The organism is Flavobacterium humidisoli (genome assembly GCF_023272795.1).
In the GTDB taxonomy this organism is placed as follows: domain Bacteria; phylum Bacteroidota; class Bacteroidia; order Flavobacteriales; family Flavobacteriaceae; genus Flavobacterium; species Flavobacterium humidisoli.
The window spans coordinates 2,306,336-2,364,006 of sequence record NZ_CP096829.1; the positions used below are offsets into that span (position 1 = coordinate 2,306,336).

General features: G+C 35.8%; 35 protein-coding genes, 2 tRNA genes and 3 rRNA genes (2 of these 40 running past the window's edge). 33 read left to right on the top strand and 7 right to left on the bottom strand.

Going from position 1 to position 57,671, the window contains the following annotated elements; all coding sequences use genetic code 11:
* The 3 genes from M0M44_RS10320 to M0M44_RS10330 form a co-directional block, all read right to left on the bottom strand.
* A protein-coding gene (locus M0M44_RS10320) for an ABC transporter ATP-binding protein (protein ID WP_248729668.1) crosses the window boundary here: on the bottom strand, positions 1-544 show its 5' portion. 341 nt of this gene lie to the left of the window's left edge; the window shows 544 of its 885 coding nt (coding positions 1-544); it begins with the start codon at positions 542-544; its stop codon lies beyond the left edge, outside the window.
* 117 nt (positions 545-661) lie between these two features.
* Positions 662-868 carry a helix-turn-helix domain-containing protein gene (locus M0M44_RS10325; RefSeq protein ID WP_012024053.1) on the bottom strand — a complete coding sequence of 69 codons (207 nt, stop codon included), beginning with the start codon at positions 866-868 and terminating at the stop codon, positions 662-664.
* Between the two features lie 2 nt (positions 869-870).
* Complete coding sequence (locus M0M44_RS10330) at positions 871-1,386, bottom strand: DUF2975 domain-containing protein (protein ID WP_248729669.1); 516 nt, start codon at positions 1,384-1,386, stop codon at positions 871-873.
* 174 nt (positions 1,387-1,560) lie between these two features.
* Between M0M44_RS10330 and M0M44_RS10335 the strand changes: the two genes are divergently transcribed.
* From M0M44_RS10335 to M0M44_RS10450, 24 genes are all read left to right on the top strand, one after another.
* The gene (locus M0M44_RS10335) at positions 1,561-2,577 is read left to right on the top strand and encodes an LLM class flavin-dependent oxidoreductase (RefSeq protein WP_248729670.1); all 1,017 of its coding nucleotides are present in this window, start codon (positions 1,561-1,563) and stop codon (positions 2,575-2,577) included.
* A 932-nt stretch (positions 2,578-3,509) separates the two neighbouring features.
* A 16S ribosomal RNA gene (locus tag M0M44_RS10340) occupies positions 3,510-5,023 on the top strand.
* 125 nt (positions 5,024-5,148) lie between these two features.
* Positions 5,149-5,222, top strand: a tRNA-Ile gene (locus M0M44_RS10345).
* 107 nt (positions 5,223-5,329) lie between these two features.
* Positions 5,330-5,403, top strand: a tRNA-Ala gene (locus M0M44_RS10350).
* Between the two features lie 203 nt (positions 5,404-5,606).
* Positions 5,607-8,488: ribosomal RNA gene (locus tag M0M44_RS10355) — 23S ribosomal RNA — on the top strand.
* 172 nt (positions 8,489-8,660) lie between these two features.
* Positions 8,661-8,770 (top strand): 5S ribosomal RNA (gene rrf / locus M0M44_RS10360).
* Together the 16S, 23S and 5S rRNA genes with 2 tRNA genes alongside form the textbook arrangement of a ribosomal RNA operon.
* Positions 8,771-9,131: 361 nt before the next feature.
* Complete coding sequence (locus M0M44_RS10365; RefSeq protein WP_248729671.1) at positions 9,132-9,578, top strand: PepSY-like domain-containing protein; 447 nt, start codon at positions 9,132-9,134, stop codon at positions 9,576-9,578.
* Between the two features lie 392 nt (positions 9,579-9,970).
* Positions 9,971-11,002: a LacI family DNA-binding transcriptional regulator gene (locus M0M44_RS10370; protein WP_248729672.1), complete on the top strand. Its 1,032-nt coding sequence runs from the start codon at positions 9,971-9,973 to the stop codon at positions 11,000-11,002.
* Between the two features lie 277 nt (positions 11,003-11,279).
* Positions 11,280-13,433, top strand: coding sequence for an alpha-glucuronidase family glycosyl hydrolase (locus M0M44_RS10375; protein WP_248729673.1), 2,154 nt, complete (start codon positions 11,280-11,282; stop codon positions 13,431-13,433).
* A 156-nt stretch (positions 13,434-13,589) separates the two neighbouring features.
* Complete coding sequence (locus tag M0M44_RS10380; protein ID WP_248729674.1) at positions 13,590-14,327, top strand: SDR family NAD(P)-dependent oxidoreductase; 738 nt, start codon at positions 13,590-13,592, stop codon at positions 14,325-14,327.
* A gap of 113 nt (positions 14,328-14,440) precedes the next feature.
* A complete protein-coding gene (gene uxuA, locus M0M44_RS10385; protein WP_248729997.1) occupies positions 14,441-15,604 on the top strand; it encodes a mannonate dehydratase in 1,164 nt (387 codons plus the stop codon).
* A 200-nt stretch (positions 15,605-15,804) separates the two neighbouring features.
* Positions 15,805-16,914 (top strand): endo-1,4-beta-xylanase, encoded by a 1,110-nt coding sequence (locus M0M44_RS10390; protein WP_248729675.1) that lies wholly within the window; start codon positions 15,805-15,807, stop codon positions 16,912-16,914.
* 253 nt (positions 16,915-17,167) lie between these two features.
* The gene (locus M0M44_RS10395) at positions 17,168-18,601 is read left to right on the top strand and encodes an MFS transporter (RefSeq protein ID WP_248729998.1); all 1,434 of its coding nucleotides are present in this window, start codon (positions 17,168-17,170) and stop codon (positions 18,599-18,601) included.
* 21 nt (positions 18,602-18,622) lie between these two features.
* Positions 18,623-19,657 carry a glycoside hydrolase family 43 protein gene (locus M0M44_RS10400; protein WP_248729676.1) on the top strand — a complete coding sequence of 345 codons (1,035 nt, stop codon included), beginning with the start codon at positions 18,623-18,625 and terminating at the stop codon, positions 19,655-19,657.
* Positions 19,658-19,958: 301 nt separating this feature from the next.
* A complete protein-coding gene (locus tag M0M44_RS10405) occupies positions 19,959-20,966 on the top strand; it encodes a GntR family transcriptional regulator (RefSeq protein ID WP_248729677.1) in 1,008 nt (335 codons plus the stop codon).
* Positions 20,967-20,968: 2 nt separating this feature from the next.
* Entirely contained in the window at positions 20,969-22,450 is a 1,482-nt protein-coding gene (locus M0M44_RS10410; RefSeq protein ID WP_248729678.1) for a xylulokinase, read from the top strand.
* 9 nt (positions 22,451-22,459) lie between these two features.
* Positions 22,460-23,785 (top strand): xylose isomerase, encoded by a 1,326-nt coding sequence (gene xylA / locus M0M44_RS10415; protein WP_095931314.1) that lies wholly within the window; start codon positions 22,460-22,462, stop codon positions 23,783-23,785.
* A 445-nt stretch (positions 23,786-24,230) separates the two neighbouring features.
* Positions 24,231-24,887: a fructose-6-phosphate aldolase gene (fsa, locus tag M0M44_RS10420; protein ID WP_248729679.1), complete on the top strand. Its 657-nt coding sequence runs from the start codon at positions 24,231-24,233 to the stop codon at positions 24,885-24,887.
* Between the two features lie 576 nt (positions 24,888-25,463).
* On the top strand, positions 25,464-28,631 hold the full coding sequence (locus tag M0M44_RS10425) for a SusC/RagA family TonB-linked outer membrane protein (protein WP_248729680.1): 3,168 nt from the start codon (positions 25,464-25,466) through the stop codon (positions 28,629-28,631).
* 10 nt (positions 28,632-28,641) lie between these two features.
* Entirely contained in the window at positions 28,642-30,273 is a 1,632-nt protein-coding gene (locus M0M44_RS10430) for a RagB/SusD family nutrient uptake outer membrane protein (RefSeq protein ID WP_248729681.1), read from the top strand.
* 31 nt (positions 30,274-30,304) lie between these two features.
* Positions 30,305-31,669 (top strand): glycan-binding surface protein, encoded by a 1,365-nt coding sequence (locus M0M44_RS10435; RefSeq protein ID WP_248729682.1) that lies wholly within the window; start codon positions 30,305-30,307, stop codon positions 31,667-31,669.
* Between the two features lie 15 nt (positions 31,670-31,684).
* Positions 31,685-33,892 (top strand): endo-1,4-beta-xylanase, encoded by a 2,208-nt coding sequence (locus M0M44_RS10440; protein ID WP_248729683.1) that lies wholly within the window; start codon positions 31,685-31,687, stop codon positions 33,890-33,892.
* A 116-nt stretch (positions 33,893-34,008) separates the two neighbouring features.
* Positions 34,009-35,658, top strand: coding sequence for a GH35 family beta-galactosidase (locus M0M44_RS10445; RefSeq protein WP_248729684.1), 1,650 nt, complete (start codon positions 34,009-34,011; stop codon positions 35,656-35,658).
* A 172-nt stretch (positions 35,659-35,830) separates the two neighbouring features.
* Positions 35,831-37,738 carry a sialate O-acetylesterase gene (locus M0M44_RS10450; protein WP_248729685.1) on the top strand — a complete coding sequence of 636 codons (1,908 nt, stop codon included), beginning with the start codon at positions 35,831-35,833 and terminating at the stop codon, positions 37,736-37,738.
* Positions 37,739-37,924: 186 nt separating this feature from the next.
* Here M0M44_RS10450 and M0M44_RS10455 read toward each other — a convergent pair whose 3' ends face one another.
* Positions 37,925-38,800 (bottom strand): LysR substrate-binding domain-containing protein, encoded by an 876-nt coding sequence (locus tag M0M44_RS10455; protein WP_248729686.1) that lies wholly within the window; start codon positions 38,798-38,800, stop codon positions 37,925-37,927.
* A gap of 103 nt (positions 38,801-38,903) precedes the next feature.
* Between M0M44_RS10455 and M0M44_RS10460 the strand changes: the two genes are divergently transcribed.
* Positions 38,904-39,659, top strand: a complete 756-nt coding sequence (locus M0M44_RS10460; protein ID WP_248729687.1) for an MBL fold metallo-hydrolase — start codon at positions 38,904-38,906, stop codon at positions 39,657-39,659.
* 78 nt (positions 39,660-39,737) lie between these two features.
* Positions 39,738-40,088 carry a gamma-glutamylcyclotransferase family protein gene (locus tag M0M44_RS10465; protein WP_248729688.1) on the top strand — a complete coding sequence of 117 codons (351 nt, stop codon included), beginning with the start codon at positions 39,738-39,740 and terminating at the stop codon, positions 40,086-40,088.
* A 9-nt stretch (positions 40,089-40,097) separates the two neighbouring features.
* Here the strand turns inward: M0M44_RS10465 and M0M44_RS10470 are convergent, their stop codons facing one another.
* The gene (locus M0M44_RS10470; RefSeq protein ID WP_248729689.1) at positions 40,098-40,709 is read right to left on the bottom strand and encodes an RNA polymerase sigma factor; all 612 of its coding nucleotides are present in this window, start codon (positions 40,707-40,709) and stop codon (positions 40,098-40,100) included.
* A 280-nt stretch (positions 40,710-40,989) separates the two neighbouring features.
* Here M0M44_RS10470 and M0M44_RS10475 point away from each other — a divergent pair, with 280 nt between their 5' ends.
* The 7 genes from M0M44_RS10475 to M0M44_RS10505 all read left to right on the top strand — a co-directional run bounded on the left by M0M44_RS10475 (position 40,990) and on the right by M0M44_RS10505 (position 55,030).
* Complete coding sequence (locus tag M0M44_RS10475; protein WP_248729690.1) at positions 40,990-42,141, top strand: FecR family protein; 1,152 nt, start codon at positions 40,990-40,992, stop codon at positions 42,139-42,141.
* 268 nt (positions 42,142-42,409) lie between these two features.
* Complete coding sequence (locus M0M44_RS10480; RefSeq protein WP_248729691.1) at positions 42,410-46,000, top strand: SusC/RagA family TonB-linked outer membrane protein; 3,591 nt, start codon at positions 42,410-42,412, stop codon at positions 45,998-46,000.
* Between the two features lie 17 nt (positions 46,001-46,017).
* Positions 46,018-47,421 carry a RagB/SusD family nutrient uptake outer membrane protein gene (locus tag M0M44_RS10485; RefSeq protein ID WP_248729692.1) on the top strand — a complete coding sequence of 468 codons (1,404 nt, stop codon included), beginning with the start codon at positions 46,018-46,020 and terminating at the stop codon, positions 47,419-47,421.
* 66 nt (positions 47,422-47,487) lie between these two features.
* Positions 47,488-48,687 (top strand): TlpA disulfide reductase family protein, encoded by a 1,200-nt coding sequence (locus M0M44_RS10490; protein WP_248729693.1) that lies wholly within the window; start codon positions 47,488-47,490, stop codon positions 48,685-48,687.
* Between the two features lie 83 nt (positions 48,688-48,770).
* Positions 48,771-49,904: a TlpA disulfide reductase family protein gene (locus tag M0M44_RS10495; RefSeq protein ID WP_248729694.1), complete on the top strand. Its 1,134-nt coding sequence runs from the start codon at positions 48,771-48,773 to the stop codon at positions 49,902-49,904.
* 88 nt (positions 49,905-49,992) lie between these two features.
* Entirely contained in the window at positions 49,993-52,782 is a 2,790-nt protein-coding gene (locus tag M0M44_RS10500; protein ID WP_248729695.1) for a M16 family metallopeptidase, read from the top strand.
* A 238-nt stretch (positions 52,783-53,020) separates the two neighbouring features.
* Positions 53,021-55,030 carry a protein-disulfide reductase DsbD family protein gene (locus M0M44_RS10505; RefSeq protein ID WP_248729696.1) on the top strand — a complete coding sequence of 670 codons (2,010 nt, stop codon included), beginning with the start codon at positions 53,021-53,023 and terminating at the stop codon, positions 55,028-55,030.
* Between the two features lie 43 nt (positions 55,031-55,073).
* Here the strand turns inward: M0M44_RS10505 and M0M44_RS10510 are convergent, their stop codons facing one another.
* Positions 55,074-57,413 (bottom strand): hypothetical protein, encoded by a 2,340-nt coding sequence (locus M0M44_RS10510; protein ID WP_248729697.1) that lies wholly within the window; start codon positions 57,411-57,413, stop codon positions 55,074-55,076.
* A 94-nt stretch (positions 57,414-57,507) separates the two neighbouring features.
* On the bottom strand, positions 57,508-57,671 hold the end of the coding sequence (locus tag M0M44_RS10515; RefSeq protein WP_248729698.1) for a phage holin family protein. The gene runs 307 nt beyond the window's last position; 164 of the gene's 471 nt are visible here — the last part of the coding sequence; the start codon falls outside the window, past its right edge; the stop codon is at positions 57,508-57,510.

Below are 57,671 nucleotides of genomic sequence, written 5' to 3' on the forward strand. Positions count from 1 at the left end.
CAATTTCACTCAGTAAATTATTAAATCGGTTTCTTTCTTCCGGATCAAGTCCAGCCGTTGGTTCATCCACAATAATAATCTTCGGATTTCCAAGTAAAGCTTGTGCAATTCCAAACCTTTGACGCATTCCTCCCGAAAAAGAATGAACTGCTTTGTCCTTATGCTGTAATAAATTAGTCTGTTGCAATAAATACAAAATTTGATCGTGTCGTTCCTTTTTATTGATGATCCCTTTCAAAACTGCCAAATGATCGAGCAGGCGATAAGCAGAAATTTTAGGATAAACACCAAATTCCTGCGGAAGATAGCCTAGATTTTGCCTGATAAACATGGGATTTTCCAGAATATTGATCCCGTTAAACTCAATAATTCCCGAAGTAGGTTCCTGCAAAGCGGCAATGGTTCGCATTAAACTTGACTTTCCGGCGCCGTTTGGACCTAATAAGCCAAACATGCCATTTGTGATTTCAAGCGATAGTTGGTCAATCGCTTTCGTGCCGTTCTCATAAGTTTTGCTGAGATTTTTGATTGATAAACTGTTCATTTTTTGATTGATTTAGATGATTAAATGAAATTATGATTTGAAAATTTTAGGCAATAGAATACCTGTCGGCTTCAAAAACCGATTTATTATGTTTAGAAATTAAAATTTAAAAGAAAGCTATTCTGCTACGTATTCTAAAATATCACCAGGTTGACAATCCAGAATTTTACAGATAGCTTCGAGAGTATCAAACCGAATTCCTTTTGCTTTTCCAGTCTTTAGAATCGATAAATTGGCAGGCGTAATATCTAGTTTTTCTGCCAACTCTTTACTCTGCATCTTGCGTTTGGCAAGCATTACATCAACATTTACAATTATTGGCATAGTTATATAAATAAGTCTTGTTCGTTCTGAAGGTTTAAACCTTGTTTAAAAATAGCAGCTAAAAAGTAAGCAAAAACACCAAGCATTCCGTGCAGTATAATAAAAAGCCAAACTTCATTGTCTAGAGGAACAAAAAAGAAAGCCACAAATAGCACAATACTCGGAATTAATAAATTCGATAAATAGAATCGCCTTAAATGAGAAATTCCTTTTGAAGTAAATAATTTAGGCTGAAAAAACACTTTAAAAACATTACTGCTCAATAAAAAGAAAAGACCGTATAAACTTAGCGGTGACAAAAAATCAAAAATAATATAAGGAATATTATAATCTCCTAACATTAAAGGATGCGAAGTAAAAGGATAACAGACCTGAAAATACTTTCCGTTATCTTTAAAGGTCAAAAACAATCCCGTCATCAAAGTAAAAACAGAATATGCCGCCAAAAAGAAATAAACAACGGACAAAAATCGGGTAAAGTAAAACAATATTCGAGATACAATATGAGTTGTCTTCATATATGAAAAAGTTAAATTGATATTGCAAATGTATAATTAATTATCGTAAAACAATAATTAATTATCAAAAAGTAATTGTTTTTTCAGTAATGAGAATATTATAATTCTATTAACATTAGAAAACAAAAGGCATCCAGATAAATGAGTTAATTTTGTATACTAGCATTTTTTTATATGAAAAACCCAATTTCAGTCTCATTATTAGACCTCGCTATCATTACTCAGGATAGCAACGCCACAGAAACATTTCAAAAAACAAAAGACATAGCGCAATTAGCAGATAATTTAGGATATAAGCGATTTTGGCTGGCAGAACATCATAACATGGCACACGTTGCAAGTACAGCGACAGTTGTTTTAATTGGTTATGTCGCAAGTCAGACAAAAAATATTCGTGTAGGTTCTGGGGGAATCATGTTGCCGAATCATTCTCCTCTAGTAGTGGCAGAACAATTTGGAACCTTGGAAACACTTTATCCAAACCGAATCGATTTAGGTTTAGGAAGAGCGCCTGGAACAGACCAGCCAACTGCCGAAGCAATTCGAAAAGACTTTTTTGAACAGGCACAACGTTTTCCACAAAATGTAAGCAAACTTCAAGAGTATTTTTCTTCCGAAAATGAAACAGGAAAAGTGCGTGCATTCCCAGCCGAAGGTTTGAAAGTCCCAATTTGGATTCTAGGTTCAAGCATGGATAGTGCAGCTTTGGCAGCAGCTTACGGATTGCCTTATGCTTTTGCAGGACACTTTGCGCCAAAATTGATGATTCAGGCATTTGAATTCTATCGCGAAAATTTCCAGCCATCAGAATATTTAGAAAAACCCCAAACAATGGCTTGTGTCAATATAATTGCTGCAGATACAAATGAAGAAGCCGAATTATTATCTACAAGTTTGTATCAAATGTTTTTGAACTTAATTAGAAACGATCGTAAAGGTTTACAACCTCCAGTTCCATCATTAGATGACATTATGAACGAGCAAGAACGTTTCCATGTCAATCAAATGACGGCAGGAACCTTCACAGGAAACAAAGAACAACTAGTTACCGATTTAAAAAAGTTCATCGACTATGCAAGAATTGACGAACTCATGGTAACAAGCCCGATCTTCGATCATCAGGCAAAACTAAAAAGTATTCAAATCACAAAAGAAGCAATCGACAGCCTAAACGAAAGTATACATATATAAGTATACTATATAGAAGAGTAGGTCGCATTCACTGAGCCCGACAGTTTTAAAAACCTGCCGGGTTTGGTTTTTATACATATATATGTATATATAAACTCTTTCAGTCTGAGGGAAGCCCAAGCCCTTTTTAATGCAGCTTTTGGAATTTGGATCTTAAAAATTGAAATATTGAATCTATTAGGAGCTTAATCCCGCTATCCGTTCCAATCTTTTGCTTTTTAAAGGAAAAAGCAAAAGGATTTCCGCTTCTATCGGGGCTATGGCATCTGTTTTCAAAAGAACAATTGAATGGAAAGCGCCGGAAAAGGGCGCTGAAAACTAAAAACTCTGCAAAAACGGAATGGTAAAGCGGGCTTAAACTGAGGAAACAACAGATGAAAGAAGAAAAAGCCTACAATGGCGTAAAAAAGTTTGGGGCGCAAATGCTCTGTTATCAGAAAGTTAAGAAATAAACGGAAAAAACATGGAAAAAATATAAAAAAAAGTCTTGCAAATGTAAATAAAGGTTCTACTTTTGCACCCGCAACAGCGAAAGGCGTTCATCGAAATACTGGCAGGAATTGGGGATCTGAAGAAAAGAAATTTTCAAAAAAAAAGATTCTGAAAAGCTTGCGAGATTGAGAAATGCTTTTTACATTTGCACCCCGCAAAACACGGAAAAGTTCATTGAGATGCTGAGAGGGAAATAGAGAAAAAGAGGCGAAAAAAAAGCTTCAAAATTTTTTCAATTTTTTCTTGCAGGAAACAAAAAGAAGTTTTAGTTTTGCACCCGCTTTGAGATACAGGCGAAACAAAAAGAAACACACGTTCGTAGACATATTGAATTGACAGCCGTTCTGAAAGAGATTTCAGAACAAAAAGAATAAGAGCAGTAGAGTCGGAAGATTCGAAAGAACCGATAGGAAGAGCATCGCAATATAATATTAAAATATACGATGAAGAGTTTGATCCTGGCTCAGGATGAACGCTAGCGGCAGGCTTAACACATGCAAGTCGAGGGGTAGAAGTCTTCGGGCTTTGAGACCGGCGCACGGGTGCGTAACGCGTATGCAATCTGCCTTTCACAGAGGGATAGCCCAGAGAAATTTGGATTAATACCTCATAGCATAATCGGACCGCATGGTTTGGTTATTAAAGTCACAACGGTGAAAGATGAGCATGCGTCCCATTAGCTAGTTGGTAAGGTAACGGCTTACCAAGGCAACGATGGGTAGGGGTCCTGAGAGGGAGATCCCCCACACTGGTACTGAGACACGGACCAGACTCCTACGGGAGGCAGCAGTGAGGAATATTGGTCAATGGGCGCAAGCCTGAACCAGCCATGCCGCGTGCAGGATGACGGTCCTATGGATTGTAAACTGCTTTTGTACGGGAAGAAACACTGATTCGTGAATCAGCTTGACGGTACCGTAAGAATAAGGATCGGCTAACTCCGTGCCAGCAGCCGCGGTAATACGGAGGATCCAAGCGTTATCCGGAATCATTGGGTTTAAAGGGTCCGTAGGCGGTCTTGTAAGTCAGTGGTGAAAGCCCATCGCTCAACGGTGGAACGGCCATTGATACTGCAGGACTTGAATTATTGGGAAGTAACTAGAATATGTAGTGTAGCGGTGAAATGCTTAGAGATTACATGGAATACCAATTGCGAAGGCAGGTTACTACCAATTTATTGACGCTGATGGACGAAAGCGTGGGTAGCGAACAGGATTAGATACCCTGGTAGTCCACGCCGTAAACGATGGATACTAGCTGTTGGGCGCAAGTTCAGTGGCTAAGCGAAAGTGATAAGTATCCCACCTGGGGAGTACGAACGCAAGTTTGAAACTCAAAGGAATTGACGGGGGCCCGCACAAGCGGTGGAGCATGTGGTTTAATTCGATGATACGCGAGGAACCTTACCAAGGCTTAAATGCAGACTGACCGATTTGGAAACAGATCTTTCGCAAGACAGTTTACAAGGTGCTGCATGGTTGTCGTCAGCTCGTGCCGTGAGGTGTCAGGTTAAGTCCTATAACGAGCGCAACCCCTGTTGTTAGTTGCCAGCGAGTCATGTCGGGAACTCTAACAAGACTGCCAGTGCAAACTGTGAGGAAGGTGGGGATGACGTCAAATCATCACGGCCCTTACGCCTTGGGCTACACACGTGCTACAATGGCCGGTACAGAGAGCAGCCACTGGGCGACCAGGAGCGAATCTATAAAGCCGGTCACAGTTCGGATCGGAGTCTGCAACTCGACTCCGTGAAGCTGGAATCGCTAGTAATCGGATATCAGCCATGATCCGGTGAATACGTTCCCGGGCCTTGTACACACCGCCCGTCAAGCCATGGAAGCTGGGGGTGCCTGAAGTCGGTGACCGCAAGGAGCTGCCTAGGGTAAAACTGGTAACTAGGGCTAAGTCGTAACAAGGTAGCCGTACCGGAAGGTGCGGCTGGAACACCTCCTTTCTAGAGCCTTAGCGTTAGCGACAACGCACGCTGGGGAAATAAGATGCCGGACTGTGGGTTTGGAATCTGAGATTGTATTGCTCTTGCTGTTAATTTAAAAAAATGATAAAACTTAAGTAAAACAGAGTCTCGTAGCTCAGCTGGTTAGAGTACTACACTGATAATGTAGGGGTCGGCAGTTCGAGTCTGCCCGGGACTACTATTTGACTTAAAGAAGGAAATTCTGGAAGCTGGGATTCGCCAAAGGAGATTAGAGAAGAAAAGGAAATCTAAAATCTGAATTCTAAAATCTGAGATTTAAAAATTGGGGGATTAGCTCAGCTGGCTAGAGCGCCTGCCTTGCACGCAGGAGGTCAACGGTTCGACTCCGTTATTCTCCACGATTTTAGTGAGAAAGCCTAAAGTCATAAAGCCTAAAGTGATTCACTTTACGACTTTCGACTTTTGACATTCGACTAAATAAAGTTCATTGACATATTGAGATAAGAAAATAATAAGAAAGTAGAAAGCGTTTTTTATTGAGCATCCGTGCAAAATATAAAAAACAAACAAAAACGGTCCTGTTTTAATAATCAGGATTGGTGCAATAAGCAAAATAAGGGCGCATGGGGAATGCCTAGGCTCTCAGAGGCGATGAAGGGCGTGATAAGCTGCGAAAAGCTGCGGGGACAAGCACACATTGATTGATCCGCAGATACCCGAATGGGGCAACCCGCTATATTGAAGATATAGCACACCGATAGGTGGGCAAACCCGCTGAACTGAAACATCTAAGTAGGCGGAGGAGAAGAAAACAAAAGTGATTCCGTAAGTAGTGGCGAGCGAACGCGGATTAGCCCAAACCAGCTATGTTACGGCATAGCTGGGGTTGTAGGACCGCGACATTTCATGTGCAAGGAACCGGAAGCTTCTGGAAAGGAGCGCCATAGAGGGTGACAGCCCCGTATGGGCAACGAGCATAATGGATAGCGGTATCCTGAGTAGGGCGGGGCACGTGAAACCCTGTCTGAATTTGGCGGGACCATCCGCTAAGGCTAAATACTCCTGAGAGACCGATAGTGAACCAGTACCGTGAGGGAAAGGTGAAAAGAACCGTGAATAACGGAGTGAAATAGATCCTGAAACCATGCGCTTACAAGCGGTCGGAGCCCTTTCGTGGGGTGACGGCGTGCCTTTTGCATAATGAGCCTACGAGTTAACGCTGCTGGCAAGGATAAGTGGTTAAGCCATGGATCCGCAGCGAAAGCGAGTCTGAATAGGGCGCTTTAGTCAGTAGTGTTAGACGCGAAACCGTGTGATCTACCCATGGGCAGGTTGAAGCTGTGGTAACACACAGTGGAGGACCGAACCGGTTGACGTTGAAAAGTCTTCGGATGACCTGTGGGTAGGGGTGAAAGGCCAATCAAACTCGGAAATAGCTCGTACTCCCCGAAATGCATTTAGGTGCAGCGTTATTTTAGTTATATAGAGGTAGAGCTACTGATTGGATGCGGGGGCTTCACCGCCTACCAATTCCTGACAAACTCCGAATGCTATATAATGATTGATAACAGTGAGGGCTTGGGTGCTAAGGTCCAAGTCCGAGAGGGAAAGAACCCAGACCATCAGCTAAGGTCCCCAAATATATGCTAAGTTGAAAGAACGAGGTTTGTCTGCCCAGACAGCTAGGATGTTGGCTTGGAAGCAGCCATTCATTTAAAGAGTGCGTAACAGCTCACTAGTCGAGCGGACGAGCATGGATAATAATCGGGCATAAGCATATTACCGAAGCTATGGATTTTGCAGCAATGCAAAGTGGTAGGGGAGCATTCTGACAGGGCTGAAGGTGTATCGTAAGGTATGCTGGACCGGTCAGAAAAGAAAATGTAGGCATAAGTAACGATAATGCGGGCGAGAAACCCGCACACCGAAAAACTAAGGTTTCCACAGCTATGCTAATCAGCTGTGGGTTAGTCTGGACCTAAGGCGAACCCGAAAGGGACAGTCGATGGCCAACGGGTTAATATTCCCGTACTTCTTATTGCTGTGATGGGGTGACGGAGTGATGAAAGCGCCGCGAACTGACGGAATAGTTCGTTAAAGCACCTAGCTATAGGGTCTCTAGGCAAATCCGGAGATCTTGGTGAAATGCGATAGTACTCGGAGTCTTCGGACAAAGAGATAGTGCGCCTAAGGGCTTCCAAGAAAAACCTCTAAACTTCAGGCAGTAAGAACCAGTACCGTAAACCGACACAGGTAGTTGAGGAGAGAATCCTAAGGTGCTCGAGAGATTCATGGCTAAGGAATTAGGCAAAATAGACCTGTAACTTCGGGAGAAAGGTCGCCCCGAGCAATCGGGGCCGCAGTGAAGAGGTCCAGGCGACTGTTTATCAAAAACACAGGGCTCTGCAAAATCGTAAGATGAAGTATAGGGCCTGACACCTGCCCGGTGCTGGAAGGTTAAGAGGAGATGTTATCTTCGGAGAAGCATTGAATTGAAGCCCCAGTAAACGGCGGCCGTAACTATAACGGTCCTAAGGTAGCGAAATTCCTTGTCGGGTAAGTTCCGACCTGCACGAATGGTGTAACGATCTGGACACTGTCTCAGCCATGAGCTCGGTGAAATTGTAGTAACGGTGAAGATGCCGTTTACCCGCAGTGGGACGAAAAGACCCTGTGCACCTTTACTATAGCTTAGTATTGACCTTGGATAAATGATGTGTAGGATAGGTTGGAGACTATGAAGCGGCGTCGCCAGGCGTTGTGGAGTCATTGTTGAAATACAACCCTTTGTTTATCTGAGGCCTAACTCTTCAAAGAAGAGGACAGTGCTTGGTGGGTAGTTTGACTGGGGTGGTCGCCTCCAAAAGAGTAACGGAGGCTTCTAAAGGTTCCCTCAGTACGCTTGGTAACCGTGCGTAGAGTGCAATGGCATAAGGGAGCTTGACTGAGAGACATACAGGTCGATCAGGTACGAAAGTAGAGCATAGTGATCCGGTGGTTCCGCATGGAAGGGCCATCGCTCAAAGGATAAAAGGTACGCCGGGGATAACAGGCTGATCTCCCCCAAGAGCTCATATCGACGGGGGGGTTTGGCACCTCGATGTCGGCTCGTCACATCCTGGGGCTGGAGAAGGTCCCAAGGGTTGGGCTGTTCGCCCATTAAAGTGGCACGCGAGCTGGGTTCAGAACGTCGTGAGACAGTTCGGTCTCTATCTACTGCGGGCGTTAGAAATTTGAGTGGATCTGATTCTAGTACGAGAGGACCGAATTGGACAAACCTCTAGTGTATCTGTTGTCCCGCCAGGGGCACCGCAGAGTAGCTACGTTTGGAAGGGATAAGCGCTGAAAGCATATAAGCGCGAAACCCACCACAAGATGAGATTTCTTTTAAGGATCGTGGAAGATGACCACGTTGATAGGCTACAGATGTAAAGGCAGTAATGTCATAGTCGAGTAGTACTAATAATCCGTAAGCTTATGCACACCCTTTTCCCGGGCCGCAAGGCTCGGGAGGAAACTTTCTAAAATATATTTGCTTTTCTTTATCTCAGTATGTTAAAATATTTGCCCGTCGCGGGCAGTCTTAAAGACGAAAGTTGAAAGCCTCAAGTGAAAACTTTAGACTTTACGACCTTAGGCTTTAGACTAAAAACCTTAAGGTGGTTATTGCGGCGGGGCTCACCTCTTCCCATCCCGAACAGAGAAGTTAAGCCCGCCTGCGCAGATGGTACTGCAGTTATGTGGGAGAGTATGTCGTCGCCTTTCTTTTGAAAACCCCATCCAAATCGGATGGGGTTTTCTGCTTTTGTAAAATATTGGAGCTGCGCAAGAGCCCAGCCTTCCTCCAGAAATCCCTCCCGACCCGTCGGAAGGGATTTTCTGGCTTTTGAACGGGTTGGCAAAGTAAAGCTCCCCCATGATCGGATGGCGGCTTCCGACTGATTGGGGAGCGCGTTAGTGATGAATTTAGGCAAAGTTGTGAAATATTTTAGAGAGAAATTATAATTTAAAGTTATTGTAAATCAGATTGTTATGGTTTTTTAAGAAAACTAAAAGTTTCTTAAAACCATTTGAATTCATTTTTTGAAGCAGTAAATTAGTAATACTATACTTAAATAAATGAATTATGAAAATGAAGCTATTTTCGGCTATAGCATTGTTAATTGCAACAATCTCGGCCAGTGCACAGAAGAAAATTGAAGTAACGGAATTGCCAAAACCAGCGCAGGAATTTTTAGAAAAATATTTTAGCCACACTTTGGTGGAAAAGGTACAGAAAGATCCTGAACATGGAGAAAAAGGTTATGAAGTAAAACTCAAAGATGGAACAGAAGTTGAGTTTTGGAAAGATGGTTCGTACCGTGAAGTTGACGGTGGAGACAACCCAATTCCTACTAATTTTATTCCAGATAATATTAAAGCTTATGTAGCTAAAAATCATCCGAATGAAAAAATAACGCACATCGACTATGGGCACAAAGATCTTGATGTCGATTTAACAAACAAAATTGATCTGGAATTTACCAAAGATGGTAAAATTTTAAAAGACAAAAAGAACGATATAAAAAAGTAGTAGTTTAGAAAAGAAATCCTGCTCAAAAGCAAAACTTTTTTTTGTCAACTGTCCTAATGAAAGAAAATAGATACTAGACATTCAATTTTAAAATACTAGCTTCGGAGAAGCGAAATATTTATAGAAATGTATTTATTAACTATTACAACAAAAGAGCTCCAGCAGAACGAAATATAATAGCATTTAAAATATCTCGCTCAGATGGAGCTCTTTTGTATTGAATAGGATTAGACTTCTATAAATATCCTATACCTCTGAGGCTTATAAAAGTTAAGATATTAAATGAAAAGGTTTGTTATTGCTTTTCGGACAGTTTTTTATTTAATGTCAATTTTTGCGATAGAACATCTTGAACGAAAATAGCTTATATTTACATCTTTATTTTTTATTTTATGGAAGAAAATAAGCATGTAACGATCTACGATATTGCCGAGAGACTTAATCTGGCCACATCTACTATTTCACGAGCTTTAAAAGATCATCATACCATAAGTGACAAGACGATTAAGAAAGTGAAAAAAACCGCTGAAGAAATGGGATTTGTTCCCAATACTTTAGCTGCAGGTTTGCGCGGAAATAAAACCAGAACTATTGGTGTTTTAATTCCCACCGTTACACAGCCCTTTTTATCATCTTTAATCAGCGGAATTGAAATCACGGCTCAAAAATCCGATTATACTGTAATCATTATGCAGTCGCATGACTCGTATGAAGAAGAAGTAAATATGGCTAAATCTTTGTACTCCAATCGTGTGAGCGGTGTAATTTGTTCGCTGGCAATGGAAACCAGAGATACAGCGCATTTTCATCAGTTTTCGAACAATAATATTCCGTTAGTTTTTGTTGATAGGGTTCCAAAAGGCTATAATACTTTTAGAGTTGTAATTGACAATTATACAGCAGGTTACAAAGCTACCAAACACCTTATTGAGCAAGGATGTGTTCGTATTGCGCATTTAACGGCTGGTTCAGAATTAGGAAATTTGTACAACGAACGAAAAAGAGGTTACATCGAAGCTTTAAAAGATCATAATATCGAAGTAGAAGAAGAATTGATTATCAATCTAAATTCTGTTACTTATGAAGACGGAGTAAAAGCCAGTAATGCTTTATTTGATTTAAAACCAATTCCAGACGGTTTGTTTGCGCCTGGGGATATTTTGGCAGTAAGTGCTATTCAAACCGCTAAAAAACGTGGAATTAAAGTTCCAGAAGAATTCAAAGTAATTGGCTTTAACAACGACCCGATTTCGCAGATTATAGATCCGAATTTATCGACTATTACGCATCCTGCCGAAAAGATGGGAAAAGCAGCAGCTGATATTATAATAAAAAATTTGAAATCATCTAAAAATGATGATGATGCCAAAGAAATTACATTCTTAAATACGGAAGTATTGGCAAGAGAATCTTCGCAGAAATAGAATCAAAATAAAGGATTAAAATAGTAAATCCACCAGTTAAAGCAGGATAGTTTTTATAATTATCCTGCTTTTATTTGTTATAGAAATATATTTTTCGAAAAAAATCAACGTAAAATTTTTTTCTTAAATAACAATCCTATATTTTTACGCAACCGATTGCATTTGTTGTTTTATTTAAGATAATGTATTTTTTAAATTAAAATTTTATCAAATGCTTTTAATCAATTGTAAAATGTTGATGTTATAAAAATGAGGTTATAAAGAATAAATTAATACCATGGCTTTACTACGATTTCTTTTCTTCTTTCTTTTGATTTCCTTTTCGGCATTGGCACAAAAGGATTATAAATTGTGGCTTCAGTACAATGTAGTTGCTAATCCTGCAATAGCTTTAGAATACAAAAATAATTTTAAAGGAATTATTATTTTAGGAAACTCTGAAACTATTAAAATTGCTGAGAAAGAAATCAAAACAGGATTTTTAGATCTGTTGGGAAATATTCCTGAAATCAAATCAGATATAAAAGGAGAAAATAATCTTATCATTGGTTCAGAATCGAATTTAAATATCGAACTAAAAAATCAATTGAAATCTGATTTTGATAAAGTAAATGAGGAAGGGGTTATCATTAAAGAAATTTCTTTTAAAAACAAAAAGCAAATCATTATTACAGGAAAAAATAACGTTGCAGTTTTGTACGGTGTTTTTAATTTTTTAAGAATTTTACAAACTAATAAATCGGTTAAAAATTTAAATATTGTCGATTCTCCTAAAACCAATATAAGAATCCTAAATCATTGGGATAATCTAGATCGAACAGTTGAAAGGGGGTACGCCGGATTTTCGCTTTGGAACTGGCAGAAACTTCCTGATTTTATCGATCAACGCTACATTGATTACGCCAGAGCGAATGCCTCAATCGGAATTAACGGAACTGTTTTAACCAATGTAAACGCAAACGCTTTAATCCTAACTCCGCAGTATTTAGAAAAAGTGGAAGCTTTAGCCAATGTTTTTAGACCTTACGGAATAAAAGTCTATTTAACCGCGAGATTTTCAGCACCAATCGAAATTGGGAACTTAAAAACTGCCGATCCAAAAGATCCTGAAGTCATTAATTGGTGGAAAAGTAAGTCGGCTGAAATCTATAAACGAATTCCAGATTTTGGAGGTTTTTTGGTAAAAGCCAATTCAGAAGGTCAGCCTGGTCCGCAAAATTATGGACGAGATCATATTGATGGTGCGAATATGCTGGCTGATGCTGTTGCTCCTTTTGGCGGAGTAATTATGTGGAGAGCGTTTGTGTATTCAGAACACGATGCGAATGATCGTGCGAAACAAGCTTACGCCGAATTTCAGCCGTATGATGGAAAATTCAAAGAGAATGTAATTGTTCAGGTTAAAAATGGAGCAATCGATTTTCAGCCGAGAGAACCTTTTCATCCGTTATTCGGAGCTATGCCGAAAACACCTTTGATGATGGAGTTTCAAATTACACAGGAATATCTAGGTTTTAGTACACATTTGGTCTTTCTGCCTAAATTATTTCAGGAAGTTTTAGAATCTGATACGTACCAAAAAGGAAAAGGTTCAATCGTTGCTAAAGTTGTTGACGGTACTTTATATCAAAACAAATTAACCGGAATTGCAGGCGTTGCCAATATTGGGAATGATCTAAACTGGACAGGACATCCTTTTTTACAAGCAAATTGGTATGGCTTCGGAAGACTGGCTTGGAATCCGTATTTAGATTCTGAAACTATTGCTGATGAATGGTTAAGAAGTACTTTTTCAAACGATGAAAATTTCATTAAACCTGTAAAAAATATGATGATGGAATCTCGTGAAGCCGTTGTCAATTATATGACACCGCTTGGGTTGCATCATATTATGGATACAGGACATCATTACGGGCCAGGCCCTTGGGTTTCTAATTTGTCAAGACCAGAATGGAATCCGACATACTATCATAAAGCAGACAAAAACGGAATTGGTTTCGATAGATCCAGATCAGGAACAAATGCCGTTTCGCAATATGCGCAAGAAGTCGCAAATATTTTTGATAATTTAGAAACCTGTCCTGAAAAAGATCTTTTGTGGTTTCATCATGTTTCGTGGAATTATAAACTAAAAAATGGACAAACACTTTGGAATGGTTTGGCACTCAAATATCAAGAAGGTGTAAATCAGGTGGCAGCAATGCAGAACGTTTGGAATAAAGTAGAAAAATATGTTGACAATGAACGTTTCAATGAGGTGAAAATGTTATTAGAAATTCAGAACAAAGAAGCAAAATGGTGGCGTGATGCGTGTTTGCTGTATTTTCAGCAGTTTTCGGGAAAAGAACTTCCTGATGGAGTTGAAAAACCAACACAGACTTTGGAATATTTTAAATCATTAAAATTTCCATTTGCACCAGGGAATGGATAAACTATTAAGAATTGAACGCAGTTAAAACGGATTCGCTATCCCGAAGACGCGTAAAAAAAACAGATTTTAAAGCAATGAAAATAAAAAAAACTAACTCAACGATTTCACGATAGTGAATATGTTTGATCAGTGTACTATAAATATATTGTAAAAATTATGAGCAAAAAAACAGCAATTGTAACTGGAGGTAATTCTGGTTTAGGATTTGCAACTGCAAAGAAATTATGTGATAACGGAATCACAACCTACATTATTGGAAGATCCAAAGAAAAAACAGAAGATGCCTGTAAAGAAATTGGAGAAAATGCTATTCCAGTAATCTTCGACTTAAATGACTTGAAAGGAATTCCTGCGATGATTGAAGGTATTACAAAAAATAACCCAATCGATATTTTGGTCAATAACGCTGGAATTAATATGAAAAAAGAAATTCCAGAGGTATCAGACGAAGACTTTTTATCGATAATCCATACCAATCTTTTAAGCGTTTTTGCTGTAAGCAGAGAAGTGGTGAAAAATATGAAAGATAATGGAGGTGGAAGTATAATCAATATTAGTTCGATGGCTTCGCAGTACGGAATTCCAAAAGTTATTGCCTATTCGTCAAGCAAAGGTGCAATTGAAGCAATGACTCGTGCTATGGCGGTTGAGTTGGCTCAATTTGGTATTAGAGTAAATTGTATAGCTCCAGGATTTATTAAAACTAAAATGTCGTCAACAGCACTTGATAATGATCCAGAAAGAAAAAATAAAGTGTTGGGAAGAACACCAATGGGATATTTAGGAGAACCATCAGACATTGCAGATGCGGTTTATTATTTCGCTTTAAGCGAATCAAAATATACTACTGGTACAGTGTTGCCTGTTGACGGCGGAAATAGTATTGGTTTTTAATTGTGAAAATACCACAAAGTCGCTAAGTCACAAAGTTTTAATTTAAAATACTTTGAAGAGCAAAACTTTGTGACTTAGCACCTTCGTGGCATAAAAAAAGCAGTATGATAAAAATGCAACAAACCATGAGATGGTTCGGTCCAAACGACAATGTCAAGTTGATTGACATCCGACAAGCTGGCGCAACGGGAATTGTAACCGCATTGCATCAAATTCCTGTTGGCGATGTATGGACGATTGAAGCAATAAAAGAAAGGCAAGAGATTATTCGTAACAACGGGTTGGAATGGACTGTGGTTGAAAGTCTTCCTGTTCATGAAGAAATCAAACGAGCTTCTGGAAATTATCTGCAATACATTGAAAATTATAAAATCAGTTTACAAAATCTGGCGAAGTGCGGCATCAAAATTATAACGTACAATTTCATGCCGATTCTGGATTGGGTAAGAACTAATCATAATTTTATAAATGAAGACGGAAGTAGAGCTTTACTGTACAATCAGGATGCATTTACTTATTTTGATGTTTTTCTTTTAAAAAGACCCAATTCAGAAAACGATTATTCAGAGACTGAAAAAGAAAAAGCTTTGCAGTTTGGAAATCAACTGTCTGAAGATGAAAAAGCACTTTTGTTTAAAAATGTCTTATTAGGATTGCCAGGAAGTAAAATCCATTTTACGGCAGAGCAGATTTTGTCCCTTTTAGAGAATTATGCTGAAATAGATAATCAAAAATTAAGAGAAAACCTGATTTATTTTTTATCAAAAGTAACTCCGATTGCGGAGAAAAATGAACAAAAGTTAGCGATTCATCCAGATGATCCGCCATTTTCGGTTTTAGGTCTTCCAAGAATTGTTTCAACAGAGGCCGATTTGAAAGCTATTTTCACCGCCGTTCCATCAATAGCAAACGGATTGTGTTATTGCACAGGATCATTAAGTGCTGATCCAAAAAATAATTTAGAGAAAATTATAGATGATTTTGGAGATAGAATTCATTTTTTGCATCTGAGAAACACCATCCGCGAAAGCGAAAGTATATTTAGGGAATCGGAACATTTAGATGGCGATGTTAAAATGGAACTGATTGTTGAGAAGTTGCTTTTATTGATGGATAAAACCAAAATAAGTCTGCCAATGCGCCCAGATCATGGTTTTCTTCATCAAGTTGATGAAGAAATAGAAACTTATCCAGGTTATTCTTTAACAGGAAGATTAAAAGGTTTGGCTGAGTTAAGAGGTTTGGAAATGGGAATTGGTTATAAACTGAATTTGTAAATATTTTTTCATGTTAGACCAGATAGGTTTTTAAAACTTGTCTGGTCTGGGATGAGAAAAGAAAAACGTCCTGGTTGTCATTCTGAGAAACAAGGAATCGCACTAGAGCTAATCTTTGTCGATTCCCGAATGTGATTCCTCGTTTCTCGAAATAAGAAAACTAAACGAATAAAAACAATTAACTATTTAAACCAAAAGATATGAAATGTATTAAACCTTATTTATTTGCCGTAACGACTTTGCTGGCTGTTAGCTGTACATTGCAAAAAGAAACCGCTTCATTAAAAGATGTTTACAAAAATGATTTCTATATTGGAACTGCTTTAAGCGCTAACCAAATCGAAGAAAAAGATAAAAAAGAAGATTCCTTGATTCGAAAAGAATTTAATGCAATTACGGCAGAAAATATAATGAAATCCATGTTTACACATCCTCAGAAAGATAAATACGATTTTACTTTGTCAGATAAATTTGTGGCATATGGCGAGAAGAATAAAATGTTTATTCATGGGCATACTTTGATTTGGCACAGTCAATTGGCGCCTTGGATGGAAAAGATTGCTGACAGTACAGAAATGAAAGCGTTTATGAAAGATCATATTACTACGATTGTTTCAAAATATAAGGGAAGAATCAATTCGTGGGACGTTGTAAACGAAGCGTTGAACGAGGACGGAACTTTACGAAAATCTGTTTTTTTGAATACGCTTGGCGAAAAATATTTAGTTGATGCTTTCAAACTCGCAGAAAAAGCAGATCCCAAAGCGGAGTTATATTACAACGATTATAATATCGAAGAACCCGCAAAAAGAGCTGGAGCAATCGCTTTAATTAAAAAAATAAAGGCTGAAGGCGGAAAAGTTGATGGAGTAGGTATTCAAGGGCACTGGAGATTGGAAAGTCCATCTATTGAAGAAATTGAGAAAAGTATTTTAGACTATTCGGCTTTAGGAATCAAAGTTGCTTTTACAGAGTTGGATATTACTGTTTTACCAAATCCGTGGGATTTAAAAGGAGCCGATGTAAATCAGAATTTCGAAGGAAGTGCCAAAATGAATCCCTATCCTAAAGCATTGCCGGATTCTGTTCAAACTAAATTATCAGAGCGTTATGCATCGATTTTTAAACTATTTTTAAAACATAAAGATAAAATCAGTAGAGTTACATTTTGGGGTGTTCATGATGGACAATCGTGGTTAAACGATTGGCCGATTAAAGGAAGAACCAATTATCCGCTTCTGTTTGACAAAGATTTAAAACACAAACCTGCTTATGAAAGCGTCTTAAAGTTGAAAGACGCTAAAGAATAAACACTAAAAAAGCCAAAGTTTTGAAAAAACAATCAACAATCGGTTGTGATATGAAAAATAACTTAAATAAAGCAATCTAAATTTGCATAATATGTTTTTTTGTTTAATTTTACACAACCGATTGTTTAAATAAAAATCAATAGAAAATGGTCATTACGAGGAATGACAAATGACCAAAAAACGCACTAACATTATTTTTTAAAAAACCACTTTTGCTTACATAACTAATCAAAAAATGACCACAAACCCACAAATGACAAACATTTCACAAAAACTATCCATCAAAGAAAAAATTGGATACAGCTTAGGAGACTTAGCGGCCAATTTGGTTTTTCAAACTTTGATGACGTATTTGGCGTATTTCTACACCGACATTTACGGATTATCACCAACAGATTCTTCCATAATCATGCTTATTGTTGGATTAATAGCCGCTTTTATTTTTAATCCGATTATTGGGGTTTTGGCAGACAGAACCAGTACCAAATGGGGGAAATTTAGACCTTGGATTTTAATAACGGCAATTCCACTTGGAGTAGTGGCGCTATTAGCCTTTTCAACTCCTGATTTCTCCTATAAAGGAAAAGTGATTTATGCCGTTGTAACCTATACTTTATTATTGTTTTTTTATGCTGGAAACAATCTGCCTTATTCTGCTTTAAGTGGTGTTATTACGGGCGATATGAAAGAACGAAACAGTATGTCATCTTATCGCTTTGTGGCGGTTATGTTTGCTCAGTTTTTTGTTCAGGTTTTCATGCTTGGCATTATAAAAAGTGCTGGAAACGGCGATAAAGCAGTTGGAATTGAAAAAGTCATGACCGCATTAGCGATTATTGGAACGATTATGCTTTTAATTACGTTTTTAACTACCAAAGAAAGAATTATTCCGAAACCAGAACAAAAGTCAAGCATAAAAGAAGATTTAAGCGATTTAGTCAAAAATAGACCTTGGATCATTATGCTTTCGCTGACGACTTTAGTTTTTGTGACTTTGGCGATGAAAGGCGGTTCTTATGTATATTATTTTGAGAATTATGTTGATAAAGAGCAATTAGCCATTTTTATTCAGCCTATTCTAGATACTTTATCGAATATTGGTTTGAATCATTTTGGAAATGATCCTGTTTCAGCAGGTTTCGGTTTATTTAATGCGGGCGGAATCATTTTTATGATTGTTGGAATTACTTTGTCTAAAAATCTCGCTGACAAATACGGAAAACGAAATGTTTTTGGTGTATTTTTATTCATCTCGACTTTGTTCATTATTGCATTCTATTTTTATCCTCCAACATCAATTAGTCTGATGTTTTTCTCTCAAATCCTACACGGATTTTTCTACGGAATAACTATCCCAATTCTTTGGGCAATGATTGCCGATGTAGCCGATTATTCAGAATGGTTAAATAACCGTCGTGCAACCGCTATTATATTCTCTGCAATGATGGTTGGACTAAAAACAGGGCTGAGCGTGGGAGGTGCTTTGACCACTTTGTTTTTAGGTTATTTTCACTACGTTCCAAATGCCCCAGAGCAGTCTCAAACAGCCATAAATGGAATAAAATTACTAGTGAGTATTTTCCCTGCAATCCCTTTTTTAATTGGAGCTGGATTGTTGTTTTTCTATAAAATCAATAAAGAAATGGAAGTGCAAATTGAAACAGAATTAAAAGAAAGAAGAGCTTAATTATTTAAACAAAATATTAGTATGCCTGAAGATAGCATTGAACACATTAATTTTGAAGAAATTAATGACTTGGCGATTTCAAAGCCTTTAGTATCCCATATGTACACAGCCGATCCTTCGGCACATGTATTCAACGGAAAAATTTACATTTACCCATCTCATGATATTGATGCAGGAATTCCTTTTAACGACAACGGAGATCATTTCGGAATGGAAGATTATCATGTTTTTTCTATGGAAGACATTTCATCAGAAGTAGTTGATAATGGTGTTGCATTGCATGTAGATGATGTTGCTTGGGCCGAGAAGCAAATGTGGGCACCTGATGCAGCCCATAAAAACGGAAAGTATTATTTGTATTTCCCTGCTAAACGTGCTAACGGAATCTTCCAGATTGGTGTTGCCATTTCAGATTCACCAATTGGTCCTTTTGTTCCCGAAAAAGAAGCGATAAAAGGGAGTTACAGTATTGATCCTGCCGTTTTTGAAGACGGAGATGGCAAGCATTATATTTATTTTGGAGGAATCTGGGGCGGACAGCTTCAGAAGTACCGTAATAACCAGTACAATCAAAATAACGAAGAACCTTTGGCAGATGAAAAAGCTCTTGGGCCAATCGTAGCTTTGCTAAGAGATGATATGTTGGAATTTGCAGAAGACCCGAAAGAGATTAAAATTTTGGATGAAAATGGAAATGAGATTCTCGCAGGAGATAATAGTCGTCGTTTTTTTGAAGCTTCTTGGGTTCATAAATACAACGAAAAATATTATTTCTCTTATTCAACTGGAGACACCCATTTTATCTGTTATGCGATTGGCGACAATCCGTATGGGCCGTTTACGTATCAGGGAAGAATTTTGAATCCTGTTGTGGGCTGGACATCGCATCATTCAATTTGTGAAGTAGAAGGGGAGTGGTATTTATTTTATCATGATTCGAGTTTGTCAAAAGGAGTAACACATTTAAGAAGCATGAAAGTAACCAAAATCGATTATTTAGAAGATGGTTCGATTATTACGATTGATCCGTATGGAATAAGAAGATTAATTGATTAAGATTTTTGATGTAAAAAAATTTAGCAAAAATTACAATCGGTTGTGTTGCGATTTTGCTTCTTTTCATTCAATTTGTCATTTCGACGTAAGGGAGAAATGGCAAATTGGTTAGAAAATGAAACGGAAACCTAAAGCCTGACGAAGGAAGTGAGGACTTGAAAGGATAGCCCGATTTGCTGCTACACAAACACGCCCCGATTATTAGAATAAACAGTTTTAAAAATAACATAATTAAGACGAAAAATAATTTTTTGTAAAAGTTTTTTAACTACTTTAGCATAACAGAACGGAACAGAACGGTATGCTAAAAGAAGAAGAAAAATTTGAGTTTATAATGAATCACGAAAGTGATATTCCGAAGTATCAGCAGTTGGTGGACGGAATTACGAATGCTATTGCCGAGAATATTTTACAGAAAGGAGATTTACTTCCGTCTGTGAATGTAATCTGCAAGACCTATCAGCTTTCAAGGGATACGGTTTTTAAGGCTTATTCTATTCTGAAAGATCAAAAAGTAATTGATTCTGTGCCAAATAAAGGTTATTACGTAGCTGGCGAGACGAGAAAAGTGCTTTTGGTTTTAGATACATTTAAGGCTTATAAGGAGGTTTTATATCATTCGGTTGTGAATAATTTGCCAGATAATGTGATTATTGATGTACAGTTTCATCATTATAATATTGATGTTTTTAAAACAATCATTAATAACGGAATTGGAAAGTATTACAAATATGTCGTGATGAATTTTGATCACAAGGAAATCGCTCCGGCATTATCAGCGATTTCAAAAGATAAACTGCTTTTGATTGACTGGAATATTAGAGCTGATAAAACCAGTAATTATGTTTTTCAGGATTTTGGAAAAGCGTTTTATGAGTCATTGACAGAGGCAGTTGATTTGTTTAAAAAGTACAAAAAGATACAGTTTGTGTATCCAGATTTTACAAATCATCCGTGGGAAACGGTAGAGTTTTTTAAGAAATTCTGTTCCGATTTTGGTTTTGAATATGAGGTAGTTACAGATCCGAAGAAATTCAGCATCGAAAAAGGAATTGCTTATATCAGTGTAAGCGATAGGATTTTAGGGCACTTTTTGGAACAGTGCAAAGAGAAGGATTTTGAACCAGGGAAAGACGTTGGATTTTTATCGTACAACGAAACCCCGATGAAGAAATTTATTTACAAAGGAATTTCGGTTGTTTCGACTGATTTTAAAGAAATGGGAACCAAAGCAGCGGCATTTATTACGCATGATGAAGATACTCAGTGTTATGTGCCGACAAAATTAATAATAAGAGAATCATTGTAAGTATGTATTATATCGGATATGATATTGGAAGTTCTTCTGTCAAGGCAGCCTTGGTAGAAGCAGAAACAGGTAAAAAAGTAATTGTTTTAAATGAACCGCAGAATGAAATGGAAATCCTTTCTATTCACCCAGATTGGGCAGAGCAGGATCCTGAAATCTGGTGGCAGCACATTTGTACAGCAACGAAAAGAGCCATTAAAGAAGCGAATATTGATGCATCGAAAATTCAGGGAATTGGTATTTCGTACCAAATGCATGGATTGGTAATTGTGGATGAAGCTGGAAATGCACTTCGTAATTCAATTATTTGGTGTGACAGCCGTGCAGTTGAGATTGGTAATAAGGCTTTCGCCGAAATTGGAGAAGAAAAATGCATGTCTCATTTATTGAATTCGCCAGGGAATTTTACAGCTTCGAAACTAAAATGGGTAAAAGAAAACGAACCAGAAGTTTATAATAAAATTGCCAAATACATGCTTCCGGGAGATTACATCGCTTTGAAATTGACAGGCGAAGTAACGACAACCAAAAATGGTTTGTCCGAAGGAATGCTTTGGGATTATAAAGAAAATAAAGTAGCCGACTGGCTTTTAGAATACTACGGTATCGATCAGTCTTTAACACCAAAAATAGTAGAAAACTTTACGAATCAAGGAGTTGTTACTGAAAAAGCTGCTACTGAATCAGGACTTCCAGCTGGAATTCCGATTGTGTATAGAGCAGGAGACCAGCCAAATAATGCTCTTTCATTAAATGTTTTAAATCCAGGAGAAGTAGCGGCAACAGGTGGAACATCTGGAGTTTTTTATGCGATAAGCGAAATGTCATCTGGAAAGAGTACACGAGTAAACAATTTCGTTCACGTAAATTACGAATTAGAAACGCCTAGAGTTGGTAAACTTTTAAATATTAACGGAGCAGGAATTCAATACAGATGGCTTCGCAATAATATGGGCAATGAAAGTTATGAAGCAATGAATGAAAAAGCTTCTAACATTGAGGTTGGATCTGAAGGTGTTGTAGTAATTCCTTTTGGGAATGGGGCTGAGCGTATGTTCAACAATAAGACTATTGGAACTCACTTTTTAAACCTCAACTTAAATATTCACAATAGCGCGCATTTGTTTAGAGCTTCTCTTGAAGGAATTGCGTTTTCGTTTGTATACGGAATGGAATGTCTGAAAGATGATAATGCGACGATTAATGTCATTAGAGCTGGAAACGATAATTTGTTTCGTTCAGAGATTTTCTCGAATACGGTAGCAACTTTAATTGGTCACGAAATCGAAATTTACAATACGACTGGAGCAGTTGGAGCAGCAAGGGCAGTGGGTTTAAAAGACGGTGATTACAGCAAGTTTGGAGCAAATGTAAGTGATAACGATCACGTAATGACGTTTTTACCGCTTCACAACGCAGCCCCTTACGAAACGGCTTATAAAAAATGGAAACAAGAATTAGAATTAATATTAACAAATAAATAAAAAAATCAAATGATAGTTTTAGGAGATAAAGAATACTACAAAGGTATTGGCCAAATTAAATTTGAAGGAAAAGAATCTGATAATCCGTTGGCATTTAAATATTACAATCCAGACCAAGTTGTAGCTGGAAAAACAATGCGTGAGCACTTTAAATTTGCTATCGCGTATTGGCATACTTTCTGCGGACAAGGAAGTGATCCATTCGGGCCAGGAACACAGCAATTCGCTTGGGATGCTTCATCAGATCCTTATCAGGCTGCAAAAGATAAAGCTGATGCTGCTTTTGAATTCATTAGCAAAATGGGATTCGATTACTTCTGTTTCCACGATTACGATTTGATTGCTGAAGGAGCAACTTTCGCAGAATCAGAAAAACGTTTGGCATTCATCACAGATTATTTAAAACAGAAAAAAGCAGATTCTGGAATTAAATTGCTTTGGGGAACTTCAAATTGTTTCTCAAACCCAAGATTTATGAACGGAGCAGCTACAAATCCTGACTTTAATGTTGTGGCAAGAGCTGGAGGGCAAGTAAAATTGGCTTTGGATGCAACAATCGCTTTAGGCGGTGAAAACTATGTATTCTGGGGCGGTAGAGAAGGTTATATGTCTTTACTAAACACAGATATGGGGAGAGAATTAGACCACATGGCGCAATTCTTGGCAATGTCTAGAGACTACGCAAGATCTCAAGGTTTTAAAGGAACTTTCTTCATCGAGCCAAAACCAATGGAGCCATCTAAACACCAATACGATTTTGACTCGGCTACAGCAATTGGATTCTTGAAAAATTATGGTTTAGATAAAGATTTCAAAATCAATATCGAGGTAAACCACGCTACATTGGCACAGCACACTTTCCAACACGAATTGGAAGTTGCGGCAAAAGCAGGAATGTTAGGAAGTATTGATGCGAACAGAGGAGATTATCAAAACGGATGGGATACAGATCAGTTTCCAAACAACATTCAAGAAACAACAGAGGCAATGTTGGTTTTCTTAAAAGCTGGTGGATTGCAAGGTGGTGGAGTTAATTTTGACGCAAAAATCAGAAGAAATTCTACAGATTTAGAAGATGTTTTCTTAGCGCACATTGGAGGTGCTGATACTTTTGCAAGAGCTTTATTGACTGCAGATAAAATCATCACTTCTTCTCCTTACGAAAAATTAAGAACTGAAAGATACAGCTCTTTTGATTCTGGAAAAGGAAAAGATTTTGCTGACGGAAAATTAAACCTTAAAGATCTTTATACTATCGCTCACGAAAATGGAGAATTAAATCTTCAAAGCGGTAAACAAGAATTGTTTGAAAATATCATTAACCAATATATTTAATTGGTGTAGACTTTAATATCCGACCTAACAGGTTTTATAAAACCTGTTAGGTTTCTACAAAATATTTAATGAGAAAAAAAATATCTGAAAAGAAATTAACTTTAAGTATGATAGTCGTAAAAAGTTAAAAATATTTTTAGATAGAAACTTCGAAAATGTGCATTAAGATTATGGCTTTTTTACATTGAGATTTAAGAAAAATAGGTTGAAGGTTTAGTTACTATTTTTTGAAAATCGAAATGAATAGAAGTTCAGTTTGATAAAATAATAGTGAGTATTTTTTATTGAAGGTTTTTTGAAGAGCAAAATCAATCGAAATGCACATTTTTCACTCGCTACAACATGCTTAGAACTTTGTTGAAGTTTTAAACTTTGATAAAGTTTTTTACTAGAATTTAGACGTACTGCAGTGCGCCTCTACAATTAACCACAAACCCACAAACTTATGAAATTTTTTATTGACACTGCCAATCTTCAAGATATTGAAGAAGCGCAGGCTTTAGGCGTTTTAGATGGTGTAACCACCAATCCGTCTTTAATGGCAAAAGAAGGCATTACAGGAAAAGAAAATATCCTGAAACATTACCTTAATATTTGTAATATCGTTGATGGCGATGTTTCGGCTGAAGTAATCTCGACTGATTTTGAAGGAATGATAAGAGAAGGAGAGGAGCTGGCAGCTTTGCATCCTCAGATTGTAGTGAAACTACCTATGATTGGCGATGGTATAAAAGCCTGTAAATACTTTTCTTCAAAAGGAATTCGTACCAATGTAACTTTAGTATTTTCGGCGGGTCAGGCTTTGCTTGCCGCTAAAGCAGGAGCAACTTATGTTTCGCCATTTTTAGGAAGATTAGATGATGTCTCTACTGATGGAATGCATTTAATTGCTGAAATAAGAGAAATCTACGATAATTACAATTATCAAACTCAAATCTTATCGGCTTCTGTGCGACATACAATGCATATTATCAATTGTGCCAAAATTGGATCAGATGTAATGACTGGACCGCTTTCTGCGATAAAAGGTCTTTTAAAACATCCTTTGACAGATATCGGATTAAAGCAGTTTGTAGAAGATGCGAAAAAGATGAATTTATAACCTTTTTCATTTCTGTTTTTATAGTTTAAAAAACTCTCTTCCAATTATTTGGGAGAGAGTTTTTTTATGAAATGAAGCAACCGATTGTCTCTTCTTTTAATTTTGTAAGAATTATAATATTTTAATGATATAGTCTTGGTTTTGAGTTTATAAGATTTATTAAGTCAGATTTTATAAGGGATAGCGAAAGATTTAATTTATGATGAATTTTTGGACGGTTACTACAACGTTTTAGTTTTTTTTGAAAAAATCTCATTTTTTAACATTTTATATTTTTTTTAAGATTTTGAATCAAATGATTTATTATCTCTAACGTTTTCGTGATATTAAATAGTCTTTTTGATTATTATTTAATATTTTGTAATTATTAATACGGATAATTCTTTTTTTTGGCTTTATTTTTTTGAAATTAGAAATAAAAATTCACACAACCGATTGCGTATTGTTGTTTTTTGCATATATTTGTTTTGACTATAAGCTACTTATTTGTTTGAAATGTTAAAATAAAAACGAATAAAAAGTCATCCAAAAGAAAACTAACTAAACCATACTATTAACTCATTAAACCAATTATTTATGACTAACTTTTTAATTACTAAAAGCAGATCTAAATACTTTAAGAATTTGGGGTTCTTAATCCTGATGCTGGTATTTTCTGCTGCAGTAAATGCACAAATTACTGTTACAGGTACTGTATCTGATGGTGTAGGACCAATACCAGGTGTCAACATTATTGTAAAAGGAACCAAAACAAGTACTGTGTCAAATTTTGACGGGACTTACACACTTCAAGCTATTCCCAATAATAGTATTTTGGTGTTTAGCTTTATTGGATATAAACCGTATGAAGTTGCAGTGAATAATAAAACTAAAATTGATGCTGTACTAGAAGAGAACTTAAATGACTTAAAAGAAGTTGTTGTTATTGGATACGGAACATCAAAAAGATCAGATTTAACAGGCGCAATTTCTTCGATATCCAGTTCAGCAGTAACACAATCTGTTTCTACAACTATAGATCAGGTATTGCAAGGTAGAGCGGCTGGGGTGCAGATACAGCAAAATAGCGGTACGCCTGGAGGAAGCTCTTCGGTACGTATTCGTGGTATAAGCTCTATTACAGGTTCTAACGAACCAATTTATGTTATTGATGGTGTTATTATAGATGGTAATTCAGGTTCTTTAAATACAAATCCGCTTTCAGGAATTAACCCTAATGATATTGCTTCTATAGATATTTTGAAAGATGCTTCTGCAACTGCTATTTATGGTTCTAGAGCAGCAAATGGGGTAATTATGGTGACTACTAAAACAGGTAGAAAAGGGGATTTGACCTTAAATTTTGACAGTTATGTAGGATGGCAACAAATGCCGAAAGAATTACAGGTGCTTAATTTAAGAGAATATGGGACGCTGAAAAACACGAGATCAGATTTAGGAATCGTTGAAAGAGACCCTTATTTTATTCGTCCTGATTTATTAGGAGAAGGAACAAACTGGCAAGATGAATTATTTCAAACAGGTTTAATTCAGAACTACAATTTATCTGCTTCAGGCGGTTCAGATACTACCACTTATGCTTTAGGAATGTCTTATTTTGATCAGGAAGGAACTATCATCGGTTCTTCTTTTGATCGTATGACCATTCGTGCTGTAGTTGATTCTCAGGTAAAAAAATGGATGAAAGTTGGAGTGAATTTAAATGCTTACAAAACCAATCAGGTCACTACAGTAAATGATGATTCGGTAATCTTAACCGCTTTAAAACAGACTCCAAACGTAGCGGCTCGAAATGCTGACGGAACTTTTGACGGACCAGATACAACAGAATTCGTTCAAACCAATCCGTTAGGAATTGCAATGCTGAAAGATAATCATGGAAAAGATTACGGAATTAGAGGTAATGTGTATGCAGAAATTGGTTTTACAAAAGATTTAAAATTGAGAACCCAGTATTCTATAGATTACGGTTTTGGAAATCGATATACTTTTAATCCATCTTACACTTTTGGAGCATTATCAAATGAAGTTAGAGAAGGGTCAAGAACAAAATCTACCAGCGAAAACTGGATGTGGACTAACACTTTGACTTATAATAAAGCATTTGGAAAACATAATGTTAATGCATTGGTTGCTCAAGAATTTCAAGAGCAAAACTGGGAAAATCTGTATGGATACCGTTCAGGTTATTTAACAAACGGAGCTACAGATTTAAATGCTGGAGATCCAACAACGGCTAGAAACTCAAATGCAAGTTCTACAAAATCGCTTAGTTCTTATTTTGCAAGAGCAACGTATACATTTGATGATCGATATATTCTAACAGGAACAATCAGAAGAGACGGATCTTCGCAATTTGCTGAAGGCAATAAATGGGATTGGTTTCCATCTGCTTCTTTAGCATGGAAAGTTTCAAACGAATCATTTTTAAAAGAAAATCAGACCATTAGCAATCTAAAATTACGTGCAGGATGGGGTGTTACAGGTAATTCAAGCGTACCCAATAATGCTTATACTTCTGTTTATGGCACTTCTGCTACCAATTGGGGAAGCGGGCAAATTGCAACTAATACAGCAAATCCAGACCTTAAATGGGAAAAATCAAACCAGACTAATATTGGTTTAGATATCGGACTTCTAGACAATAGAATTGAAATTACAACAGATGTTTATTATAAAAGAACAGATGATTTATTACTAAGATTATCACTTCCAGCTTATGTAGGAACAACAGGTCAAGGAGCTACAACACCGCCTTTTGCTAATATTGGATCTCTTGAAAACAAAGGTTTCGAGTTTACGATAAACACGATAAACATGCAGAGAAAAGATTTTCTTTGGAAATCAAATTTCAATATCTCAATGAACAGATTTAAAATATTGAAATTGAATTCAGAATCTGGAGTTTACGATCAGACTTTACAGCAAGGCTCAGATGTAACTGTAGTTACTCGTACGGCTGTTGGACAGACATTAGGACAATTTTATGGTTATAAAGTAATTGGGCGTTTTGAAAAAGCAACAGATTTTTATTATAAAGATGCCACAGGAACCGTAAAACCAACAGCATTGCCGGAAGGAATGGCAATTGGTGAAAATGGAGTTTGGATTGGAGATTATATGTTCGAAGATGTAAATAAAGATGGAGTGATTAACGAAAAAGATGCTGGTTATATTGGAGACCCAAATCCAGATTTCACTTTCGGTTTCAATAATAGTTTTTCATTCAAAGGCTTTGATGTGAGCATTTTATTTACAGGTTCTTACGGAAATGATGTTTTAAATTACCAAAGAAGATGGCTTGAAAACCCACGCGAGAATACCAATTTATTGAAATCAGCTTTAGGATATGCACAATTAGAATTAATCGATCCGAATGGACCAAACGATTATCGTAATGTGCAGATTGTGGGCGGAGATCCTTACATGCCTAGAATTGCGGCGTCATCAGCAGCTTCGGCTTCGAATTATCGTTTAAGCAATAGATTTGTTGAAGACGGGTCTTATGTAAGACTTAAGAATATTTCAATCGGCTATAATCTACCTAAAGATTTGTATTCTAAATACGGAATTTCAAACATCAAAGTATATTCCAACATGCAGAATGTTTTAACCTTTACCAAATATAAAGGATATGACCCTGAAGTAGGTGCTATGTACCAAAACCAACTTCTAAATGGTATCGATAACGGGCGCTATCCTTCACCTATGGTAACTACGCTTGGATTAACTGTTAATTTCTAAAAAACGCACAATGAAAACAAAGAAAATATTTTACACGGCTTTAATTATTGCATTGCCATTTGTTTGGACGAGTTGCAGCGACATTTTGGACGTTGAACCAAATGATGTAATTACAAAAGAAAATTTTTATCAGACAGAATCTGATTTTCAGGCTGCAACAGGGCCATTATACAATAAAGTATGGTTTGATTTTAATGATAAATTCTACTACGGATTAGGAGACGGACGTGCCGCAAATATGTATGCGCCTTTCTCAGATTATGTTTATCCGTTTACAGATTTAACAGAAACTGGATTAACAGGGCCTCTGGTTTCGGCTTGGGCATCTTTGTATAATGTAATACAGCAGTCTAATAATGTGATCATCGGAATTTCTGGAAGCTCAATGAGCGAGACTATTAAAAACAAATATATTGCTGAAGCCCGTTTTATGAGAGGAACAGCATATTGGTATTTAGCTTCATTATGGGGAGATGTGATTATTTCTACAGATCCGAGAGAATTGGTGAAAAATCCAATCGTAAACAAAAATCCAATGAAAGATGTTTACGAATTTTCGATGCGTGATTTAGAATTTGCAGCAAAATACCTTCCAGAGACGGCAGGACAAGCTGGACGTTTAACAAAATACAGCGCATACGGAATGCTTTCTCGTGTTTACTTATCATTTTCAGGAGTTAGCGACAACCCAAACAGCGGAACCCGTAATCAAGAATATCTTGATTTAGCCAAAAAAGCGGCAGAAAAAGTAATGAGTTCTGGGCCTTACACCTTAATGACAAATTATGAAGATTTGTTTATGATTGACAATAACAACAACACCGAATCGATGTTTGCATTGCAATGGGTTCCAAACGGAGATTATGGAGTAAACAATACACAACAGGCTTATTTTGCATTAGGTTCTGATATTACAGGAGATGATGCCGCTTGGGGATATTGGACAAGAGCTTCTTATAATGTTTTACAAGAATATGAATCAAAAGATCTTCGTCGTAAAGCAACTTTTATGGGAGATGGCGATCATTATGCAGAAATTAATAAAGCAAATGGCGGTTATACAGTAGATCATACACCAGATTTCCTTACTGTTAAAAAAGGAGTTGTAGGTTCTACAAAAGACAATTCTAAAATTACACGTATGAATTCTGCTTTAAATACATACATGTTACGTTTGGCAGAAGTGTATTTAAATTACGCAGAAGCAGCTTTAGGAAACAATGCTTCAACTGCAGATGCAACAGCCATTTCGGTTGTAAATAGACTTCGCACGAGAGCAGGTTTAGATCCAAAAACAACTTTAACTTATGCCGATATTATTCATGAAAGAAGAGTAGAATTATGTATGGAAGGGCAATATTGGTACGATCTAGTTCGAAGAGCTTATTACAAACAGCAGGAAGTAATCAACTATGTGACAGGACAAAACAGAGGAACAATAACTCCAATTTTGTACGACGCCGCAACTAATACCGTTACAGTTGATGCTTCACAAGCTACAAGTCCGAGAGCAATTGGTGTAATCGATGCGACAATCTTTACGTTGCCTTACCCAGAATCTGAATTAGTTCAGAATCCATTATTGAGAGAAAATCCTGTTCCATATCAGTTTACAGAAGAGAAAATAAAAGACTTATTCTAGTTTCAGAAATAAAAAACTAAAAGACATAAATATGAAATATATTTTAAATAAAAAGTATTGGGCACCTATTGCACTTTTAAGCATGATGGTTTTCGGTATGCTATTTACTTCTTGCGATAACAACGATTCTGAAGGACGCGCAATGACCATTACAAAAGTGTTTTTAGAAGATGTAAATTCGACCGTACCAGATAGAGAAGTTAGTTTTGCCCGTTTAGGACAGCTATTGCGTATAGAAGGTTCTGGATTTGAAGGACTTAAAAAAGTTTATATTAACGGATATTCGACCTATTTCAATGTAGTTTTTGTTTCTAACAATTCAATGTTGGTCAGCATTTCTGCAGATACACCCATTACAGATGCAGATCCATCGGTAAGAAATACAATTCGTTTTGTAAATGATTCAAACGAAGTGACATTTCCTTTTCAAATTCGTTCAGGAAAACCAACTATTTTAAGTATGTCGAATACAATGCCAAATCCCGGAGAGACAATTATTGTTTCAGGAACAGGTTTGACAGAAGTGAGCAAAGTAGTTTTTCCAGGGAATGTTGAAGTTACAACAGGAATCACTTCAGATGAAGAAGGAGAATCGTTTACTGTTGTGGTTCCAAGCGGAATTTCAGATTTAGGAGGTTCAATTTATGCCGAAACATCAAATGGAGGTGTTTACTCTCCAGCGTATTTCAATTTCAAAAAAGGTTTACTGCTTAATTTTGACGGACAAGGTTCACACGGATATTGGGGAAGTTCAACAAGTATGATTCAGCCAGAAGATTTAGAATCGGCAGCTTTAGGAACTGGAAATGTATCTCAAGGAAAATACGTACCTCATCGTCCAGCTCGTATTGCTTCTTTTGATGCAGCAAAAAACCGTTGTTCTGAAGTTTGGACAGCAGGAAATGGAGTAGACAATTGGAGAGCACAGCTAACGCCATACATTCCGGCAAGTACCCCATTAGATAAAGTAGGATTTCAATTTGATATCTATGTGCCAGATGTTTGGAGAGATTCTGGTTTCTTAAAAATTTGTATGATCAATAATTTTAATGGTGGAGAATGGGCAGGAGCTTGTTACAACTATGTTCCTTGGATTAAAGATGGTAAATCAATTGGAGTAAATACAACGGGATGGATTACAGTTACAATTCCATTAAACAAATTTTACGCTTGGTCTAAAGAGCCATTTACTTTCGAAACTGTTCTAGCTTATCGCGAAGCGGCAACGTATCAAAACTTTGGTATTTACTTCGAAAATTCTGATGTAAAACTATCTAATGTAACAGGAAACGCAAGCGAAGTAGAATTTCCTTCAAAAGCAACTTCTGTAAAAGTCTACACAGACAATTGGAGAATTGTACCATTAGATACGCCAGTATACAATGATTTTAACTAACCCAACAGCCACAAAATGAAATCTAAATATATCATACCAATAATTGCTTCATCATTAATGATTTTGTCATCCTGCGATGATAATTTGATGGAGTGGGGAAAAGACCCAGAGCACGGAGAAGTTACAGGAGCCGAACTTCCGTTGGCTTTAGTAGAAAAAATAAGCCGTTACGAACCGTTAAAAAACTATTCTGATTTTTCTTTAGGAAACGGAATAGGAATAAGTTTGTACATGAACGATGCTAACTATAGAAAAATTGTAAACGAAAATTTTGATGAGGTAACGCCAGGTTATGAAATGAAACATGGGGCAATGGTAAACTCCAAAGGAGAAATTGATTTTGCCAGTGTAGATGCTTTTATTGCAGCAACAAAAAGCGCAGGATTAAAAGTCTTCGGGCACACTTTGATTTGGCATTCCAACCAAAATGCAAGTTATCTAAACAGTATTATTGCCCCAACCGTAATTCCAGGTTCAAGCGGAACAAATGTCTTGGATCTAACCCCTATTAAAAGCGGAACTTTTACAGGATGGGCTAGAAATAACCCAGGGAAAGGCATTGCAACAGTTGCGAATGCTGGATTAACAAGTACTTCGCCAGCAATTCAGTTAGAATCTAGCGCAAGTTCTTCGGCAGCTTACAATTTGCAATTGACCTCGCCAAACATTCCAATTGTGGACGGGCATAATTATGAAATCTCATTTTATATCAAATCTGATGTAACAGGAAAAGGACGTATTTCATTTAATGCTTCATTGGCAAATCAGTATCCATACAAAGATTGGTTTAGCACAGGCGGAACATGGACAGAAGCTTTTGCAACCACTTCTTCTTGGCAGCAAGTTAAAATTAAATTAGCGCCAGGCGATTTTAAAGCAGGTAGTACAAGTTTTCAGTTTAATTTAGATTTAGGATATCTTCCAAATGTAACTTATCTGATTGATGCTAATACACTAGCAGTTGTCGATCTTGATGCTGTGACAGGACCAGTTAATTTAGTTTCTAACGGAACATTTAATTCTGGAATAACAGGATGGAGCAAAGCCAATGGAGCAACAGATGCATTAAGCGCAGCAGGAGCGTCAGACGCTTACGAAGGAAGTGGAGCTATGAAAGTAGTCAATGCCACATCTGACGCAGGAAACCAATGGAAAACGCAAATTCAGACTACTTTTACTTCTGCATTAGTAGCAGGAAAAAGTTATACCATTTCTTATATGATTCGTTCTGAAGCTGCAGGTTCTGTAAGATGTTCAACAACTCCATCAGATGTAGCAAGTTATCAAGGCGATCAGGCAACTGCTACAAGTTGGAAACAAATCGAGTGGAAAATCACAGCAAAAGGCGGTGAAACAGGTTTTGGTTTCGATTTAGGAGGAGCGGCAGGAACATATTATATCGATAATGTTTTGGTAACCGATGGCGCTGCAACTGGCGGAGGCGCGACAGCTCCAGTTACAATTGAGAAAACAGATGCAGAGAAAACTAAAATTATTAGCGATGCTATGACAGATTGGATTTCTAAAATGATGACGCATTATAAAACAAGCGTTTTCTCTTGGGATGTGGTAAATGAACCAATGAAAGAAGATGGAACTCTAAGAAACGGGACAGAAGGCGATACGGCTTCAGATTATTTCTCATGGGTTAAATATCTTGGAAAAGATTATGCTGTAACGGCTTTCAAACTAGCGCGTCAATATGGAAACGAAACAGATAAGCTTTTCATCAACGATTATAACTTAGAATCGAGATTAGATAAATGTGACGGATTAATCGAGTACGTAAAATATATTGAAGAGAAAGGTGCTAAAATTGACGGAATCGGAACACAGATGCACATTGGTTTAACAACAGAGAAAGATAAAATTGTTCAGATGTTCCAAAAACTGGCAGCCACTGGAAAATTGATCAAAATCTCTGAATTAGACATCAGATTAGGAACTGCGACACCAACAGTTGCACAGCAAGCTTCTCAGGCAGAAATGTATCAGTATGTTATTGATATGTACAAAAAATATATTCCTGCAGCTCAGAAATATGGAATTACAATTTGGGGAGTATCAGATAATTCTAAAGAACATGAATACTGGCTTCCAAATGAGTCTCCAAATCTTTGGGATGCAAATTACGTTCGTAAGCACGCTTACAAAGGCGCAGCAGATGGTCTTGCAGGAAAAGATGTGAGTTTAGGTTTCTCAGGAGAATTACAAAAACCTTAAGTATTTAATTAGTAATAATATCCATAGTGCAAGTCTGTAAAAGGGTCTGCACTATGGATTATTTATTTTCTTAACTTTTATTGCTCAAGATTTATCGAAGCAAAAAACAAATCAAAATGGCTTTCAATCTTAAAACAAACCGAATAAGCGTTTTTACAAAAGGCAAATTGTTTCTCATTGCATTCTGTACGATACAATTTGGGTTTAGTCAAAACATACCTCATCTTCAAAAGATAGGAAATAAAACACAGTTAGTTGTCAACCAAAAACCATTCTTAATACGAGGCGGAGAGTTAGGAAATTCCTCTGCAACTAGTATGGAAAGCATGGAAATGATATGGTCTAAATTGACCGATATGAACCTCAACACTGTTTTAACTCCGATTTATTGGGAATTGATAGAAGCGCAAGAAGGCAAGTTTGATTTTCAGTTAGTAGATGATTTGATTCTTCGTGCACGAAAAGAAAACTTAAAACTCGTTTTTCTTTGGTTTGGATCCTGGAAAAACAGCATGTCGAGCCACGCGCCAGAATGGATAAAACTCAACCAGAAAAAATATCCTAGAGTTAAAGACGATAAAAACAAAAGCCACGAAATCCTGACACCTTTTAGCGAAAATAATCTTCAGGCCGATTTGAATGCTTTCAAAAAACTGATGGCGCATATCAAAGATTTCGATCAAAATGACCAAACTGTAATTATGATTCAGGTTGAAAATGAAATCGGAATGCTGCCAACCGCAAGAGATTATCATCCGTTAGCCAATGAAGCTTTCAAAAGAGAAGTTCCAAAAGAATTGCTGCAGTATCTTCAAAAAAATAAAGACAAACTTGCTCCAGAATTTTTAGAAATTTGGAAGAAGAACGGATTCAAAACAAAAGGAAATTGGGAAGAAATTTTTGGAAAAGGTTTACATACAGACGAAATTTTCATGGCTTGGTATTTTTCTAAGTTCACCAATATCGTTGCAAAGGCCGGAAAAGACGCTTATCCAATTCCGATGTTTGTAAATGCAGCTTTGAATGCTCCAGAAAAAAAGCCAGGACAATATCCAAGTGCAGGACCGTTGCCTCATATTATGGACGTTTGGAAAGCCGCTGGAAATTCAATTGATTTTTTAGCACCCGATTTTTACAATCCGTCATTTAAACAATGGAACGATTTGTTTACCCGCCAAGGCGATCCGTTATTTATTCCAGAACACCGTTTTGATGAAACTGCACCATTTAAAGGTTTGTATGCTATTGGACATTACGAAGCCATTGGTTTTTCTCCATTTTCGATAGAATCTGTTGCCGATGCCAAAAAAGAACCTTTAGGAAAAATATACGATTTAATACAACAGTTAACTCCCACAATTGAAAAATATAAAGGACAAGGAAAAATTGATGGTGTTTTATTAGACAAAGAAAACAATACACAGATGATTAAAATGGGCGATTACGAATTCACTTTCAAACACGATTATACCCTAAATTGGTCAGACGGAGCAAAAGCAGAAACTTGGCCAATGTCAAGTGCAATCATTATAGAAATCGCCAAAGATGAATTTTATATTTCCGGATCAGGAATTGTAGTTACTTTTAAACCTTTAAAGGAAAATGTAAACGCAGGAATTCTAAAAACAGATCAAGGCCGATTTGATAATGATAAATGGAAAACAATAAGACATTTCAACGGAGATCAAACCCATCAAGGCAGACATTTACGAATCTCAGTGGGCGATTACGAAATCCAAAAAATAAAATTATATACGTATGAGTAATATTTTTTTTCGCCACGAATTCACGAATTTTTCTAATACCTACTTTGTGTAAATGATTCAAATTAAACGAATTTTAATTCGTGAAATTCGCTTGTTGCAGACAAAGTAATGAATATAAAAAAATCGTGAATTCGTGGCAGAAAAAAAACTCGCCACAAAAAGTAAAAACGCAATGAAAAAAGTATTACTAGCATTTCTAATAACTTTTAGCATCAATGCTCAAATAAAACTTCCAAGACTTATTAGCGACGGAATGGTTTTGCAGCGCGATACCAAAGTCAATATTTGGGGATGGGCATCGCCAAATGAAAAAATAGAACTCAATTTTAAAGGAAAAAAATACAACACAACAACCGCTCAAGATGGAAAATGGTCGATCCAGCTTCCATCTCAAAAAGCAGGCGGACCGTATGAAATGACTTTAAAAGCATCCAATACCATTGTATTAAAAAACATTCTTTTTGGAGACGTTTGGCTCTGTTCCGGACAATCGAACATGGAACTTCCAATGGATCGATTGAAAGACAAATACAAAGAAGAAATTGCAAAATCTGCCAATCCGAATATTAGACAATTTTTAGTTCCCGATGAGTATTATTTTGCTAAAGAAAGAAACGATTTTTCATCTGGCTCTTGGGTTGAAGCAAATCCTGTAAGCGTTTTACAATTTACAGGAGTTGGATATTTTTTCGCTTCAGAAATTTATGATAAATATAAAATTCCAATTGGATTAATCAACAGTGCTTTGGGAGGTTCTCCTGCAGAATCGTGGATTAGCGAAGAAAACATTAAAAAATTCCCCGAATATGAGCAGGAATATCTAAAATTCAAAGACGGAAAACTCGAAAAACAAATCGACGAAAACGACCGAAAAGTAAGTTCAAATTGGTATAAATTACTGAATGAAACAGACTTGGGACTAAAGGAAAAATGGAGAAATTCGGTTGAAACTTCAGATTGGAACGAAATGAATATTCCAGGTTATTGGGCTGATGGCGAACTCGGAAAAATAAATGGTTCGGTTTGGTTTAAAAAGGATTTTGCTCTTGAAAAAGTAAAAGAAAATCAGGCAAAATTGATTTTAGGACGAATTGTAGATGCCGACTCTGTTTTTGTAAACGGACATTTCGTTGGAACCACTTCATATCAATATCCGCCAAGAATTTATTCTTTTAATGCTAATGTTTTAAAAGAAGGAAAAAACGAAATTACAGTTCGAATCATCAACAATTCTGGAAAAGGAGGCTTTGTGCCAGATAAACCTTACGAATTAATTATAGGCGATAAAACTATTGATTTAAAAGGAAATTGGAAATACAAATTAGGCTCAAAAATGGAACCGCTACCAGGACAGACTTTTGTACGGTGGAAACCTGTCGGGCTTTATAATGCTATGATTGCGCCACTAAAAGATTATCCAATAAAAGGTGTTTTATGGTATCAAGGTGAAGCCAATACTAAAAAGCCATCAGAATATGGTCTTCTAATGGAAGCCTTAATTTCTAATTGGCGCGCGCAATGGAAACAAGAAAAATTGCCATTTTTATTGGTGCAACTTCCAAATTTTATGGAACCAAAAACAGAACCAACAGAAAGCAATTGGGCGGCTTTAAGACAACAGCAATTAAATACGCTGAAAGTTCCAAATACAGGCTTGGCGATAACAATAGATTTAGGCGAATGGAATGATATTCATCCTTTAAACAAATATGATGTTGGGAAAAGGTTAGCGTTACAAGCAAGAAAATTGGTTTACGGAGAGAAAAATTTAACTGCTTCTGGTCCGCTTTTTCAATCGATCAAACAAAATGGGAATAAACTGATTTTAAGTTTTTCAGATATTGGAACAGGATTGCAAATCAAAAACGGAAATGAACTGAAAGAATTTGCCATTGCAGGAACCGATGGGAAATTTGTTTGGGCGAATGCAATTATTGAAGGAGATAAAATCGTTGTTTGGAATGATGCGGTTGCAAATCCAGTAAAAGTGCGTTACGCTTGGGCAGATAATCCAGTTGAAGCTAATTTATACAATAAAGAAAACTTACCGGCTTCACCTTTTGAAGCTAGTTTTAAGTAGTTTTTTTTCATTTTTTTTAGCCACGAATTTCAAGAATTACACTAATTTATTCACTTTGTGTTTTAATTTATTCGAATTTTACGAATTAAAAAAATTAGTGAAATTGAATTTTAATCGGCAAAGAATTAGTGTAATCCGTGAATTGCTTCGCCTGTTCGCTATCGCTCGGGTCGTGGCTAAAAAAAATCATTTCAAATTCTCCACCAATGTCTTCAAAAAAGCAGTAACTGCTTTTTTCTCATACACTTCTTTCAAAGAAATCAGCATTGCAGTTCGGGTCATATTTTCTCCTTTTATCGGAATGGCATACAAATCATTTTCGTCTTCAATTGTAGTTTTCGTTAAAATCGTGTGCCATTTTCCTGTTTTAATTAATTCAAGTAAAGTTGGAATGTCATTTATTTCAATCGTAACATTTGGATGCAAATTATTTTTTTCGAATGCCTTGCTGATAAATTGAGTTGTGCTAAAACCGCCAGCAGGCATTGCAAGAGGCAACGTACTAATTTCTTCAAGAGAAATTGTCTTTTTATTTTTTAAAGAAGTTTCAGAAGAAGTAACCAAAGCCATTGGCGAAGTAAACAATTCTAAATATTTAAAATGAGCCTCAGAAGCAATTTCTTCAAAAGTTAGAATAACATCAAGCTGAAAATGATTTAGTTTTTGAATGAGTTCTTGCGAAGTTCCAAAGATAATTTCGAATTGAATTTTAGGGTATTCCGAACTAAACAAAATCAAAGCTTTTGTAACAACATGTCGTAAAGCGTATGTAACGCCAATGGCAATTTTTCCAGTTTCGAGTTTATTTAAATCTTTTAATAATTGAAGTCCGTCAGAGGCTTTGTTAACCGATTGCTGCGCGTAGAACGAAAATAATTCTCCAGCTTCTGTCAATGTAATTCGTTTTCCAATTCTATTGAAAAGCGGAACTTGAAGTTCGTCTTCTAATTGTTTAATTTGTTGCGATAAAGTACTCTGACTGATATAAAGCGCAGAAGCCGCTTCGGTAAAATTCAGTAATTCTTTTGCTTTCAGAAAATATTTAAGTTGGCGAAGTTCCATTTCTAAATCGGTTTTATCGATTGATTATATCGAAAAATAAGGTTTTACAAATATAGAAATTCTTAAGAACTTTGCTTTGTTATACAATTACAAACAAAACAAAATGAAAATTATAGCATTACAAGAAGGAAATTACATTGTCAATTCTCAAAAAGAATTTCAGCTTTTAACAGAAAATATAATCGATTCTGGTTTAAAAATGGCAATTCAGCCTTTTCTTGTTATTACAGATCATGATGTTATTTTAATAGATTTCGGTTTAGGATTTGTTAATAATGGTGTTCCGTTTATTTACGAAATGCTGGCAAAAAATAATATCGAACCTCGACAGATTACTAAAATTCTGGTTTCACATCTACATAAAGATCATATAGAAGGAATTGGTTATTTTGAAAATAATCAATTTGTTCAAAATTTCCCAAATGCTACGATTTACATTCAAGAACGAGAAATAGATTTTGCTTTAGAACAATTGCAAAATCCGTCGTACGTTCCTGAAATATTAAATGTGCTGAAACAATTGCCAAATGTTGAATTATTAAATGAGGACAGCGGGCAAATTACCGACGAAGTTTATTTTGAAGTTACAGCAGGACATACCAAATTTCAACAAGTATTTTGGATTAAAACCGATGACGAAATTGTTTTTTATGGAGCAGATGATTTGCCACAAAAAAGATATTTAAAATTTCCTGTTGCCTACAAAACCGACTTTGATGGAAAGCGTGCTATGGAATCTCGTAAGAAATGGGAACAGCAGGCAAAAGAAGAGAATTGGAAAGTGCTTTTGTATCATGATATGAGGACACCTGTTTTAGATTTTGCCGAAGAAAGAAGTGAGATGAAAGATGCTGTGTAGGATAAAGAGGAAAGAATAAAGAGGAAAGAATAAAGAGGAAAGAATAAAGAGGAAAGAATAAAGAGGAAAGATTATTAGATGAAAAATATAGAAACAATTCCGGCTTTAATTATTTACGGATCTTTAGCACCTGGAGAATCCAATCATTCGGTTATGGATCCGATTAAGGGAGAATGGAAAAAAGCAATTATAAAAGGAAAACTTGAAGAAGGAGGTTGGGGCTCTTCATTAGGGTATAACGGTTTTATTGCTGTTAATAATGAAGAAGCCGAAATAATAAAGGCGTATGTTTTATTTTCGGAAGATTTGACTTCGCATTGGAATTATCTCGATGAATTTGAAGGTGATGGTTATACGCGAATTCAAACCGAATATGAGCTGGAAAATGGAGAAAAAGGAATTGGATACATTTATGCTTTGAAACAATAAAAGGAAAATTCAGATTAAATTATTTAGTCTGAATTTTTTTTTAGCAGAAAACAAAAGAAACAAAACACTCTTTACTTTTTCTTCCAAAGAATTACGCAAGATCGAGAATGCTTTGGTAATCTGCGCTTCAACGGTTTTGATGGAAACATCCAAATGTTCTGCTATTTCAATATTTGTTAAACCTTCTTTTTTACTTAAAATAAAAACCTCTTTGCATTTTGGCGGTAAATTCTGTATCTCTTTATTTACGGCATTCAAAACCCTTTGGAAAGATTCAGAATCTTCTTCCTGAACAATTCCGTTTAAAGCGTCGTGATATGATTTTTCAAGAGAAAATAAAGATTGATTTTTTCTATACAAATCGATAAACTCATTATATACCAATTTGTAAAGAAAACTTTTTAGAGAATGATCTGTTTTTAATCTTGTGCGTTGTTCCCAAACTTTTATAAAAACATTCTGCACAATATCTTCGGCGCTGTAAACATTCTTTACCAAGCTGTTAGCATACACGCAAAGTTTATGATGATAGGTGTCGATAAGATACGTGTATGCACTTTCATCTCCATTTCGTAGAGACTCAATTAGAATAGTATTATCGCTGTAATCATCAATCTTCATAAAAACAAATATATAAATTAATAGTTTTTGAGGTTAAAAAGTAAACTTAATTTGCTCAAATCGACCTTTTTTTTGTCTTTCTATTTGAAAATTATTACAAATAAAAAAGGAAGAAAAATGCAAATATAAATCTTTTAGTTTGCAATATCTATCAAATTAGTCGAGTTTTATTGAGAGAAAACACTTGCGAAAAATAAAAAAATCAGTAAAATGAAAAAAACTTTATGAAATTGTTAGGGTTTTGTTTTTTGGCTTCGTAATAATATCAAAAACAACTAAAATGACAGTAAAAAAGTCAGAGAGACTAATTGTTAAATTTATCACAAATCAGGCTTCTCAAGAAGAGATTGAGCAGCTTACAGAGTGGTTAAAAGAAGAAGAGAATCAAATTGCATTTAAGGATTTTGTGCAAACCAATTATGCAATTGATACTGCTTTGAACACTTTTGATTCGACCGAAGTTAGAAAACAGCTTTCGGAAAGAATCAATAAGGAAAATAATGTTTTTTACAAACGAAGATTTTCATCTTATTATAAATATGCTGCGGTTTTAATTGTGGCTTTGGGAGGTTTTTATTTCTATAAAAATTCTACGGCAGAACAAGTTAAACAAAATGTTATTGTGCCGAGAGTTGATGAGATTGTTTTACAATTTGATAACGGCGCATCTGAAACTATTGATATTTCTGGAGAAAAAAATGTTACGGATAAAGACGGAAATATTATTGGAAAACAAGAGAAAAACAGATTGGTTTACAATAAAGCTTTTGCTGAAGGAGAATTGGTTTACAATACATTAAAAATTCCGTACGGCAAAAAATTTGAGGTGCAGCTATCAGACGGAACTTTAGTGCATTTGAATTCTGGAACGTCATTTAAATATCCAGTTCAGTTTGTCAAAAAACAAAATAGAGAAGTGTATTTAACGGGTGAAGCTTATTTTGAAGTTAGTAAAGATAAAAGCCATCCGTTTACGGTAAATACGCAGCAAGTTAATGTTGAGGTTTTAGGAACTAAGTTCAATGTAGATTCGTATAGTAATAATAGCAGTACAGATATTGTGTTGGTCGAAGGTAAAGTTTCGCTATATAAGGATCAGAAGACCAACCACAATCAGGTTTATTTAACACCAGGTTTTAAAGGTTCGGCTCAACAAGGACAGAGCGAAATTGAAATCGAACAGGTTAATACGGATTATTATACCGATTGGGTAAAAGGAAGTCTGGTTTTTAAAAATGCTTCTTTTGATGCGATTATCAAAAAGTTAGAACGCCAATACAATGTGACTTTCATTAACAGAAATAAAACACTCGGAAAAGAAATTTTCAACGCCCGCTTTGATAATGAACCAATTGAAGTTGTCTTGAAATATTTTAGCGATAGTTATGCGATTGATTACAAAATTGACCGAGATAAGATTACTATTAAATAGAGAGAAGAAAGAGTAAAGAGTAAAGAAGAAAGAGTAAAGAAGAAAGAGTAAAGAAGAAAGAAGAAAGAAGAAAGAGCGAAGAAATAAGATTGAGAAATCTAAAATCAACAATCTGAAATCTAAAATCTAAAATCAACAGGCCTATGTAACAAAAATCCAAAAAGAAAAGGATCGTTATAAAAAAACCGGAAAATGCGCCAACATTTCCCGGTAGAGTATATGCGGTCAGTTAATTAACCAACCAACATTAAAAAAAACATTTAAAAGTATGAAAAAACTCTTGAACAAAATCAGGTTTGATAAGCCTTTTTTGAAATTTGATTTGAAAATGAAATTGACCACATTATTTCTGCTAACTGCCTTAACAGTAATGCACGCCGGAACCACTTATTCTCAAAAAAACAAGATCTCTTTTAATGCGAGCAACATGACTGTTGCAAAAGTGATTGAGAGACTTGAATATACTACAGATTACAGATTTGTATACAATGTAAGATCTGTAGATTTAAACAGAGTAATCGACGTAAATGCATACGAAGCTTCAATAGAAGTTATTTTAAATAAAATTTTTAATAATACGAGTACCGATTTTAAAGTATCAGGAAACCACATTATCCTGACGCCTAGAAAGGTCTCTGAAGAAAAAACGGAAGAGAAAAAAACTGTTGCAGATTTTATTGTAAAAGGTCGCGTAACCGATGAAAAAGGGATGCCTTTAGTTGGTGCTGCAATTTCTGATAACGGTTCGGGTAGAGGAGTTCAGACTGATTTCAATGGAGAATATCAAATTATCACGGTAGGCAGCGAAACTACTTTGGCATTTGCTTATTTAGGATATGTAAGACAAGAAATAAAAGTTGAGGGAAGAAGTGTTATTAATGTCGTTTTAAAAGAAGATGTCCTTGAACTTGAAGGACTAGTTTTAAAAACTGGTTACCAAGATATATCTGCAGAAAAAGCAACAGGATCTTTCTCAAGTTTAAAAGCAAAGGATTTTCAAGAACAACGTTTAAACAGTTTAGATAAAATTTTAGAAGGACGTGTTGTTGGATATCAGGATGGAAGAATTCGTGGAACAACTTCCATGAGAGGGGTAACTGCACCTTTATATGTTATTGACGGTTTTCCTGTCGAAAATACAAGATTAACTCCTTATGCAAGTATAGAAGAAAATCTTCCTAGTTTAAACTTAGAAGATATTGAAACGATTACAGTTTTAAAGGATGCCGCAGCTTCTTCTATTTATGGTGCTCGTGCTGCAAATGGAGTGGTGGTTATTACAACGAAAAAAGCAAAAGAAGGAAAAACAACTATTTCGTTTTCAAGTAATTTAACTGTTACGCCTTATCGAAATTATACAGACAATCTTACTAATTCTGCTGATATTATTGGTTTAGAAAAGGGATGGGCAGATGGAAATCCTAATTTAAAAACGGCTAATTCAGCTACTTATGCACAGTCTTTATTGAATAATGCAGTATTTCAAAGTCTAGGAATGCAGACTATTTTAAATGGCTATGCAGGAAATATTTCTCAAACAGATATGAATAATCGCTTGAATCAATTGGGTTCTCAAGGTTATAAATATTATGATGATGTAGCAAAATACGCAAAACGCGATCAGTATTTTATGCAGCATAATCTTAGTTTAGGTAAAGCTAGTGAAAGCAATACTTTTAATGCCTCTATAACTTACAAAGACAATCAGCTAGAAGATCGATATTCTGAAAACCAATCGGTTGGAATTAATTTAAAAAACTCAACGCAAATTAACAGCTGGCTGTCTTTAGATTTGGGAACTTATTTAAATTACGGAATAGGAGATACTCAGTATTATAATCCTCTTAATCCAACTACAATACCAGCTAATCCAGGTTATAAATGGCAGCCATATAATCAGTTGGTTAATGCTGATGGAACTAATTTTGTTTCTACAGCTGCTTCTCGTTACAATAATTTTACGCTTAATTCGATGCAAACGTATGGTCTTTACAATATGGATATTACGCCAATGGATGAATTAGGAAGAAATTTAACTGAAAATAAAAATTTCTTGAACAGAACGTTTGCTAAGTTTAATGTGAAATTCAGCAAAGCATTTACTTACAATGCCATGTTCCAATATGAATTTGCTTCAGATCGCGCAAGCCAATTATTTGATAGAGAATCATATTATGTGAGATATAAAGTAAATAGCTTGGTGACAATTGTGAATAATAAAGCGGTTTACAATTTGCCTTATGGAGATATTATCAAAGAAACCAATCAGTTTTCTAATGCTTATAATTTCCGTCAGCAATTGAATTTCAATCAGACTTTTGCTGAAAAGCATGATTTTTCTGCAATTGCAGGTATGGAAATTCGTCATTCTAAACAAGAATATAACGATAACACACGCTATGGTTACGATTCGCAAGCTTTAGCATTCACGGCAATAAATCAAGCCGATTTATTAAAAGTATATGGATCTGTTTTTGGTGGTTATATGTCACAAAATGATTTTGGATTAGAAAAAGAATTGCAAAATCGTTATGTTTCGGTTTACTCAACAGGAGGTTACACGTATGACAAAAGATATACCCTATCTGGAAGTATTCGTTGGGATCGTTCTAACCTTTGGGGAACAGACAGTAAATACCAAAACAAGCCAATCTGGTCTGTAGGTGCGGGGTGGAATATCAACAACGAATCATTTTTTGATGTTGCTTGGGTAGATGCTCTTAAACTGCGTGGATCTTATGGTATTGCCGGAAACATCGCCAAAGATACAGCGCCATATTTAACAGCTTTTTATTATGCTAATCCTAATGTTGGAGGAACTTATGGAAGTGTGGGGCAACGTCCAAATCCTGAATTGTCTTGGGAAAAAACAACTACGACCAATATTGGTTTTGATTTCTCTTTCTTTAAAAGCAGATTAGGCGGAACGCTAGATTTATACAACAAAAAAGGTCAAAATTTGTTAGCTACTAGTCAAGGAATTCCAACAGAAGGATTCGGATATTCTTCTTACACGCTTAATAATGGAGAAATGACCAACAGAGGTGTCGAAGCTACTTTAAGAGGAACAATTGTAAAAACGCCTTCTTTCTCTTGGGATGCAACTGTTTTATATGCCTACAATAAAAACAAAGTAGATTTTGTAAATGTAAAAGCTCCTGTTTATTATTTACAGTTAGATTATCCGATGGCTTATCCTAGAGTTGGAACAAGCTTTAACAGTATTTATGGTTATCAATGGGCTGGTTTAAGCAATACAGGAATTCCTCAAGTTTACGATGCTTCAGGAACTGCAGTTAAATACAATCCAGGTCAGATAGATGCAATTAAAGATTATGGTTCAACAGTTCCTATACACAGCGGTTCTTTCCATACCTCAGCCAATTATAAAAACTTCTCACTTTCAGCCCTTTTCATTTATGAGTTAGGACATAAAGTTAGAAACACATTCTTGCCAATGTTGAGTAACAATTACAATGGCGCACTTGGAGGTTATGTAACAGATATTACAGTGGTAAACAACAATATTGCAAACCGTTGGATGAAGCCAGGAGATGAGGCTTTTACTAATGTTCCGAGAGCGGTTTACGAATATGAAGCAGATTTTAATTCAGAATCTCGCACTATTTATTCTTATGCAGACATTAATATTTTGGATGCTTCAAATTTACGATTGAGTAATATTTCGTTAGCATATCAAATGCCAAAAGATATTATTAAAAGAGTAAAACTAGACGGAGTACGATTCAATTTGAATGCAGAAAACGTATACACTTTTGCTAAAAGTAGAGATGCCAAATACATGTTAGGCGGCTTCATATCTCCAAGTTTTGTGATGGGCGTAAATGTTAATTTCTAATTTATAAAGACTAGACGATGAAAAATATATATATAAAAGTAGTGTGCTTATTGGCTTTAGGATTGACTTTAGCATCTTGCGACGATTACTTGAATGATGTGCCAAAAGGAGCAAAATCGCCAGAAACATTAGCAGATTATGAAGCTTTTTTACGTGACGAATACAATACAAGATTAGATATCTTGGGTGCAAATCAAGTACTAAATGACCAATTTGTAACAGCTGCTTCATTAACTAGCAATAGATTGTATAATGCCAATTATATGTGGGATGAAAATGCAGATCGTATTGCATTGAAAGTATCAGATGAATCTACATACTATACGACTTATAGCGGAATTTCAGCATTCAATTTAATTATTGAAAATGCACTTTCGACAACTAAAGCGACAGAGCAAGAACAAAGAGTAGTTTGGGCACAAGCAAAAATAATGCGTGCCATGAACTTTTTTTGCGTGACTAATTTTTATGCCGATACTTATGTAGCTTCTACAGCGGCAACAAAATTATCAGTTCCGTTAATTACAAGCGCCAATATCAATGCACCAAGCAAACAGGTAACCATTCAGGAAATGTATGATTTTATTCTGAATGACATTAAAGAAGCATTGCCGTATTTGCCTAAAGTTTCTCAAACTGCTTTACATCCAAATTTAGGAGCAGGTTACGCTTTTTATTCAAGAGTTTATCTGCAAATGAATAACTATACAGAAGCTTTAAAATATGCAGATTTGGCATTAGCAGAAAACAATAAATTGTTTGACTGGGTAGCTTTTTATGAAGCAAATAAAGCCATTATTGATGTGCCAAATTCATACACAACAGCTGTATCGCCAATGGGCTATAACAATGTTGAAAACTATCTTTTTAGACACGGTTCAAGCCGTTCATTAGGAAGAGAGCCAAGTATACCAGTAGAAAGAGCGGCACGTTTTGAAACGGGAGATTTACGTTTAAAATCTCGTTGGAAAATAAGAACCGTGGGCGCTGATACTTATTACTATTCGATATTATCGGGAATGTACAATTTTGGAGGAATTACAACTGTTGAAGTTTATTTAATAAAAGCGGAGTGTTTGGCACGTGACAATAAAATAAACGAAGCATTAGCAATTTTAAATGCAATTCGTAAAACACGTATTCTTCCAGCATCGTATCAGGATATTGCAACTACAGATAAAACAACTGCGTTGAATGCCATTTTCAAAACAAAAAATAATGAATCTGTACAGACTCTTATTCCTTATGCAGATGCAAGACGTTTAAATGCAGAAGGCGTTTATAAAGTTAGTTTTAGTAAAGTTGTAAATGGAACTACTTACACATTAAAATCTGATTCTCATTTATGGACATCGCCTTTCCCGCAAGGAGCAACGCAAAATCCTGGAAACGGAACCATTACACAAAATGTAGACAAATAATAGTCTAAAAGCTTCCCGATTAGATTTTCCCGAAAGGGAAGCTTTTTCTAAAAATATCAATCAAAAATGAAAGCAATTCAAAATAAAATAATAGGATTGTGCATTTGCTTGTTTATGGTTTCAATAAACATTCAGGCACAAAAGAAAAAAACAGCACCAGGTTCAGTTTCTTATACTGTTGAAGGAAATATAACTGGTTTAACTGACGGAACAGCTGTAAAATTGGTTCCAGACGCAACACATTCATCTGAACTGCCAGTTGCTGAAACGGCATTAAAAGACGGGAAATTTACTTTCACAGGAAAATTAGATGGACCTCGTTTTTTCTATGTTGTCTTTGGTAAAAACAAAGGAAATATTTCTGTAATGGTCGAAAATTCAAAAATAAAAATTACAGCGGCTGGAACAGTTTCAGATAACGAAGGAGAATGGATTTCATTTAAAAATGTAGTAATTACGGGATCAAAATCTCATGATTATTATTTAAAAGAAACTGCTTTTAAAGAAGAACTGAATAAAGATTATGCGGAATACCATAAAGGTACCGAAGAATTAGGGAAATTGTATTCAAAAGCTAGAGTTTCTGGAAATAAAAAAACAATGGATTCCATCGGAAATTCCCCAGAATGGAAAGCTTTTGAAGCAAAAGAAAAAGCTTTTTTTGCTAAAGTAGAAAAAACGACATTAGATCTTATAACTAGACATAAAACAAATTGGTGGGGACCATTTTTTATGATGACGCAATACAGCTATTTTACTCCTGAACAAAAACCGATTTACGAACAATTTTCAGATGCGGCAAAAAAAAGCTATTACGGACAAATAGTAGATAAAGATTTGAATCCGAAATCATTAATCGGAACAAGCATTGCAAATTTCGGATTAAAAGATAAAGATGGAAAAACATTAAATGCAAAAGACATTGTAGCAGGAAAAAAATACATTTTGGTAGATTTTTGGGCTTCTTGGTGCGGTCCATGCCGAAAAGAAATTCCGAATTTAAAAACAGCTTACACAGAATATTCAAATAAAGGGTTTGAAATTTTAAGTATTTCAATTGATAAAGACGAAAAAGCTTGGCAGAAAGCGCTAGGTCAAGAAAACATGCAATGGCCAAATTTATATGATGATGATAAAGTAAGTAAAGCATTCAATGTAAAAACCATTCCAGCAACTTATTTAGTGGATAGTAAAGGTGTAATTATCGGTGACAATTTAAGAGGTGCAGAATTGGAAGCGAAATTAAAAGAGCTTTTGAAATCTTAATATTCAGTCGCAGTTTCAGCTGTAAACTGTAACCGACACTGAAAACTAAAAAACATCGCAATCTAACAAACAAAAAATATAACATGAAAAGCACAATATTAAAATCTAGCCTATTTGCATTAGTAATTGCGACAGCATTTACTTCTTGCGAAAAGAAAGAAGGATATAAAATCAACGGAAAAATTGCAGGATTAGATAAAGGAATGGTTTATCTAGAATATGCAGACGAAAAAGGAGATAAAAAAATAATTGATTCTGCTGAGGTAAAAGAAGGTGCATTTACTTTTACAGGAAAAACAGTAGAACCATTATTTCATACGATTAAAATTAAAGGGCAAGAGTACGGAGCGTATTTTCTTTTAGATAATGAAGATATTACGATTGAAGCAAAAAAAGATTCGATTTTTAAGGCTAAAGTAACTGGAGCAACGCAAAACGGATTCTACAAATCCTACTACGATAACGAATTCAAAAAAATACAAGCAATCGCAGGTCCTATTTACAAATTATCTGATTCGCTAACACAAGGAGGAAAAGTAAAATTAACTCCAGAACAGCAAACCATGATGGATAAAAAATGGAAAGATCTTGGCGCTTTCGCGGATGATTTGACAGATAAATTCATCAGAAAAAACAAAGACAATTTAGGAGGAGCATTAGTAATTGAAGACCGAATTGTGTCTTATGGAACTCCAGAAAAAGTAAAAGAATATTACGCAGTTTTATCTCCAGAAGTTCAGAAATCATTTTACGGAAAAAAATTAAAAGCTTCAATTGATCTTAACGAAAAAACAGCTATTGGTGTTGTAGCTCCAGAATTTTCTCAAACCGATATCAATGGAAAAGTGGTAAAATTATCAGATTACAAAGGCAAATATGTTTTAATAGATTTCTGGGCAAGCTGGTGCGGTCCATGCCGAAAAGAAAATCCAAACGTAGTGGTGGCTTACAAAACGTATCACGATAAAGGATTTGATGTTTTGGGAGTTTCATTAGATGATAAAAAGAAACTTTGGGAAAAAGCAATTGAGAAAGACGGTTTAACTTGGACGCATGTTTCTGATTTAAAAGGATGGCAAAATGAAGCTGCTGTTTTATACGGAGTAAAAATGGTTCCAACCAACTACTTAATTGGGCCTGACGGAAAAATCGTTGCTAAAAATCTTAGAGAAGCTGAACTTCAATCTAAGCTGAAAGAAATTTTTAGTAAATCATAAATCTTTAGTCTCAGTCTCAGTTTTCAGTCACAGTCAAAACTGCAAACTGTGACTGCGACTGAAAACGATCATAAAATATCAACAAAAAATGAAAAAATACATCTTTCTGGGCTATTGCTCATTAGCTTTCTGTGCTCTTATGTCAGCGCAGGGAAAATCGGTTAACTTTAAGAAAATAAAAGAATTAGGTGGAATCGAAGAATATTTATACCAGCCAAACGGAATGAATGTTTTGCTTTTGCAAGACAATGCTTCTCCAGTTGCAACTGTACAAATTGTATATCGCGTAGGTTCTAAACATGAAGTTTTAGGAAATACAGGATCAACGCACCTTTTAGAACATTTAATGTTTAAAGGAACTCCTACTTTCAATAAGAAAAACGGAAATACCATTACTGATGTTCTGCAAAATACAGGAGCGCAGTTAAATGCTACAACTTGGTACGATCGTACTAATTATTTTGAAACGCTGCCAAGTGATAAAATCGAATTGGCGCTTCAAATCGAAGCCGACAGAATGCGTAATTCTTTATTACTAAAAGAAGATAAAGAAGCAGAAATGACAGTTGTACGCAACGAATTTGAGCGCGGAGAAAACAATCCGAATAGTTTATTGGATAAGGAAATCTGGGCAGCGGCTTATATTGCACATCCGTATCATCATTCTACAATTGGATGGAAATCGGATATTGAAAACGCTCCAATTGAGGTGTTGAGAAATTTCTATAATACGTATTATTGGCCAGATAATGCAACTTTAACCATTATTGGAGATTTCAAAAAAGAGAATGTTTTTGAATTGATCGAAAAGTATTTCGGTAAAATTACAAAAGCGCCAAACGCAATGCCACAGCCCTATACACAAGAACCTCAGCAATATGGTGCGCGTAAAATTATCGTTAGAAAACCAGGAGAATTAGGCGTTGTAAACAAAGCGTATAAAATTCCTGGAGCTTTACATGAAGATCTTCCTGCGTTGAATATTTTGGCTCAGATTATTGGTGTTGGCCCATCAGCAATTTTAAACAAAACTTTCGTTGATACTCGTTTAGGAATTTATTCTTACGCAAGTGCAACAAACTTTAAAGAAGTCGGACTTTTTACAATTGGCGTTGGTTTTCCGACGACTTCAAAACATGAAGATATCGATGCAAAAATCAATGAAGTTGTGGCTAAAATTCAGCAGGAAGGCGTAACTCAGGACGAGGTAAATAGAGTTGTAGCGAAAATCAGTGCACAAACTATTTTAGCACGCGATGGTTCTGGAGTGATTGCATCAGCATTAAACGAAGCAATTGCTTCTGGCGACTGGACAGATTATATTACAGGAGTTGACCGATTGAAAAAAGTAACTCCAGCAGATGTTCTTCGCGTGGCAAATAAATATTTGGTTGATGACCAAAGCACAACAGGATATTTTATTCCGAAACAAGCTGGTGCTCAAAATAAGGATACGACAAAAGCCAGTAATTATATGCCAGAAAATGGTCCGTTTTATTACAGACATTCAGAAGAAGGGCATATTCACGAAGAAGCTTCATCTGTTCCAACTTCAACAAAAAACAAAACAGAAGAATTAATTTCTGCAGAAACTTTAATCGAAAAATCATCTTCGGCTTTTAAAAGAGAAAAAGTATCTGGAATTGATGTGGTTTCGGTAAAAACATCGGCAAAAGATTTTGTTACGGTTGCGGCTAGCATTTCGTTAGGGAATTATGCCAGTGAAACTAAAAATGATGTAATTCCAGCATTAACAGCATCAATGTTATCCAAAGGAACAACGTTGAATGACAAGTTTAAATTTTCTGAAAAACTGCAAAAATTAGGAGTTTCATTAAATGTAAATGCTTCAACTTTCAAAATTAATATCGGATTTAAATGTTTGAAAAAAGACTTAGATCAGGTAATTGCTTTATTGGCAGAAGAATTAAGAAATCCGCTGTTTGATGCTAAAGAATTTGAAAATTTAAAACAGCAATTTATTGGAAATACGCAGCAGGATTTGAATGATCCAAGCGAAAGAGGAAGTATTGCTTTATCTCAGGCGATTTATCCAAAAGGAAATCCAAATTATAGTTTGAGCGTAGAAGACAATATTTCGAATATCAAAAATGCAACTTTGGATGAAGTGAAAGCTTTCCACAAAAAGTATTTTGGAACGGCGTCTATGCGTTTGGTAATTGTGGGTGACACTGATGGAGCCAATCTAAATGCCTCTCTAAAAAAATCATTCAAAAATTGGAATGGCGGCGTTACTGAAAAATTAAAATTTGAAGAAGCTGCAAAATCTCCATCAAAAACAGAAGTAGTTACAATTCCTGAAAAACCAAGTGCAGAATTATTCATCGGACAATTTACAGGTTTAAAAAGAGCCGATGCCGATTACATTCCGTTTTTTATTGGGAATTATACTTTAGGAGCTGGTTTTGCAGGACGTTTAATGCAGACTGTTCGTGATAATGATGGTTTAACCTATAACATTTCTTCTGGTTTAGGCGGAAATATCGAAACAGGAGGTTACTGGTTTGTAAACGCTTCTTTCAACCCAAATTTGTTTCAGAAAGGTCTTGATGCGACAATGGTTCAGGTTGATAAATGGGTAAAAAACGGAATCACAGCAGAAGAATTAGAAAACAAGAAGACAAATTTAATTGGAAGTTTTAAAGTAGGAATGTCAACCACAAGCGGTATGGCGAGAACAATTTTAAGTTTTATTGAAAGAGGTTTAGAACCAAATTACATCGATCAGTATCCAAAAGATATTGATAAAGCAACTTTACAGCAGGTAAACGATGCGATTAAAAAATATGTTCAATTAGATAAAATGATCATCATTAAATCGGGCTCTTTGGATAAAGAAGGGAATCCGTTGAAGTAGTTTTTTTTCTCAGTGCTCCGTATTCAGTCTCAGTTTACAGTCTAGATAATTCAAACTTTGTAAAAGTTTAAAACTTTGGCAAAGTTATATACTGCGACAAAATCTAAAATCTAAAATTTTAATAGTTCGTCTTTCATTATTTCATTTTAGAATCTGAATTAGTAAGCCATTTTCTGTGAAAGACCAAAAGAGCTGTTTGCCAACAGCTCTTTTTTTTCAAAAATCTAATCAAAAAACAATGAGAAATACTATAATTACATTCCTGTTATTGCTCTCGGTTTCCATGTTCGGACAAATGTACAATCCGGTAAAATGGGCCACAACTGTAGAAAAAATTTCAGATAAAGAGTTTATTTTAAAAGCACAGGCGAAAATACAATCAGGCTGGCATTTATATGGACAATATATCGAAGAAGGCGGACCTTCGCCAACGGCTTTTACCTTTAAAAATCAGTCGAAAAAATTTGAGTTAATCGGCAAAACAACTGAGGATAAAGGACATGAAACAGTCGATAAGATCTTCGATATGAAAATTAAATATTTTGAAGATAAAGCACTTTTTACTCAAAAAATTAAATTCATTTCAGATGATATTTCGAACATTGCTGCCGAAGTCGATTTTATGGTTTGTGACGATAGCAATTGTTTGCCGCCATCTACAGAAGAATTAACTTTTAAAATTCCGAATGAAAAGAAATTGGCTTCGGCCGAAGAAACTCCAAACGTAAAAAAAGATTCTGTAAGTGTAGAAGAAAAAGCTGTTTCTCAGACTGAAGAAAAAAAATCAAAAGAAGAAATTGCCAGTTCAACAAAGAAAACAGAATCGAGAGGATTGCTGACTATTTTTATTTTAGCTTTTTTATCAGGTTTTGCAGCTTTGTTAACGCCTTGTGTTTTTCCGATGATTCCAATGACGGTAAGTTTTTTTACAAAACAAAGTAAAAGCAAAGCGGCAGGAATTAGAAATGCAATAATTTACGGAATTTCAATCGTAATTATCTACGTTTTATTGGGTTCCATCGTGACCGCAGTTTTTGGTGCCGATTCGCTAAATGCGCTTTCAACAAATGTTTGGTTCAACTTGATTTTCTTTATTTTATTGGTTGTTTTTGCTTGTTCATTTCTAGGCGCTTTCGAAATTGTATTGCCAAGTTCATTAGCCAATAAAGTCGATTCGCAAGCCGATAGAGGAGGACTGATTGGGATTTTCTTCATGGCATTAGCTTTAGCCATTGTATCTTTCTCGTGTACAGGACCAATTGTAGGAACTTTATTGGTTGAAGCGGCTTCAAAAGGCGGAATTGCCCCAATTGTTGGAATGTTAGGATTTTCTATTGCGATTGCATTGCCGTTTTCATTATTTGCAGCTTTTCCAGGCTGGTTAAATGCATTGCCAAAATCGGGCGGATGGTTGAATACCGTAAAAGTAGTTTTAGGGTTTTTGGAACTGGCTCTGGCTTTTAAATTTTTATCAAATGCCGATTTAGTTTTGCAATTGCATTGGTTAGAAAGAGAAGTTTTCCTTGCGATTTGGATCGCTGTTTTCGGGATGCTCGCTTTTTATTTGTTCGGAAAAATTACGCTTCCGCATGATTCTCCTTTAAATCATATTTCTGTCGGAAGATTAGGTTTCGGATTGATCTTTTTAAGTTTCACGATTTATCTGATTCCTGGACTTTGGGGAGCTCCGTTAAAATTAATCAGCGGATTTCCGCCTCCAATGCAATACAGCGAATCTCCAAACGGACTTGGAGTTTCGGGTAATGCTGAGTTAAAAATTACAGGTTCGTTACCAGAAGGCGCAAAACACGGTCCGCAAAATATTATCACTTTCCATGATTACGACAAAGGAATGGAATATGCGAAAAAAGTGGGAAAACCAGTTTTATTAGATTTCACAGGATATGCCTGTGTAAACTGCCGAAAAATGGAAGAATTGGTTTGGTCAGATCCAAAAGTTTTAGGTGTTTTAAACAACGATGTAGTTTTGATTTCGCTCTATGTAGACGATAAAAAAGAACTTCCAGAAAGTGAGCAATATGTTTCTGAAACAACAGGAAAAAAAATCAAAACCATTGGAAACAAATGGAGCGATTTACAGATTAAAACTTACAAGGCAAATGCTCAGCCGTTTTATGTAATTGTTGATCATAATAGCGTTAATTTGGTAGAACCGTCGGCTTATAATCCGAATATTGAGGAGTATTATGGTTGGTTGCAGAGTGGGGTTGGGAAGTTTAAGAAGTAAATATAAAACCTCCAAAGTCAAATTGATTTTGGAGGTTTTTGTTTTAGTTAACTTTAGTTACAGAGTATTGAACCCAACCGTTGTCGCTTTTTTCATAAATTAATCCTCCTCCTGATATTCCTGTGCAATGAACTCTAAAGCCAATTCCTGCAGATGGGTAACTTGTATTTAAATAACTTAGTGATAATGGTACAGTATTAGGGTTGCTAGTTGCTATATCGCTAGTTAAAGCTATTGTACCATTTTTATCAGGAAGTTGGTAATTTCGATCCGCAGTTAAGGCATTAGTTCTAATTTTTGCTGAAGCAGAATAAGAAGCTTGAATATAAATTGCAGCTTCTGAAGGAATTAATCTTATTTGCTTGTCATCATATGACGCACCTACGTAATCGCTATTTAATGAAGCTCCAAAACTTTTTCCATTTTTTATTCCAGAAATCATTACAGTTGTAGGATAAAAACTTAATGTTGAATTGTAACCTGCAAAACCCTCAAGAAATTCTATTTTGTTTCCATATTGATCGGTGTATTTTGTTCCATTTTCGACGATTTGTTGTAGATTTATTTGGTCTTCTGTAGCCAATTTATAATCACCTGCCGAATTTTTTGAAGGAATTAGTATGTTTACATTAGAAGATGAATGAGCTGTATCAAACTTCAACGTATTATGTCCAAAACCAGCTTGCTTGTTTCTTAAAGAGAATATACCATTATCAATAGAAAGCGTAGTTACATCGCTACCTTTCGCACCAGATAAAACTACGGTTGAAGTATCATTTTCTGCAGTAAAAATAATATCTGTTTGACATGTTCCATCTTCTAAGAAAGCTTCTCCATTATTTTTTAAAGTGTCTTCTAAGCCTGTATTTTTGTTTCCAGCTGAAATTTGATCTAATACCCATTTTTTTTGAACATAGGTATAGTCTGTATAATTTGGTGAATAATCTACAGATCCCTCAATACCTCTATGCCCTTCTTCTGGTTTAAATCCTGTTAATGCTAATGTTCCTTTTCTAAAGTTGAAACTATATTTACTATAACCGTTAAGTAAATTTTCTTCCCAAAAAATATCCATGTATTGAGAATCTTTTTGGATGTTGTAACCACATTTTAGACGAGTGGTTTCGCTATAAATCTTTTCAGCAACTAATCCTAAAGGAGCTCCCCCTCCAGTAGAGGTATCCATAAAGATATCACCTGTTAATGGATTTCCCGAAACTGTACCTGATAATGGGATACAATCACTGTTGCTCGGAACTGTAATGTTTCCTGTTTTATCTGCACTTATACCATTAATTGTCAAAGGTAGAAAATACTCTCCATTATTTTGAGGCAGAGTTACCTTTGTATCAACAGATTCAGTTAGAGAATTGTCCTGAGCATGGTTAAAAGAAAACGTATTGGCATGACCTGTTCCGTCAGCTCCAGCTCTATTTTTAAAAGATAAGTTGTTAACCCTCAAAATGTTTGAAAAATCATTATTCATTCCATCAATAATGCTTATTTCGTGTGGTGATATAGAAGAAGTTGCTAATAATTCTGGCGCATGCGTCTGATCCTGTGTCTGGATTAGCATAGGGCCAATTGCTGATACTCCTATCTGACCGGCTCCGCCTTCTGTAGAGTATCGCCAGTGAGTGGCCTTATCAGTAGCTGTAAACCCTGTACCTAAAACTTGGTCAAAAGTAGGTATTGATGTTTCATTAGAAATTTCTATATTCCCATTTGCGTCAGCCTTAGCACCATTAACTGAGGTAACCAAAGTTTTAGGCTCTGTTTCTATATCCGATAAAGGAAAATAGTAAGTATCTGAATTTGTCTCTAGAGGATTCTGCATAAGTTGTGCTCCTGCACCACCTTCTTTTCCTAAAATTAAAGCGCTATATTTTTTATTATTCAAATCCACTGCTGTACCTAAAGTGGCTACACTTTGCCATGATTCCCATTCTGGAACCCAGTATGATAGATTAACACCATTTTGATATATAGTAGTTTGTTCATTATTTACATTACCATTCCCTTTAAATTTTACAGATATGGCTGAAGGTTCAATAATTGATTCGTTATTGTTTTCTGGAAATCCTCCTGTCTTTGTAATTATCTTAGGCAGAGAGTCGCTCTCAGGTGTTGATTCTAGTACAAACCCTAAGTCAGACTTGTTTCCGTTGGTAAGGACAGTCTGTAAATCTTGCGAATCTCCTCCAAATTCACTTCGTGGTACAAATTTTACAGTTTTATCAGCACCTCGTACAAGTACATCATCTTCATTATCACCTTCATTTACGGTTTCTAATTTTAGCGATTTGTTGATTATTTGGTTTTGGTTTTTTGGGGCTTGTTTAGATTCTCTTTCAAGATCTTTATTGCTGTTATTTTCTATCATGTCGAATGTTGTTTTTTAATTGAATAGATATGTGTTTATTATTTTAAGGAAGCAAATAGTTTACAGTAATTAGCGTGATAAATTTCACTTAGAACTATTTTTCCATGTGATATTTAGGATCGATTGTAACAAGAAATTTTTTAAATAGCTGTATTAATCTATCTCTTATGGATTTGAGAATTAGAGTCATGGCGTCAAAATTTTCAACTTCTTTTTTGGATTTTATCGCAATTATATTGCTGATGATTGAAATTCCGT

Bases quoted from the DNA above. Each gene is read 5' to 3' on its own strand.
- M0M44_RS10405 (WP_248729677.1), top strand. From the start codon at position 19,959: ATGCTAAAAGAAGAAGAAAAATTTGAGTTTATAATGAATCACGAAAGT.
- M0M44_RS10490 (WP_248729693.1), top strand. From the start codon at position 47,488: ATGAAAGCAATTCAAAATAAAATAATAGGATTGTGCATTTGCTTGTTT.
- M0M44_RS10445 (WP_248729684.1), top strand. From the start codon at position 34,009: ATGGCTTTCAATCTTAAAACAAACCGAATAAGCGTTTTTACAAAAGGC.
- uxuA (WP_248729997.1), top strand. From the start codon at position 14,441: ATGCAACAAACCATGAGATGGTTCGGTCCAAACGACAATGTCAAGTTG.
- M0M44_RS10400 (WP_248729676.1), top strand. From the start codon at position 18,623: ATGCCTGAAGATAGCATTGAACACATTAATTTTGAAGAAATTAATGAC.
- M0M44_RS10455 (WP_248729686.1), bottom strand. From the start codon at position 38,800: ATGGAACTTCGCCAACTTAAATATTTTCTGAAAGCAAAAGAATTACTG.
- M0M44_RS10425 (WP_248729680.1), top strand. From the start codon at position 25,464: ATGACTAACTTTTTAATTACTAAAAGCAGATCTAAATACTTTAAGAAT.
- M0M44_RS10465 (WP_248729688.1), top strand. From the start codon at position 39,738: ATGAAAAATATAGAAACAATTCCGGCTTTAATTATTTACGGATCTTTA.
- fsa (WP_248729679.1), top strand. From the start codon at position 24,231: ATGAAATTTTTTATTGACACTGCCAATCTTCAAGATATTGAAGAAGCG.
- M0M44_RS10330 (WP_248729669.1), bottom strand. From the start codon at position 1,386: ATGAAGACAACTCATATTGTATCTCGAATATTGTTTTACTTTACCCGA.
- M0M44_RS10450 (WP_248729685.1), top strand. From the start codon at position 35,831: ATGAAAAAAGTATTACTAGCATTTCTAATAACTTTTAGCATCAATGCT.
- M0M44_RS10395 (WP_248729998.1), top strand. From the start codon at position 17,168: ATGACAAACATTTCACAAAAACTATCCATCAAAGAAAAAATTGGATAC.
- M0M44_RS10500 (WP_248729695.1), top strand. From the start codon at position 49,993: ATGAAAAAATACATCTTTCTGGGCTATTGCTCATTAGCTTTCTGTGCT.
- M0M44_RS10365 (WP_248729671.1), top strand. From the start codon at position 9,132: ATGAAAATGAAGCTATTTTCGGCTATAGCATTGTTAATTGCAACAATC.
- M0M44_RS10380 (WP_248729674.1), top strand. From the start codon at position 13,590: ATGAGCAAAAAAACAGCAATTGTAACTGGAGGTAATTCTGGTTTAGGA.
- M0M44_RS10440 (WP_248729683.1), top strand. From the start codon at position 31,685: ATGAAATCTAAATATATCATACCAATAATTGCTTCATCATTAATGATT.
- M0M44_RS10470 (WP_248729689.1), bottom strand. From the start codon at position 40,709: ATGAAGATTGATGATTACAGCGATAATACTATTCTAATTGAGTCTCTA.
- M0M44_RS10495 (WP_248729694.1), top strand. From the start codon at position 48,771: ATGAAAAGCACAATATTAAAATCTAGCCTATTTGCATTAGTAATTGCG.
- M0M44_RS10375 (WP_248729673.1), top strand. From the start codon at position 11,280: ATGGCTTTACTACGATTTCTTTTCTTCTTTCTTTTGATTTCCTTTTCG.
- M0M44_RS10485 (WP_248729692.1), top strand. From the start codon at position 46,018: ATGAAAAATATATATATAAAAGTAGTGTGCTTATTGGCTTTAGGATTG.
- M0M44_RS10505 (WP_248729696.1), top strand. From the start codon at position 53,021: ATGAGAAATACTATAATTACATTCCTGTTATTGCTCTCGGTTTCCATG.
- M0M44_RS10475 (WP_248729690.1), top strand. From the start codon at position 40,990: ATGACAGTAAAAAAGTCAGAGAGACTAATTGTTAAATTTATCACAAAT.
- M0M44_RS10430 (WP_248729681.1), top strand. From the start codon at position 28,642: ATGAAAACAAAGAAAATATTTTACACGGCTTTAATTATTGCATTGCCA.
- M0M44_RS10325 (WP_012024053.1), bottom strand. From the start codon at position 868: ATGCCAATAATTGTAAATGTTGATGTAATGCTTGCCAAACGCAAGATG.
- M0M44_RS10410 (WP_248729678.1), top strand. From the start codon at position 20,969: ATGTATTATATCGGATATGATATTGGAAGTTCTTCTGTCAAGGCAGCC.
- M0M44_RS10460 (WP_248729687.1), top strand. From the start codon at position 38,904: ATGAAAATTATAGCATTACAAGAAGGAAATTACATTGTCAATTCTCAA.
- M0M44_RS10370 (WP_248729672.1), top strand. From the start codon at position 9,971: ATGGAAGAAAATAAGCATGTAACGATCTACGATATTGCCGAGAGACTT.
- M0M44_RS10480 (WP_248729691.1), top strand. From the start codon at position 42,410: ATGAAAAAACTCTTGAACAAAATCAGGTTTGATAAGCCTTTTTTGAAA.
- xylA (WP_095931314.1), top strand. From the start codon at position 22,460: ATGATAGTTTTAGGAGATAAAGAATACTACAAAGGTATTGGCCAAATT.
- M0M44_RS10435 (WP_248729682.1), top strand. From the start codon at position 30,305: ATGAAATATATTTTAAATAAAAAGTATTGGGCACCTATTGCACTTTTA.
- M0M44_RS10390 (WP_248729675.1), top strand. From the start codon at position 15,805: ATGAAATGTATTAAACCTTATTTATTTGCCGTAACGACTTTGCTGGCT.
- M0M44_RS10510 (WP_248729697.1), bottom strand. From the start codon at position 57,413: ATGATAGAAAATAACAGCAATAAAGATCTTGAAAGAGAATCTAAACAA.
- M0M44_RS10335 (WP_248729670.1), top strand. From the start codon at position 1,561: ATGAAAAACCCAATTTCAGTCTCATTATTAGACCTCGCTATCATTACT.